This is a genomic window from Solibacillus silvestris, assembly GCF_051967575.1.
Classification (GTDB): domain Bacteria; phylum Bacillota; class Bacilli; order Bacillales_A; family Planococcaceae; genus Solibacillus; species Solibacillus silvestris_B.
In genome coordinates this window covers 1-42,748 of record NZ_JBQCJW010000032.1, presented here as the reverse complement: position 1 = coordinate 42,748, position 42,748 = coordinate 1, and the positions used below count along the sequence as shown (strand labels likewise).

At 37.9% G+C, this 42,748-nt stretch carries 38 protein-coding genes, 5 pseudogenes and 2 riboswitches; of the genes and pseudogenes, 10 read left to right on the top strand and 33 right to left on the bottom strand.

The window, feature by feature from the left end; genetic code table 11:
- Window positions 1-588 precede the first annotated feature (588 nt).
- On the bottom strand, window positions 589-2,139 hold the full coding sequence (locus ACTHOQ_RS15645) for a solute symporter family protein (protein ID WP_440497078.1): 1,551 nt from the start codon (window positions 2,137-2,139) through the stop codon (window positions 589-591).
- A 2-nt stretch (window positions 2,140-2,141) separates the two neighbouring features.
- On the bottom strand, window positions 2,142-2,480 hold the full coding sequence (locus tag ACTHOQ_RS15640) for a DUF485 domain-containing protein (RefSeq protein ID WP_440497077.1): 339 nt from the start codon (window positions 2,478-2,480) through the stop codon (window positions 2,142-2,144).
- A 528-nt stretch (window positions 2,481-3,008) separates the two neighbouring features.
- Here ACTHOQ_RS15640 and ACTHOQ_RS15635 point away from each other — a divergent pair.
- From ACTHOQ_RS15635 to ACTHOQ_RS15625, 3 genes are all read left to right on the top strand, one after another.
- Entirely contained in the window at window positions 3,009-3,539 is a 531-nt protein-coding gene (locus tag ACTHOQ_RS15635; protein ID WP_440497076.1) for a GNAT family N-acetyltransferase, read from the top strand.
- Between the two features lie 3 nt (window positions 3,540-3,542).
- Window positions 3,543-5,054, top strand: coding sequence for a transglutaminase domain-containing protein (locus tag ACTHOQ_RS15630; RefSeq protein ID WP_440497075.1), 1,512 nt, complete (start codon window positions 3,543-3,545; stop codon window positions 5,052-5,054).
- Window positions 5,055-5,126: 72 nt separating this feature from the next.
- Complete coding sequence (locus ACTHOQ_RS15625; protein ID WP_440497074.1) at window positions 5,127-5,504, top strand: nuclear transport factor 2-like protein; 378 nt, start codon at window positions 5,127-5,129, stop codon at window positions 5,502-5,504.
- 332 nt (window positions 5,505-5,836) lie between these two features.
- Here ACTHOQ_RS15625 and ACTHOQ_RS15620 read toward each other — a convergent pair.
- The 3 genes and pseudogenes from ACTHOQ_RS15620 to ACTHOQ_RS15610 form a co-directional block, all read right to left on the bottom strand.
- A pseudogene (locus ACTHOQ_RS15620) lies at window positions 5,837-6,254 on the bottom strand (universal stress protein).
- A 294-nt stretch (window positions 6,255-6,548) separates the two neighbouring features.
- Window positions 6,549-7,691, bottom strand: a complete 1,143-nt coding sequence (locus ACTHOQ_RS15615) for a cation:proton antiporter (protein ID WP_440497073.1) — start codon at window positions 7,689-7,691, stop codon at window positions 6,549-6,551.
- A gap of 169 nt (window positions 7,692-7,860) precedes the next feature.
- Window positions 7,861-7,965: pseudogene (locus ACTHOQ_RS15610) on the bottom strand (GNAT family N-acetyltransferase); the annotation flags it as partial.
- Here ACTHOQ_RS15610 and ACTHOQ_RS15605 point away from each other — a divergent pair.
- Window positions 7,965-8,192: pseudogene (locus ACTHOQ_RS15605) on the top strand (flavoprotein); the annotation flags it as partial. The pseudogenes ACTHOQ_RS15610 and ACTHOQ_RS15605 overlap by 1 nt on opposite strands.
- Before the next feature lie 51 nt (window positions 8,193-8,243).
- Here ACTHOQ_RS15605 and arsC read toward each other — a convergent pair.
- The 9 genes and pseudogenes from arsC to ACTHOQ_RS15560 form a co-directional block, all read right to left on the bottom strand.
- A complete protein-coding gene (gene arsC, locus ACTHOQ_RS15600) occupies window positions 8,244-8,669 on the bottom strand; it encodes an arsenate reductase (thioredoxin) (protein ID WP_440497072.1) in 426 nt (141 codons plus the stop codon).
- A 17-nt stretch (window positions 8,670-8,686) separates the two neighbouring features.
- Entirely contained in the window at window positions 8,687-9,976 is a 1,290-nt protein-coding gene (locus ACTHOQ_RS15595; protein WP_440497079.1) for an arsenic transporter, read from the bottom strand.
- 9 nt (window positions 9,977-9,985) lie between these two features.
- The gene (locus ACTHOQ_RS15590; protein WP_440497071.1) at window positions 9,986-10,300 is read right to left on the bottom strand and encodes an ArsR/SmtB family transcription factor; all 315 of its coding nucleotides are present in this window, start codon (window positions 10,298-10,300) and stop codon (window positions 9,986-9,988) included.
- Window positions 10,301-10,597: 297 nt separating this feature from the next.
- A complete protein-coding gene (locus ACTHOQ_RS15585) occupies window positions 10,598-10,795 on the bottom strand; it encodes a hypothetical protein (protein ID WP_440497070.1) in 198 nt (65 codons plus the stop codon).
- A 344-nt stretch (window positions 10,796-11,139) separates the two neighbouring features.
- On the bottom strand, window positions 11,140-11,604 hold the full coding sequence (gene ribH, locus ACTHOQ_RS15580) for a 6,7-dimethyl-8-ribityllumazine synthase (RefSeq protein ID WP_440497069.1): 465 nt from the start codon (window positions 11,602-11,604) through the stop codon (window positions 11,140-11,142).
- A gap of 39 nt (window positions 11,605-11,643) precedes the next feature.
- Window positions 11,644-12,228: pseudogene (gene ribB / locus ACTHOQ_RS15575) on the bottom strand (3,4-dihydroxy-2-butanone-4-phosphate synthase); the annotation flags it as partial.
- A gap of 15 nt (window positions 12,229-12,243) precedes the next feature.
- The gene (gene ribE / locus ACTHOQ_RS15570) at window positions 12,244-12,879 is read right to left on the bottom strand and encodes a riboflavin synthase (RefSeq protein WP_440497068.1); all 636 of its coding nucleotides are present in this window, start codon (window positions 12,877-12,879) and stop codon (window positions 12,244-12,246) included.
- Between the two features lie 121 nt (window positions 12,880-13,000).
- A riboswitch (FMN riboswitch) is annotated at window positions 13,001-13,137 on the bottom strand.
- 98 nt (window positions 13,138-13,235) lie between these two features.
- Window positions 13,236-13,372, bottom strand: a riboswitch (FMN riboswitch).
- A gap of 254 nt (window positions 13,373-13,626) precedes the next feature.
- Window positions 13,627-14,994 (bottom strand): uracil/xanthine transporter, encoded by a 1,368-nt coding sequence (locus ACTHOQ_RS15565; protein WP_440497067.1) that lies wholly within the window; start codon window positions 14,992-14,994, stop codon window positions 13,627-13,629.
- A 300-nt stretch (window positions 14,995-15,294) separates the two neighbouring features.
- Complete coding sequence (locus ACTHOQ_RS15560) at window positions 15,295-15,669, bottom strand: rRNA methyltransferase (protein ID WP_440497066.1); 375 nt, start codon at window positions 15,667-15,669, stop codon at window positions 15,295-15,297.
- A gap of 506 nt (window positions 15,670-16,175) precedes the next feature.
- Between ACTHOQ_RS15560 and ACTHOQ_RS15555 the strand changes: the two genes are divergently transcribed.
- A complete protein-coding gene (locus ACTHOQ_RS15555; protein WP_440497065.1) occupies window positions 16,176-17,549 on the top strand; it encodes a nucleoside-diphosphate sugar epimerase in 1,374 nt (457 codons plus the stop codon).
- Window positions 17,550-17,597: 48 nt separating this feature from the next.
- Here ACTHOQ_RS15555 and ACTHOQ_RS15550 read toward each other — a convergent pair whose 3' ends face one another.
- The 4 genes from ACTHOQ_RS15550 to ACTHOQ_RS15535 form a co-directional block, all read right to left on the bottom strand.
- On the bottom strand, window positions 17,598-19,301 hold the full coding sequence (locus ACTHOQ_RS15550; protein WP_440497064.1) for a sensor domain-containing protein: 1,704 nt from the start codon (window positions 19,299-19,301) through the stop codon (window positions 17,598-17,600).
- Between the two features lie 371 nt (window positions 19,302-19,672).
- On the bottom strand, window positions 19,673-19,843 hold the full coding sequence (locus ACTHOQ_RS15545) for a transcriptional regulator (protein WP_440497063.1): 171 nt from the start codon (window positions 19,841-19,843) through the stop codon (window positions 19,673-19,675).
- A gap of 2 nt (window positions 19,844-19,845) precedes the next feature.
- A complete protein-coding gene (locus ACTHOQ_RS15540) occupies window positions 19,846-19,998 on the bottom strand; it encodes a transcriptional regulator (protein ID WP_440497062.1) in 153 nt (50 codons plus the stop codon).
- A gap of 195 nt (window positions 19,999-20,193) precedes the next feature.
- Complete coding sequence (locus ACTHOQ_RS15535) at window positions 20,194-21,135, bottom strand: tyrosine recombinase XerC (RefSeq protein WP_440497061.1); 942 nt, start codon at window positions 21,133-21,135, stop codon at window positions 20,194-20,196.
- A 274-nt stretch (window positions 21,136-21,409) separates the two neighbouring features.
- Here ACTHOQ_RS15535 and ACTHOQ_RS15530 point away from each other — a divergent pair, with 274 nt between their 5' ends.
- Window positions 21,410-22,831: a magnesium transporter CorA family protein gene (locus ACTHOQ_RS15530; protein ID WP_440497060.1), complete on the top strand. Its 1,422-nt coding sequence runs from the start codon at window positions 21,410-21,412 to the stop codon at window positions 22,829-22,831.
- Between the two features lie 212 nt (window positions 22,832-23,043).
- Here the strand turns inward: ACTHOQ_RS15530 and ACTHOQ_RS15525 are convergent, their stop codons facing one another.
- Together ACTHOQ_RS15525 and ACTHOQ_RS15520 are read right to left on the bottom strand one after the other, a co-directional pair.
- Window positions 23,044-23,448, bottom strand: a complete 405-nt coding sequence (locus ACTHOQ_RS15525; RefSeq protein ID WP_440497059.1) for a hypothetical protein — start codon at window positions 23,446-23,448, stop codon at window positions 23,044-23,046.
- 84 nt (window positions 23,449-23,532) lie between these two features.
- Entirely contained in the window at window positions 23,533-24,402 is an 870-nt protein-coding gene (locus ACTHOQ_RS15520; protein WP_440497058.1) for a tyrosine-type recombinase/integrase, read from the bottom strand.
- A gap of 172 nt (window positions 24,403-24,574) precedes the next feature.
- Here ACTHOQ_RS15520 and ACTHOQ_RS15515 point away from each other — a divergent pair, with 172 nt between their 5' ends.
- Window positions 24,575-25,375, top strand: a complete 801-nt coding sequence (locus tag ACTHOQ_RS15515; RefSeq protein WP_440497057.1) for an enoyl-CoA hydratase/isomerase family protein — start codon at window positions 24,575-24,577, stop codon at window positions 25,373-25,375.
- A 141-nt stretch (window positions 25,376-25,516) separates the two neighbouring features.
- Here the strand turns inward: ACTHOQ_RS15515 and ACTHOQ_RS15510 are convergent, their stop codons facing one another.
- The 6 genes from ACTHOQ_RS15510 to ACTHOQ_RS15485 all read right to left on the bottom strand — a co-directional run bounded on the left by ACTHOQ_RS15510 (window position 25,517) and on the right by ACTHOQ_RS15485 (window position 31,364).
- Window positions 25,517-26,230 (bottom strand): FadR/GntR family transcriptional regulator, encoded by a 714-nt coding sequence (locus ACTHOQ_RS15510; protein ID WP_440497056.1) that lies wholly within the window; start codon window positions 26,228-26,230, stop codon window positions 25,517-25,519.
- A 7-nt stretch (window positions 26,231-26,237) separates the two neighbouring features.
- Complete coding sequence (locus tag ACTHOQ_RS15505) at window positions 26,238-27,506, bottom strand: TRAP transporter large permease (protein ID WP_440497055.1); 1,269 nt, start codon at window positions 27,504-27,506, stop codon at window positions 26,238-26,240.
- Entirely contained in the window at window positions 27,506-27,973 is a 468-nt protein-coding gene (locus ACTHOQ_RS15500) for a TRAP transporter small permease (RefSeq protein ID WP_440497054.1), read from the bottom strand. The genes ACTHOQ_RS15505 and ACTHOQ_RS15500 overlap by 1 nt, the downstream gene beginning before the upstream one ends.
- A gap of 15 nt (window positions 27,974-27,988) precedes the next feature.
- A complete protein-coding gene (locus ACTHOQ_RS15495; protein ID WP_440497053.1) occupies window positions 27,989-28,969 on the bottom strand; it encodes a TRAP transporter substrate-binding protein in 981 nt (326 codons plus the stop codon).
- Between the two features lie 12 nt (window positions 28,970-28,981).
- A complete protein-coding gene (locus ACTHOQ_RS15490) occupies window positions 28,982-30,346 on the bottom strand; it encodes an FAD-binding oxidoreductase (protein WP_440497052.1) in 1,365 nt (454 codons plus the stop codon).
- Window positions 30,347-30,563: 217 nt separating this feature from the next.
- Entirely contained in the window at window positions 30,564-31,364 is an 801-nt protein-coding gene (locus ACTHOQ_RS15485; RefSeq protein ID WP_440497051.1) for a hypothetical protein, read from the bottom strand.
- 158 nt (window positions 31,365-31,522) lie between these two features.
- Between ACTHOQ_RS15485 and ACTHOQ_RS15480 the strand changes: the two genes are divergently transcribed.
- Entirely contained in the window at window positions 31,523-32,686 is a 1,164-nt protein-coding gene (locus tag ACTHOQ_RS15480; protein ID WP_440497050.1) for an aminotransferase class I/II-fold pyridoxal phosphate-dependent enzyme, read from the top strand.
- A 47-nt stretch (window positions 32,687-32,733) separates the two neighbouring features.
- On the opposite strand, the gene ACTHOQ_RS15475 is transcribed toward ACTHOQ_RS15480, so the two are convergent.
- From ACTHOQ_RS15475 to ACTHOQ_RS15465, 3 genes are all read right to left on the bottom strand, one after another.
- On the bottom strand, window positions 32,734-33,123 hold the full coding sequence (locus ACTHOQ_RS15475; protein ID WP_440497049.1) for a ubiquitin family protein: 390 nt from the start codon (window positions 33,121-33,123) through the stop codon (window positions 32,734-32,736).
- Window positions 33,124-33,214: 91 nt separating this feature from the next.
- Window positions 33,215-34,441, bottom strand: coding sequence for an AI-2E family transporter (locus ACTHOQ_RS15470; RefSeq protein WP_440497048.1), 1,227 nt, complete (start codon window positions 34,439-34,441; stop codon window positions 33,215-33,217).
- A 75-nt stretch (window positions 34,442-34,516) separates the two neighbouring features.
- Window positions 34,517-35,455 (bottom strand): LCP family protein, encoded by a 939-nt coding sequence (locus tag ACTHOQ_RS15465; protein ID WP_440497047.1) that lies wholly within the window; start codon window positions 35,453-35,455, stop codon window positions 34,517-34,519.
- 186 nt (window positions 35,456-35,641) lie between these two features.
- On the opposite strand from ACTHOQ_RS15465, the gene msrA reads away from it, so the two are divergent.
- Window positions 35,642-36,172 carry a peptide-methionine (S)-S-oxide reductase MsrA gene (msrA, locus tag ACTHOQ_RS15460; RefSeq protein ID WP_440497046.1) on the top strand — a complete coding sequence of 177 codons (531 nt, stop codon included), beginning with the start codon at window positions 35,642-35,644 and terminating at the stop codon, window positions 36,170-36,172.
- Window positions 36,173-36,228: 56 nt separating this feature from the next.
- Here the strand turns inward: msrA and ACTHOQ_RS15455 are convergent, their stop codons facing one another.
- From ACTHOQ_RS15455 to ACTHOQ_RS15440, 4 genes are all read right to left on the bottom strand, one after another.
- Window positions 36,229-37,476, bottom strand: a complete 1,248-nt coding sequence (locus tag ACTHOQ_RS15455; protein WP_440497045.1) for a helix-turn-helix domain-containing protein — start codon at window positions 37,474-37,476, stop codon at window positions 36,229-36,231.
- 282 nt (window positions 37,477-37,758) lie between these two features.
- On the bottom strand, window positions 37,759-39,522 hold the full coding sequence (gene recQ / locus ACTHOQ_RS15450) for a DNA helicase RecQ (protein WP_440497044.1): 1,764 nt from the start codon (window positions 39,520-39,522) through the stop codon (window positions 37,759-37,761).
- Window positions 39,523-39,794: 272 nt separating this feature from the next.
- The gene (locus ACTHOQ_RS15445; protein WP_440497043.1) at window positions 39,795-40,922 is read right to left on the bottom strand and encodes a hypothetical protein; all 1,128 of its coding nucleotides are present in this window, start codon (window positions 40,920-40,922) and stop codon (window positions 39,795-39,797) included.
- Window positions 40,923-40,968: 46 nt separating this feature from the next.
- The gene (locus ACTHOQ_RS15440) at window positions 40,969-41,154 is read right to left on the bottom strand and encodes a hypothetical protein (protein WP_440497042.1); all 186 of its coding nucleotides are present in this window, start codon (window positions 41,152-41,154) and stop codon (window positions 40,969-40,971) included.
- Window positions 41,155-41,398: 244 nt separating this feature from the next.
- Between ACTHOQ_RS15440 and ACTHOQ_RS15435 the strand changes: the two are divergent.
- Window positions 41,399-42,673 (top strand): annotated as a pseudogene (locus ACTHOQ_RS15435) (ABC-F family ATP-binding cassette domain-containing protein); the annotation flags it as partial.
- Window positions 42,674-42,748: the final 75 nt, after the last annotated feature.

Genomic DNA, 42,748 nt, shown 5'->3' with positions numbered 1-42,748 from the left:
ATTCGTCTCGACCTCCGTGTATTTTACTTAATCATATCACGTTAGCTCGGTACGACATCTATCCTAACAGAGGGGGCCATAAACATTCCCCCGTTTGTGATTATTATTACTGCTTTATGTGTGCAAAATTCTCTTTCAAGGATTTTACATTTTCATTCTATTTTAGCTGTAACAAAATTGCAATAGTTTTTAGAAAAATTATGTGAAAAAATTTTTTGCAAAAATATGTTTATTAGAGAAAAAAAGATACATAACAAATTATAAACGGAAGATTTAAAATCTGATTAGGTGAAACAAAGGTAGATGGGGCAAGGCTTTCGGCAGTTTAATAAATTTGAAAATTTATATTTTTTAAAAAATAATTATAAGAATATATTATTCGTTTTTATGAGAAATAGTAATATTCAAAAAATGAATTACTTTACAGAAAAGTGATTTCTGTATATTCAGAAAGTTATATTCATAAAAGAAATGGTATAAAAAAAGGAAAAAACTGTCCTGAAAGCGTAAAGCCTTCGAACAGTTTTTCAATGATTTTATGGGAAATAATTGAATTCTTCATAATTTTTTTGAATAATTTTTAAAAACTTAGTGGGAGACGTCCTGTACAGAAATGCCTGTATGTGCTTTCACCCGAATTTCTTTGTATATACGTTCTGCTTCTGCTTGTTGCACTTTATGGGCAGTGAGAATAGAACCTAAATAGCCTGCAATGAAGCTTAAAGGAATTGTAATAATCGCTGGCACCGCCAAGTTCACTATTGGCTCCCCGACAAATATAGCATTTCCTGTAGGGCTCCAGATGTTCGGCCCGAGAGCACCTAAAATCAAGCATGACACCAATCCTGTAACCATTGCAGCGACAGCGCCGTTTGCATTGAATTTTTTCCAATAAATCGTGTAAAGAATTACTGGCAGATTGGCAGATGCACCGATACAAAACGCAAAGGATACTAAGAAGGAAACATTCAAGCTTTGCGCAAATAGAGCTAATACAATAGAAACTATCGCAATGGAAATCGAACCAATGCGTGCAGCCAAAACTTGCTGTTTTTCCGTTAATTGACCATCCTTCAAAATTTCGCCGTAAATATCATGGGAAATCGCGGATGCGCCCGTTAATACTAAACCTGATACGACCGCTAAAATCGTTGCAAAGGCAACAGCGCAAATAAATGACAATAAAATATTTCCGCCTAAAAATTCAGCTAATAGCGGGGCAGCAGTATTACCGGCAGCGTTTTCTGCCTTAATCGCATCGAAACCTACGAAATGCATCGCGCCAAAGCCTAGGAATATTGTTAAAGAGAAGAAAATAGCTGTGATCCATGTCGTCCAGGAAATAGATGCACGAGCTGTTTTTGCGTCCTTAACAGTAAAGAAGCGCATTAAAATATGAGGTAAACCGGAAGTGCCCAACACTAATGCAAGCATCATCGAAACAGAATCAATCGTAGACGTATATTTAACGCCAGGCACTAAATACTCGTCACCGTAATTCGTGCTTACCGTGTCGAACATTTTCACTAAATTAAAATCAAATTTCGAGAATACTAAAAATGCCAGTAATGTCGTACCGAACAATAAAAGTCCTGCTTTAATGATTTGCACCCATGAAGTTGCTGTCATTCCACCAAATAGTACGTATGTCGTCATCATGACACCAACGATTAAAACAGCCAGCCAATATTCAATACCGAATAAAAGTTTAATCAATGCACCCGCGCCAACTAACTGTGCAATCATATATAAAATTACAATAATGATCGTACCAGTCGCCGCAACCCCGCGAATGCGTTTTTCGTTGAAACGTGCTGTCAGCATATCTGCCAACGTATAGCGACCTAAGTTACGCATTGGCTCAGCAATAATATATAGTAGAACTAAGTTTGCTACAACATAGCCGACAGAGAAGAAGAAGCCATCAAAGCCTGTTAATGCAATCGCGCCGGAAACCCCTAAAAAAGCAGCAGCCGATAAGTAGTCTCCAGCAATTGCAAAACCATTTTGCCAGCCTTTCAGACCGCCGCCAGCCGTATAAAAGTCACTTGCCGAAGAGGTTCTTTTTGCCGCAACATATGTAACGATCAAAGTTAAACCTACAATTCCAAGAAAGAATCCTGCAGAAACGAAATTCATCGCTACACACCCGCCTTTTCATATTCATGTAAAACAGCAGCGGCAGCTTTATCAAATTTTCCTGCCATTTTTACATAGACCGTACATAAAACAATTGTCATAATGAAGAGAGCCAGCGAGTATACCCATACCCATGTAATACTTCCAACAGCCTTCTGTTGTAACACAGGGGTAAAGGCTAAAACCGGCAATAAAATGTAAAATGTCAAAAAAGCTATCGTCATACCAAACAAAAATGTGTTTTTTTTCTTAACAAATTGATTAAATGACTCCATGCGATCAATTAAGTCGTAGTTGACCGAGTCATGTTTCGCTGAGTATTTCTCCCCTAAACCGCTCAACGGAATTCCCCCCTTACGAATTATTATTCTGTTCTAAACGTAATATTACTTTATAAAACTGTTAACAGTACCCATTGTAAGAGGGAATTCTTTATAATGCAATAACATTTTTTCTGAAAAATCGGAATCGTCCAACACGTCATGAAGTAGAATTATTAAGTATTATTTAGAGAAAAACGACTTTCATATTTTTTGAACCTATGCTGAAATATTATTCAAGAATTCAAAACGATAAAATATAATATTAAAGCAGAAAATAAATAACATTAAGCAAGATATAATATTTCGTTACTCTAATATAATGGAATTCCTGTATTTATTTAAGTTACGTCAAATTGTACTATAACACATGCGGGATATTAAAAATTTGATATATTGCCAATTTGAAAAAATTTTAATGTAGAAACTTGAAGAAGTTTAATCGATAAAATAAAAGCAAAAACATTATAGTGTAAATTTGATTTGTTGTCAGAAAAAATACGGGTTATTATAAGTTTGGCATCAAAAAAGTGATAAAAGGAGCGTGCCATGTTAAATTTAACAACTGGTCGATGTATTTTTAAAAGGTATACAGCTGAAGATCTGCATTTTGTGTCACAGCTTGTAACAGATCCGCTCGTAATGAAATATATAGGGGACGGCAGAGTAAAAGATGAGGCATATGCAGCACAATTGATTGAACGGATGCAGGTCCAATACGAGGATTTTGATGAGTATGGTTTACATAAATTACTTCATCGGCACACAGGAGAGTATATCGGACATGCCGGTCTTGTGGCACAAATTATTGATAATGCATTTGAAATTGAACTCGGCTACTGGATTAAGCGTGAATATTGGGGGCAAGGCTATGGATTTGAAGCTGCACATGCGTTAGCGAATTACGCCAATGAGGAAATGTGGCTGCATCGCTATATTTCAGCAATCCAAGTAGGCAATGAAGCATCGAAGAGAATTGCCCTAAAAAATGGTATGCGCCTAGAAAAGCAAATTGAGATGGAAGGGAAACCGGTTGAAATTTATGTAATTGAAAATGATATCGAAATGGATGATGAATAAATCGTGAGAAGTTATTTTATAAGCTATGAAGCATTTAAACAAAAAGGGGGATCGATCAAAACAACGACGATTGTGTATGATGAGCTTCTTCCCATTCTAATCATGCATATGGAACGTTTAGATAAACAATTTTCCCTTATTATTAATGGGCATTTGCCAAAGCCTTTACATGAAATCCTCGATGATGCATTTGAACAAAGTCATATGTATAAGGCTTTTTATACACAGCATTGTGCAAATCGCAGTTATCGTTATCGTAGTTTGTCCAAAAATCGTGTGAAAGTGGAATTTACGCTTAGTTATCGCATGAATCGTACGGAAGAAAAACAGATGCTTGAAGAAATTGCATCTACACTTCAGAAAATTACAAAGCCTGAAATGTCCACGCTTCGAAAGGTTGCGGCGGTGCATGATTATATCGTAAGAACATATAGCTACGAATTGCATACGGATGGTTCTCCGTTTGCGGTGTCTACGTTTATGGCGGAAAAGCGTGGTGTGTGTATGGCGTATGCTTTGCTGTTTGAAAAAATGATGGATGAGCTGAATATTCCTTGTCATTATGTTATAGGGAGAGCGGATGGAGAAGGAGATGCCGGACATGCTTGGAATATGGTTGAAATTGATGACCATTGGTATCACATTGATGTGACTTGGGATGATATTGGCCATGTATATGAGCATCATGAAATCCGTTATCGTTATTTTTTGCTGACGGATGAACAAATTGCAAAAAATCATCAATGGGATTTAGATATTTATCCACCATGTACGAATGAACGTTTCAATGCCATGCATAATCTTTATGATGCATGTATTGCCGGTGAAAATCTTATTTATCCTCACCCGGCAACGGCTTATTTAACGATGATGGCTCTAGATACGTTACAAACGAAGAAGCTGGCTGATGTGCGTGTTCAGTATTGCACTTTTGCAGACGGCTTTGTGTATATGAGCAATTATACAGACGGTGCGGCACTATATACATATGAAATGCAAACTGAAGAATTGATAAAGCTTAGCATGGATAAGGTAACATCAATTAAAAAGGATGACTATCATGTTATTGTTCATTTTGAAAATGGCAATACAAAACAGTTTGAAGTTGAACAAAATACGCAAGAGTTTATTCCAAGCACGCTTGCAGCAAATAATGCGCGGTATGCAGAGGTTCTCATGATGTCACTTGGCGATGATAGCTGGCTTGCGACTTTTGAAAGTGCGACAGATGAATTCCCGGCGTTTAAAAGCGGTGATGGTATCGAACTATATATTAACGAGCCGTTGAAGCAGTTGACCGTATCTTTGGAGCTTCATAAAGGCATTCGTCTGCAAATGACAGCAAATCGAAAACAAGTTCAATTTGAAAAAGCTGCAAAATTAGTTTTGCCATTATCTCTTGCACATGCATATATCCCGGCAATTGAAAAGCAATTAGGAAAGCATTTCGTTGTTTTAGAAGCGAATATCAATGTAGAAGTATATAGCAGCATTGCATTACAAACCAAAAAATAAAATATTTTAAGAGAAATTTCTTGCAGGAATTATTTCGGTTATTATTGAAAATGTAGGAAAGGGGGAATAACGATGAATGATATAAAGGAAATATTAAATAACTATTTTAATGCTTGGAATGCGGGGTTTATAAGCAAAAATGGCGATGGAATCAGAAATTATATGTCGGAAAGTTTTGTAGGATATTGGGCACATTCTAATATAGACAAACCTGAAACGTATTATTATGACTATGATTTAGATGGCGTTTTGAAACAAGAGGGCAATGCGGAGAAAAGTTTTGAGGCATTTTCAATCACTGAACGCAAAACCGGTAAAGAATTTTTAGTTTCAGGAAAAGAGACTAGTTTAATAAATGGCAAACCTCATGCTGCCCAATGCATGTTTGTCTGGAGAAAAGAAAATAGTGAATGGAAATTGTTAAGAGAATATATAGAGCTGGAAAGATAGGTTTTTATCCGGGTCAAGTAAGCTTATTTGCAGAAAATGATTTTGCTGCATAAGAATCCATTTAGATTGATGCTTTGGATAAATGGATTCTTATTATGTTTAAACCCCAAATTTAAATGTATTACAAAATTAATGTCTTTTTCTATGTTTTGTCTCACTATTATAAGTATACTTAAGGAACGAGATACAACTTCCTATAATATATATTATGTCGATGTCCCTATTTTAGATTCGAATTACAATGGTGACGTTCTACTTCTGTACTGTAATTATTAAAGAACTTGAGATCCTTATATAGACAGTTCCCAAGTTCTCTTCTATAGTATATTATTCTATTTCACAATTAAAGCTGGGCAATGAACTCGCTTCATTACTTTATGGCTGACACTGCCCAACACTATCTCTTGTAATGAATTCAAGCCACGGCTACCAGTGATTACAAGATTAACTTTTTTCTCATTTGCATATTTAAAATTTCAGGGCCAGGTGTACCATGTAAAATTGAAAATTTAAATTGTTACCAGCGGATTGTAAAACTTCCTCTTTTGGCGTTACTTTACGTTTACGCTCCAACATTAAACTTTCGCTGGACTTTGCATGTAAAACACCTGTTTTAGCCTTCTTAAAATCTGCAACATATACCATTTCGATTAATGAAACATCTGAAGCTATTTTCACCGCTTCTTTGGCGGCACGCACAGCATTTTCAGAACCGTCAACGGCTAAAAAATATGTTGATGCATAAAGAATCTTCCTTTAATGTGACACACTTGAACATTCTATAATTGTTTATAGAGTTTTTCGCTCGCAGGATTCATGCCGATAATGGCCACTGTTTTCCCCTGCTTTTCTAGCTTGGTTAAGACATTCACCGCTGATTCATCCCATAGTATCAGTCCGGGAAATTTACACTTTTAGATATTTAAAATGAGACAGGTATTAGTAAATCAACGCTGTATCGTTATCTTGAGAATATAGAATAAAGGACCTATAAAAAAGCATCTGTGGTGTGCAGTTCACAACAGATACTTTTAAATATTTTCATTATTTAATAACTGTTCTTTTCCCGAAAATTGATTTTAAAAGAGGTGGAGTTACAATTGTCGTCACAATAATGACAATAATAATTGATGTATAATAACTTGCGGGTAGTAATCCCCCTTCAAGCCCCATAGCAGCTAGTATAAGTGCAACTTCACCTCGAGAAACCATTCCGGCACCGACACCCATCGATGATTTCGTATTGAAACCAGCTAATTTTGCACCTAATCCAGAACCAATAAATTTGGAAACGACTGCAATTATTGAAAATATAATAATAAACCCGATTTGATTTCCAATTCCATCAAATGAGACAGCCAATCCAATACTTACGAAGAAGAATGGCACAAAAATCCCATAAGCAATGGGTTCCACTTTATGTTCAATTTCTTTCTTAAATTCCGTTTGTGCAATCGCAATACCAGCAAAGAAGGCACCGATAATACCTGCTATACCCAGGAATTCCGCGAAGTATGATAAACCGAAACAAATAATCAAGCCCGCACTTAGAACGGATTCAGTTACTTTAAATTTCTTAAACACCTGAATGAATTTTGGAATAAACCATTTTGCAAGAACGATTAGAACGGCAAAGAATAACAATTTCTTCCCGATTAATAACCCAATATTTGTATCAGATCCCGCAAAGAAGCTCATTGCGACAGCTATTAAAATGACAACGACAATATCGTCTAATACGGCTGCACCTAGTAACGTCGATCCTTCCTTACTATTTATCCAACCTAATTCACGTAATGCTTGAACAGAAATACTGACAGATGTTGCAGAGAGTAATAATCCAATAAAAATTGATTCCCCTACTGACATCCCGTAATAATGAGCCCCTGCGTAGCCTAAAATTATCGGCAGGATGATACCACCTAAAGCAACATAAATTGCAGCTTTTTTATTTTTATTCATTTCTTGCAAATCAGTTTCGAGTCCTGCTAAAAACATTAACAGTAAAACCCCAATTTGACTAAATACGGTTAATAGTTCCGTATCATGAACCCAACCAAGTATGGCTGGACCAAGAATAATACCAACAATGATTTTTCCTAATACAGATGGTTGCCCAATTTTCGCAGCTACATGTCCAGCGAGTTTTGTAGCAAATAAAACGATCACAATTTGCAAAATAAACATAAATTTCCCCTTTCAATGCAAAAAAAGACAAGGCGCTGCCATAGTTGACTATGGCTCCACCTTGTCTTGCACTTGTTATTTAATTTAATGTTCTTGACTTTATTATAATATACTTTTTCTATTAATTACAAGCATGGAGTATGATAAATACGACATCAAAAAAGAATTCTTATAAAGAACCTCTTCTTTCTAGTAACATATTGTCTTTCCATTCCCCATCAGGTTGAGCAATCTTTTCCCGCACCCCTACTATTCGAAAACCATTTTTTTGATGGTGAATTAGAATTACGTCATCCTGAACCGGGGTTTTATATTGTCGAAATGAAAAGCTATGGTCGTGCGCCAACCTTTTTAATGGCAACTGGCTATGAGCAAGTTCGTTCCATTGTCGCATACTTGACAGGTGATCTCGAAGGTGCTCGTAAAGTAGAACTAGATCTACCTGAAACTGGTGTATGTAGTTTAGATTTAAATAGTACCAGCACTTCTAACTGCTGTTAAAAAAATACCCCCTTGAAGCCATTTCAAGGGAATCTCTTTATCCCCATAAAATTATTTTTTTAATTCTTCGTTTACGAACTGCTCGATACGTGCACCGATTGCATCACGCACTTGCTGGAACACTGCCCATTTTTCTTCCTCTGTGCCCGTAGCTTTTGCTGGGTCTTCGAATCCCCAATGCTCACGACGTACGCCTGGTGGAGTCATTGGACACTTATCTGCTGCATCCCCACAAAGTGTTACGACAAATGTTGCTTTGTTTAGAATATCTGGATTAATCAAATCTGAAGTGTGGTGAGAAATATCAATACCCACCTCATTCATTGCCTTAACCGCATTTGGATTGACACCATGTGTTTCAATACCTGCAGAATACACTTCCCAATCTTCCGGTAATAGCTTCTGTGCCCATCCATCTGCCATTTGCGAACGGCAAGAGTTTCCTGTACATAAGAAATATAGTGTTTTTTTTGTCATTGAATAAACTCCTTTAATTAAAAAATAAGTAATGTAATATAAAGTCCGATTAGCGTAAAGATTAAGATAGGTATTGTTAACACGATCCCCGTTTTAAAATACGTACCCCATGAGATTTTCACTCCTTTTTGTGACAGTACATATAACCAAACGAGAGTCGCGAGTGATCCAATTGGCGTTATTTTTGGTCCTAAGTCTGAACCAATAACGTTTGCATATATTAATGCTTCACGTAACGTACCATCTGTCGTCGTTTCTGCAATTGCTAATGCATTGACCATCACTGTTGGCATATTGTTCATGACAGATGATAGAAATGCCGCAATAAAGCCCATTCCAACTGTTGCTGCGAACAACCCTTGCTCTGCTGTCCATTTGATTACACTAGCTAAATCGGGCGTTAATCCTGCATTCCCTAGTCCGTAAACAACAACGTACATCCCAATTGAGAAGAATACGATATTCCAAGGTGCACCTTTCACAACAGCTTTTGTATCGACGACAGAACTTTGTCGTGCCATAACTAAGAAGAAAACTGCAATAACGCCTGCTACAAGAGAAACTGGTACGCCAATAAATTCACTTGAGAAATAGCCAACTACTAAAATAGTAAGTACAAACCAAGATAACTTGAACATTTTCATATCTTTGATCGCAAGGCGTGGTTCCTTTAACATCGATTCATTGTATTCACGTGGAATTGATTTGTTAAAATAAATCAGTAGCACAACAATCGTTGCTACAAGCGAGAACAAGTTTGGGATAACCATACGCGAAGCATATTCCACAAACCCAATATCAAAGAAGTCAGCTGACACGATATTGACTAGGTTACTCACTACAAACGGTAAGCTCGTTGTATCTGCAATAAAACCACTCGCCATAATAAACGGGAAAATCATTTTTTCGCTAAACTGTAAATTACGCACCATCGCTAACACAATTGGCGTTAAAATCAGTGCAGCTCCATCATTCGCAAATAATGCAGCAACAACTGCTCCGAGCAAACTAACATACACAAACATTTTGATACCGTTACCTTTTGCACCACGCGCCATATGAAGTGCAGCCCATTCAAACAAACCAATTTCGTCTAATACAAGTGAAATTAAAATAATCGCAATAAACGATAATGTGGCGTTCCACGTAATATCAATTACTGTCCCGACATCATTAAAATCAACAACACCAACAAGTAATGCGATGACAGCCCCACCCATTGCAGACCAACCTATATTAAGTCCCTTTGGCTGCCAGATGACAAAAATCAGTGTTACGATAAAAATGAGTGCCGCAATTAAAAACATATTCAATTTTTAGCCCTCCACACATTCAGAGTTAATTTTACATCCACAGGTCAGATCTTCATTAATTGAAGCAATTATATTTTGCATTAACGAAGTTTGATTTTCTTGGATGCGATAATGCTTCCATGTTCCTACCTTGCGTTCTGTAATAATGCCTGCCTCCTTTAGTTTACGTAGATGCTGACTCACAGCAGGTTGTGAAATTTTAAGAACGTCCGTAAAATCACAAACGCATACTTCCCCTTTTTTTAAACAGGCTAAAATACGTAAACGATTGGCATCTGCAACAGCCTTCAATTGTTTTTCCATTAAATCGAGCTCCATTTGAACCACTCCTTAACTATATAATAATATACTTATATTATAGCCAAAAAATAAATCACTATATAATGATATGATTATATTATGCTGTGAACATTACTTTTGCAACCATAATATTTTATTTTCAATAATAATTAGGAAAATGCCTAGGGAAATATTTGATGTAAAGGGGACTAGCAAATAAAATATGCTATTAGTTCCAGGCATCCCGAAAATATACTATTTTCCCGGACGGGTTTCCTTTTTATTTAGAAAATCCGGGCACTTATATTTGGGCTCTTCTGCTTCAATCTACTGGCTTTAAAAATGATTTTTAAACTCTTGCATCACCGTATTTACTTCAATTGGAATAATCATAGATGCCTTATCTCCAATAAAAATTATAGAGCCACCTAATAAATATTTTTGTGAGGCTTTTATTTTTTGTTTTTCAATAGACTGTCTCTCTATCTGCACTTTAATACTATATACTTTTTTATACCTTTCCACCACTTGCAATTTTCTTCGATCATGGTTAACTGAAATTGATTTAGTATTTAAAACCCTTGATATGCTGCAATTGGGTCCAAGTGATTTAGATAATTAAATTTTTCAATATTTCTATGTTTCATTATAAGCTTATGCATTATTATGCTATGAGGGCATTCTACTCCATTTGCCTGACGCTGTTAAGGTACATAATACGTACCATCCTCATTAAAAAGTTGGTTTCATAGTATTTAATACGCGGTTAAAAGTTAGCTTTCCTGTCTTTTTACATTATTTTAAAACGCGCCTCGTGTTTCGACCTGTCATATTCAAAACACGAGGCTTAAAACAATTTATTAAATTTTAATTAAAATTTAAAATAAGCGGTTTAAATTCGCCATTTCAATTGCGGAAACTGCACTGTCATAGCCTTTGTTGCCTGCCTTTGTACCAGCGCGCTCAATTGCCTGTTCGATGTTTTCCGTCGTGACAATCCCGAAAATAACAGGAACACCAGTATCTAATCCAGCTTTAGCAATACCTTTGGCAGCCTCGTTGCATACATAATCATAGTGCGTCGTTGAGCCGCGAATAACTGTGCCCAAACCGATCACCGCATCATAATTTTTCGTTTCCGCCATCTTCTTTGCGATAAACGGCACTTCAAATGCGCCTGGTACCCATGCAATATCAATATTTTCCACATCTACGCCATGGCGCTTTAATCCATCCATCGCACCGCTTAATAATCTGTCATTAATAAATTCATTGAATCGTCCAACTACGATCCCAATCTTTAATTCTGTACCTACTAATTGTGCTTCAAAAACTTGCCCCATAATAATTCCCCTTTATATTGTCAATGTATTTTCTTTTACGTATTTCACTAAATCTTCTATCGTAATAAACTTCAATTGAAATTTATGCGCTATCTTTTCAAGCTCTGGCATTCTTGCCATCGTTCCATCCTCATTCATAATTTCGCAAATAACCGCAACTTCGTTAAATCCGCATAGCCGGGCAAGTTCGACGCTTGCTTCTGTATGCCCGCGACGTTCTAAAATACCGCCGTTCTTCGCAATTAGCGGAAATACATGTCCTGGCCGATTAAAGTCTTCTGACATTGAATTCTCATCTAAAAGTGCCAATATCGTTTCGGAACGTTCAAACGCACTTATGCCAGTAGTCGTCGTTTTATAATCAATGCTTACTGTGAACGCTGTCTGATGGGCATCCGTATTGCGCCTTACCATTGGTTCAAATGCCAGCCGGTCAGCAATTTCAGCTGAAATCGGTGTACAAATTAAACCGCGGCCATGCACAGCCATAAAATTTATATTTTCGGGTGTCGCAAACTGCCCGAGCACAACAAAATCCCCTTCGTTTTCACGATTTTCGTCATCGACCACAATAATTATTTCACCATTTCTTAATGCAGCGATCGCTTCTTCTATTGCATTCATGTTTTTTCCACTCCTTTAAAACCCGGCTTTTTGCAAGAAATCCATCGTCAAATTCCCGCTTGTCCGATTAGCTATATGCTTTGCTACATATTTGCCGATCAAATCTGTTTCAATATTGACGATGTCGCCTACTTGCTTCATACCTAGCACGGTTTCTTTATACGTATGCGGAATGAGTGAAATCGTAATAACCGAATCCGTTAAATCGAAAATCGTCAAGCTTGTGCCATCGATCGTGATCGAGCCTTTTTCAATACAGTTAGCCAGCAAATCTTTCGCGATTGACAAATCCACATAGACGGCATTGGCAACTGGCCGCTTTCTTAAAATTGTTGCAATGCCATCGACATGCCCTGAAACGATATGACCGCCAAATCGGCCATTCGCGGCCATTGCTCTTTCTAAATTAACGATTGAACCGCTTTTTAACTGCTGCAAACTTGTCGACTTTACTGTTTCGGGCATGACATCTGCCACGAAATAATTATTTGCAAACTGTTTAACTGTAAGACATACTCCATTTACAGCAACACTATCACCAAGCTGCATGTCTTCCAAAACTTTGCCGGCGCGAATGGACAATTCCATCGATTGAGTAGACTGCTTTAAATTTTGTACAGTCCCCAGCTCCTCAATAATTCCTGTAAACATCCTGCTCACCTCTTTTTCAAAATAAAAAACCCCGAACAATAAGTCGGAGTTTCGATGAGAGGTAAAATTGGCATCGCTAAATAAGACTTTTAAAGTTAATTTTTAAAAAGTCTATATGCTCTGCTTCCTTCTCCCATCCAGACTATAACTGTCGGTCCTAGAATTGCACTAGCTCCTGCACGCATATTGCGGCTCGCAGACTTAAGAATTTTCTCTATCACTGCCGATTGGGATTTTCACCCGACCCCGAAGGAATATATAATTGGCGAATAAAAAAATCCCGTCAAGAGGATGACAGGATTCAAAAGCATAGCAAAAAAGACATTTTAAAAGAAAAATTTTTAAAATGCGGCGCACGCTTCCTTCTCCCATCCAGACTGTAACTGTCGGTTCTAGAATTGCACTAGATCCTGCACGCATATTGCGGCTCGCAGACTTAAGAGTTTCCTCTATCACTGCCGATTGGGATTTTCACCCGACCCCGAAGGAATTTATTCTATTCGAAAGCTATTGTATCATAGAAAATATATTAGAAAAAGAATTATTGCTATTTTTGCTCGTCAAATGAAAATAAGGTTTTCCTGAAAATTAGAAAAAATGCAGTTTGCCGCTATTTTGTTCAGGACAAAGGGAAACGACCTTCTTCCATATAGCAAGCGCTTCTTCAACCGTCTCTACTATAAAAAATAGTACAAACCATGGTTTCGGTTTGTACTACTAATGTTAGGAAGTTTTGAATCCTATGCATTATTTCTTCTGTAAATCAGCATTGCCGGTAACCGTGCCTAAAGTATCCTTATGATCGCTTTTTTCCTCATTTCCGTAAATGTCCCAATTGAATAGGTTCTCTAATAGAAGAGCGAGTATAATCCCCACTAATAATCCGCTGCTAAGAACTGGACGGATAACACTTGGAACGGTAACAAAATAAGATGCTGGCAAGGTCATAATCACAACCCCTACAAACAGCGGGACAGCCGAACGGTAAATGTTGACCGTATTGTATTTAACCTGTTTAAAGAAATTCAATGAAGAATTAAAAAGTAGCAAATAAGAGACAAATAACGCTGAACTACCAACGCTTAGTGGAAGTTGTGAGAAAATGTGGCCAATCGTTGGAATGAGACCCATCACAAGAAACATAAACCCGCCAAGCGCAAACGGAATTCTATTTATAATACCTGTTTGGCTTAAAAAACCAATTGAAGACACGTAAGGTGAATTCGGAACAAGACCAAAAAAACCTGCTATAAGAGTGAAAATACCTGTAATTGTAAAGGAAGCTTTATATTCGGATTTAGCAGTTTCCACTTTATACATGCTTTCCGTCCCTTTTAATGCGCCAAACGTGTTTGCAGAATTCAACAATCCAGCTATAACAGCCGTGATGATAATTCCTAAATCCCAAGCAGGCTTCCCTAGCGGAAATAGTTCAAAGCTAAACGATGTAGCTTCGCTGACATGGTTTTCCGGCTTGAAAATAAGTGCATAAATAATCCAACCACCAATAATTCCGATAAGTAAACCATATCGCCGAACACTTGCGGGTGCTTTCACGCTGATTACGATTACAATAATTGCTATTACTATTGATAATAAAGAAATGGCTCCATCAATATGTGCACCGCCTGCCTCGTTGCCAAACGGAATACCTAACATCCCTTTTAAAAAGATGCCTATTAATTGACATCCGAACAAAAACATAAACACGCCCATTACCGCAGGATTAAACAACTTGGCTATACGGGGCCCCATTCCTGATATTCCGATCAAAACGGTCAAAATTGACGATAGGATAATTCCGACTGTTAAACTTCCGCCGACGATAGTTAAAGGCATCCCTTGAGCTGCAGCTGTCGTACATAGCGTCAAAATTATACCCCACCACAGACCGGATTGTCCTTCCATAATCGCTCTCTTATGCCCCAAAAAAGCTTGAATTATACAAGCCAATCCTGTCACGGTAAAGGAAAGTTGAAGCATATTAACAATTGTACCTGACGAAAGTTCAAATGCAGCCCCTACTGTTATAGGTATGACAACAATATTCGTAAAAATAAAAAAGAGCCACTGTAAGCCCGAAATCCAGTTACTTGCTTTTAATAATTCATTCATAACATTCACCTTTTCTATTTTGAGTAAATCTGTTAGCATTACTATTTTAACTTGGATACAAATTCCTCGGAAACTCCTGGATTTTCTTTAGTATTCCATTATTTCAATCTTTATGCACTCTAGTTTACAGCTATTCTCTGAAGTTGTCATTGTTTATTATGGATAATTTAAGCACTGGTTTCTATAAGAATAGAATTAATACTATCAATGTAAGCTAAAAAGGAGGTCTTCTGTGCGATACAGAATCCCCCCTTGGTTGCGTAAACTTTTATCGTATTTGTTTTTGACAATGGTAACCCTTTAAATTTCCACGCGGTACCGCCAATTCGCCCGTTTAATATCCTCGTAGTTAATATAAGCAACACTCGCCTCAATGACATCGTTTAAATTGAGACTATGCATTTTCGCGAAGTCTTTTAGGCTTAGCAGCAATTCCTGGTCGCAAGTTGTGCGGAATTCAATCCTGTCTTTCGGCCGGTTCTTTTTGTTGTATGCAATGGACCCAGATTTGATTAAATTGCTGTAGCCGTTTTCCAGCAAATAGCCTATATGTGTATTGTGTTTGTCGGCCAATTGCTTTAAATTGGATAAAATAGCCGCGCTCATTCTCGTTTTATAACGGATTCGCGATACATCCGTAGTTTGAGTAAGCTTTCCATTATGTAGCTTCCACATGGTCATTCTCCTATCAAAGAAATATAATAATACAATTATAGCGAAATCAGTGCAAAATGAAACACTCCTTATGCGATAAGGAGTGTAATGTGTAAAGTTGCGATCTGAAATTCTTATTAAGTTGTATTGTTTTGTACGATAGTTTAACTTTAAATATCACGTTAGAGCTGAAATTTTCAATGGTATATCTTAATTCGTGTATGCATTTCGCTCGCCTAAATTTGGTTGGCATCTTTCGAAAATCTTCGTTAAAGCATTTTGTTCATTAATTGCCTAGAAAAAATTGTTTTCAATTTTCATATTACAGTAAAACGCATACAACGAAGCTAATAGAAATCACAATATAATCTATCTAAACTAGCGGTTAATCAATAACTCTTCAATTGATCGCAACTTTACTTATAAATAATATACCACGCCTAAAGAGCTTTAAACCTCTTTTTTTAAACTTTTTCTTTCAGAATTTCACCCGTTCAAGTATATAATAGTAGGGACGGAGGTGTCTTATGCTAAAAATTAAAAAAATAGAATTCATAAAAGTTCTTTATGATGATGCGTTGGCACAAAATATATTTTCAATTGCAAATATAACCTTTTCAAATAGAAGCCCTATTTATGGTGCCCTCCTTTATTGGCAGCAAAATCAATCGGCCGAACCATATACGAAAGAAGGCGATTATAAGTTTTTCTATGATTTAGCGAAAGCTCAATACTTTGCGGCAGTTAAATTCCCGAAAGACTGCACTTTAACCAAGGATGAACGCCAGGAGCTTGCCTATATTTTATTGGAAGAGCGCGGAGCAATCGGGACATACAGCTTTGTCACGACGAAACCGAAAACCCCTTTTCATTTGAAAAAAGCATTTCAGGCAATTATGTTCCCTGAGCATTTTTCGGTGGACCATTTCAATGCTATTTCAATTATGGAAAAGCTCGAGTCGCATGATCCGTCAGTTTATGATGGACTGCCATACGAGCGCGCATTTTTGGAGAATTATATTGAATGGTGCCGATTGGCCGTAAAGCAGCACCCTTCCAATTTGACGCCGTACCTTCAATATTTGCCGTTTTCGTATATTTGCTATGCGAACCCGTTTTTATCGGAGCAGTTTTTGGTCGATTATTTACCTCGAGTAAGCTTGGAGGCACTCCAGCAAAATAAAGCGGTGCTCGCAAGATTGACAATATCGTTCAAACGCTACTTAGTCACTTATTTGCTGAAAAACAAAAAGCGCATTCACCCGGATTTTGTCGATCAATTGGACGATTTTATCGAGAGCAACGCCTTTTACAGCTCATTTGATGTCGTTTACTTACCGGAGGCGGATGAAGTTCCGGATATGGACCTGCACTATTTCGAATACGAGCGCGGAAATTATAGATGGGCAGGAAGCGAGCATCTAGTAAAGGGAATTCCTTCGCTCATCTGCCAAAAATACAACCGCTATGGGGATAAACGTCCAACAAATACCGAAATGGATGAAAAGTTTCGCGGTTACAATGCCGAGCAAAAGCAATTATTCACGGCAATCGCAGAGCTCCATTGGCTAAATAGGTACCGTGATGAGCTTGATTGGTCCTATGTATGCCAATACAATGAGCATTTGACCGAACAATTTTTAACGGCGCATTTAAACTATGTCGATTTTAACGCACTTGGCCTAAATACAGATATCGCTGTAAACATTGATTTTTTAACGACGTATTTGCACCGCTTCAACCATCAAAAGGCGGTGCCGTTAATTATTTGCCATTTAACGGAGCAATTTTATTTAACGCATAAAGATGAAATTAAAGTCGATATCGATTTATTGTATAAATATATGGACAATATCGACGAAGACGAATTTTTGCGGATAGAAGGTTATTTAATGGAATAGCGAAAAGACTGCCTTGTAAAGTAATTTTACGAAGCAGTCTTCTTTTTGTTATTTTTTGTTTTTAACAGATTGAATGAAATCTTCGAGAGTTAATGGATCATTTAAATATAGCCCTTGCACATATTGGCAATTCAGCTCTTTTAAAACAGCCAAGTCTTCCCCGTTTTCAATATTATTAGCCACTACTTCTAAATCCAGCGCATTCGCTAAAGAAATAATCGCAGCAATCATTTTAGCGTTTGCCGGCACTAAATTCAGTTCTTGTGTGAAGGAGTTATCGATTTTTAACGAACTGATCGGAATTTCCCTTAAATAGTTTAACGATGAATAGCCTGTGCCGAAGTCATCAATCGAAATCGTTATACCCATTTCATGAATTTGCTTAATTTTATCGATCAGCTGAAGATCTGTATCAAGCATGCCAAGCTCTGAAATTACAATTTCCGTATATTGGGGTTCTAAATTGGCCTGCTGTAAAGTCATAGTCAAATCTACGATAAAGTTGGTCTCTTTAATATAGTCAATAGATAAATTGATGGCGATTCTAAAATTCTCGTCTACAAATGGCTTCAATTCGACCATTTGTTTAACGGCATTTTGCAATACCCACTGATCAATATGTGTAATCAGTCCGCATTGTGCAGCAAACGGCAAAAACTCTTCCCGTTTCATCTCGCCAAGCTCATCATCCACCCAGCGGATCACCGCTTCAGCCCCGACGATTAAGTTTGATTGCAAATGATGGATCGGCTGATAATGAAGAATGAAATTGTCTTCACGCAATGCTTTGTGCAGCTTTGTTTCAAGCACTAAAAATTGGTCATTGGCGCTGCGCATTTCCTTTTTATAAATGCTGAAGCTATTGCCCTTTTTGGCTTTGGCGGCATACATTGCCACATCGGCAGTTTTCAGTAATTTTGCCACTGTCTCGCCATGCTCTGGATAAATGCTTATTCCTAAACTTACACTTGCATAAAACTCATAATCCTCAAATACGAAGCTCTCTTTGAACACTTCCAATATTTTTTCGGCCATTTCATTAATCAGCGCAATATCATCTAATATATATACAAATTCATCGCCGTTCATTCGATAAAAGGAATTGGATTGGATGTCTATTTCGCGTAAACGTCTTGCCAATTCTTTTAAAAACATGTCGCCGATTTTATGCCCTAAACTATCATTAATATTTTTGAAACGATTTACATCAAAAAAGCACAGCGCAAATTCCTTATGATTGCGTACACTATTTGAAATTTCGTTTTCAATTCGCTTTGTTAGACTACGGCGATTCGGCAAGCCGGTTAAATCATCGTGATATGCAATATGCGCAATTTTTTTTATGTTTTTTTGAGCGGTTATGTCTGTTCGGATGGAAATATAGCTTTCAGGTTTTCCGTTTTCGCCTAAAAAAGGTACGATAGTCGTCTTCACCCAATATAAGGAGCCATCTTTCGCGCGGTTGCATACTTCTCCCTGCCAAGTGCCGCCATTTCCTATTGTGCGCCACATTTCCTTGAAAAAGGATTTTGGATGAAAACCCGAATTTAAAATACGATGGTCTTGTCCAATAAGCTCCTCCCTTGAGTATTTCGAAATTTCGCAAAATTGGTCATTCACCTTTTGTATGAGCCCTTTTTGGTCCGTCACCGCTACGATTGCAGTTTTATCTAATGCAGCTTTTAAATCCACAAGCTGGTTATATGTAAAGTCCATTGAAGCGAGTGCTTTAGAATCTGGTAAACCCTGCATGAAAACCTCTCCATTCCAATTCATAAATAATTTCATTATCCCGAATATTTTCTATTGATAAAATTATAAAACTAAATAACTTATTTAGCCAACTTTTTATGTAAAAGTATGTGATTTTATGAGGATAATTTGATTATAATTCACAAATTCATCATAAATTACTAGGTTAAAATAGCCTAATGCTAAAAGTTGAAATAATGCTAAAGATTTAATTTGTAAATATTTTCGCCTAGAAATATTTTGTTTTTCAATCCCCTGGATTGTTCTGCATTTGAATAAAGAGTTTTTAGTTTTCTCCTGTCAGTCGATTGAAGAGACCAAATAAAAAATAAATCAATCTACAAATTTAACGTAGATTGATTTATCGGAAATTATTGATTTGTAAGCTCATGCTGACCTCGATGCAGCATCGCATAATCTTTGAAGGCATTAAGCTGCTGTTCACTTAAATTTAAAAGGTAGTAGTGGAAATTCACGGGCTCTGAATGATGTTTTTCGCAAGCTTCTTTATAATGTTCATATCCTATTTGGTGATCATTCATCTTTATTTCATCTCCTGTTGAATCGCATAGCCATTATATGCGAGTAATTGTTCGTGCGAAAGCTGATTTACATAATACCGGTAATTCACGGGCTGTAATCCAAACTGCTCGCATTTTTCAACATATACACTATACCCTTGTTCAAAATTCATCATCTTTATTCCTCCTTTGTACTATAACAGTAAATATTTTGTGAATTAAATATATAACAGATATAATGCAGTGTCAATGAATTAACTGAATTTTTTACCGCAAAGTTTAATTTGGGCAAATCGGGTGAAATCCCCTCTACGAAAAAACTGCGAAATTTAAAAATATTCCGCAGTTTAGTTTACATAATATTATTATTGTTATAATTTATTGAATGGGTTGTTTTTTAATACTTCCTGAATTTGCTCATCTTCAATATGTGTGTAGATTTGTGTTGTTGCTACACTTGAATGCCCTAATATATGCTGCAGACTTCTTATATCGGCGCCAGCTTTATACATCATCGTTGCAGATGTATGGCGGAGCTTATGCGGTGTCAGCTTGTCTTTTGGAGAATCGCTGTTTGCATTAATCGTTTTAACAATGCGCGCAATCGATTGTCTTGCAAAACGCGTTCCCTTTTGCGAAACGAATAGTGGTTCTTGTCCTTCTCCTTTATAGTCGTTGCGCTCTGTCAAATAATTTTCCAGTGCATTCATGCATGCATCATTCAAATACACATGGCGCTCTTTATCCCCTTTTCCGATGATGGTTAACTTTCGATTATGTATGGAATCCATATTTAAGGAGCATAATTCTGATACCCGAATGCCGAGATTCAAAAAAAATACCATCATGCATACATCGCGGGAGCTGTAATGCTGTTCGCCTACTGCACTAATAAAGTCTTTCGCTTCGTTATAATCTAAATAGATGGGCTGCCGCTTTCCGATTTTCGGTGTTTCCAAATGTTCGGCGGGATTTTCTTCGATTAAACGGCGCTTTCCTTTTAAGTATTTGAAAAAAGCTTTTAATGTTGCGACTTTGCGGGCACGGGTAGCAGAAGAATTGCCGCGGTGTACTTCGCAATATTCCATGAATAAATATAAATCCTCCAATGTCACTTCTTTAATCATTTCAATTGTCACATCCGCAATATGTATCGTATGTATCATATGGAGCGGGAGATCTTGTTCGATGGCTTTTAAAAAGCGCATAAACAAAGTTAAGTCATATTCGTATTCTTTTCGGGTTCTTGGTGACTTCCCTGTGATTGTTGTTAAGTATATTAAAAAATCGCGTAAAAATTTAGGCTGCTGCATTTTACTGAATTCACCTCTCCTGACTGTAATTATAGCATAAAAAATGTTCCCAAATTTATATTTGGGAACATTTTTGCTGAAATAGAAGAAATTCAGTTCATATTCTACTTTTTAGAACATATGTTCCTGCGCTGTATTTTCGCATTCAGACGAAGTGAAAATTGTTTTTGTGCATCATTATCCACCTCGATTCGTCTGAGCGCCTTTTTGTATTTGAGGAGAATGGGATTATTTTTTCTTATTGTAGGGAATAAACGGGCTAGGAGGTGAAACGATGAATTCGCTCAAGTCGCATTATGTTTTTTATTATCCATTTAATTATCGGCAATATTGTTTCGAAAAATTTCAGCAAATATTAAAGCAGCATCAATTTTATCATGTGAAAATTGATGAGCATGATTTCCATCATACACTGTACGGACCGGATGTCGAAGTTTCGCACGAATTGTTGAAGCAATTTTTTTATCCATTCATTGAAGAGAAATTTTTAAACGACGAAATATCGAAACTTCATTTTAACCGCTATTCGAAAAGCATAAATGGACAAGGGAAAATGGTAACACAATTTGAGGTGATCCCTTTTACGCTGCTGAGCGCCGATATTAATTTATGCCCCTTTGGTATCGGAATTGTGGCACTGCGCATACAATTGGCAGATGAGCTGGATGTAGACAGCGCTCTATCTTTTGCTCATTTTTTCAGAGTGCTGGAGCCAAAAATCGATGAAGAACTCGGTGCGGAAATTTTGTACGAAGATTTTGTATTCGTAAATACCGAACAACTTTTATTCCAGAAAATTACGCCGTTTTTAGGAAAATTCTTCGTCGACTATTCATCGATTCATAAAAATATTAGTAAGATTCCGTTCTTTGAGGATGAGCGAATGTATGTCAGTGCTTTTTTGCATTTGGAGGAAGATGTGGAGCTGGATAACGAGCTCTTATATCGTGCAGGGCAATTGAATGGACGCGACCGCTATGGAAATCCCTATATTTCGAGCACAAATGAACATTATATTGCAGAAGCTGTGGAAGCATGCAGCTATAGGCGCTGGGCTCCCGATTACTATATGATGACAACACTTCAAGGCCATATCCATTTAACGACAGTTGATGGAGAAAGTATGAAAAGGTATTTGAACAGTTTTCATTCGATTTCCTATTATACGGTATTAATCCATTATTTTTATAAGCTAATGCTATTGAAGCTGGTGTTTGAACACAGTGAACTGAAATTTTCAAAAGACAAAGACGTGATCGAAGAGCTCATTGAGCAAATCACAAAATTTTCATCGAGGTATTATTTTTCCGAAGTATCTGTAAGAACAGAGGGGAAAGAAATATCCCAGTATTTCAGGAAAGTATTCCGCATAAAGGAGCTTTACAGCGAAACAAAGGAGACGCTTGAAGAACTTTATCGGATCCAAGAAGACCGCTCGACAGACAGGCTGAATCAACTTGCTTTTATTTTAACGATTTTCAGTATGATTTCCGGTATATATGGCATGAATTTAGTAATTGAAATGTTGGGAGAGCCAATTCGATTGTCCGATATTTTTAAATTTACATTATTTGAGTGGATCGCATTTATACTGACATTGGTCGGATTACTCATTATGGCCGTTCTCGTAACGAACCAAATGTATAGTTTTACGAGCAGTTTTTTCGAAAAAATGCGAAGGAAACGTCTGCGTTAACCTCTTTTTTTGAAGAAAAGCTGAATTTTAAGCGTGTTGAATGTCTAGTTGACTTTAACACGCTTCTCCGCTGTTTATTCATAACATAAATATCCGGTATATCACGATGACTATGATGACAATAACTATTAATTTAATCAATTTCCCGATGGTCTTTATAAGAAAAGGAACGAGCAAAAGTAAAATGATTAAATAAAAGAATTCCATTGTAATTATACGAAAAGCGTAATAGTTTCATCATTACGCTCGACCTTCCAATTCGATGACAGCATTTTGCGGATTTGCTGTTCTGTGCCTGGGGATACTCGCAATTTACGCAAACCATTTCCCGTTTCCAAAAGCTCATATTGCGCTTCTGTAATCCCAAAACGCATGCGCAATAAATTTTTCAGCCCATTGATCGTAACAAATTTAACTTCATAATCGCCTTCAAATGCTCTCTTGAACTGTTGCGGATTTTCTTTAATTAACGTTTTTAGTAGATCAAAATCCATATTATAATCTTTCTTGAAAAATTGCAGATTATCATTTTCAAGATGGTGTTTCACTTGCTCGAATGTATATGGATGTGCTTTTAATACTTCAATTGTATAGGCTTCCATCATAGAAATCGCCAAAGTCTTCTCCCCCGTTTCATTAATTGCCGGCCAAAACTGGTTGACATGGCAATGGCAGTTATTCTTCTTTATTGTAGCATAGTTTTACTGTTTTTTAGGAAAGCGTTGTTCTCTTTCTGTTAACACGCCTTTTCTTGCATATCCGAATTGTTCGTATAATGCTTCCGTGTCATTTTGGTCTTCTAGCTGTTTTTGGATCGCATAATATCTTATATTCGTGGCCGTCACTTTAAATTGCAGCTGCTCGGACATCGATTTAAAAATTCGTTCGATTGTTTTAACTGTTACAGGCTCCCCCATTTTATTGCCGACTCCAAGCCATACGAAACGCGAATTTTCGGATAGCGGCATAAAGCTTATCGTTTGTTGTTTATAATTATTCAGCAATTCCATAAGTGTTGGCGAAACATGTAATGACCGGAAGCTTTTCGATGCTTTGACGATGATTTCATTTGTTCGTTCATCAATATGCCTCCATTCCATGCGCACTAGCTCTGCAGGCTTCATTCCAAGCTCCGCCATTGTATAAACGATTGCTGTATTCCGTAATGCGAGCCATTCATGCTCCTCATTTTGCGCAATTTCATATTGCGTCGGCCAATAGGCGAGTGCCCTTTTAAACTGCCTATGTTCCAGAACAGCTAGCTCGGTAAGCTGTTTTGCGCGCGGTTGCAGCAATGCTTCATTATACGCACCAATCACTCCGCGCAACTGTAAAAAAGTTAAAAAATGGCGGACTGACGCGAATTTCCGGTTAATTGAGTTGACTGATTGGTATTTTTCTTGGATTGTTTTTGCATAGAGCTGCAGCGCTTCATTTATTTGATTTGTATTTTGAATGATCTCTGCAAATTGCTTTGCGTCCAATGTATATTGCTTCGTTGTGTGAAACGATTTATTCAATGACTTTAAATAAGATTCAAATGCCTTTACATAGTAGAGGATATCTAGCATGCCCATTACCCCTTTATCCGTATTGTATCATGCATTTTATAAAAAAATGATAACAGGTTTATACAGAAATGCTAAACAACCCGCAATTTTACTTGAAAATTCGTAAGTCGCATGTTAATACGGGAATAATCGTCTATAATTAGCGGTATAAGTTGATTAAGGGGGAATTAATATGCAAGTGCGCACAACAAGACTTGAAGCGGAAGAAGCAAAAATTATTTATCAGGAGACCGCAGGAATCGCGATTATTACGATACACCGTCCACAATTGAAAAACGCATTGACAGCAAATATGTGGGACCAATTAGCGAAAATCGCATTGCGCACATTGGAAAACCCCAAAAATAAAGTATTACTGTTGCGGGGCTCTGGCGAAAATTTCACGGCAGGCTCGGATATTAAAGAATTCAATTCCATCTCTTTGGAAAAAGCGGAAGAAGCATTCGTACATATGGAGAAAACGATTTCCACAATCGAAAACTTGCCGCTTCCTGTTATTGGGGTTATTAACGGTCCGGCGATGGGAGCAGGTTTGGAACTGGCGCTCGCATGTGATATACGCATCGGCTCGGACAACGCGAAGATGGGTATTCCAGTTGGTAAATTGGGAATTACATTGAATAATAAATTTGCAAAACGTTTAGTCGATTTAGTCGGTCCATCGGCTACGAAAGATTTCGTTTTTACAGGGCGTATGTACAAAGCTGAAGAAGCTTTTAAAGCTGGCATGTTAAACTATCTGGTCGCGGAAAAAGATTTAAACCGTTTTGCGATTCGCATGGGCAAGCTTGTTGCGGGAATGTCGCCGGATTCTTTATTGGCGGTAAAGCGTGCAGTGAAAGAATGCGTCGATTCTGCACCTGCATTATGGGAAGGCTCTACATCATTTGTTTCTAAAACAGACTTCCCGGAAGGTGTGCGGGCATTTGTCGAAAAGCGTCAGCCAACTTTTTCACGACATCTGCGTAAATAATAAAACCTGCATTACGAAATAAAAAGTACTCTACAAGATAGAGATATAATAAATCTATCGTGCAGAGTACTTTTGTTTATAGGAAGAAAAAGAAGCTAAAGGGTATTCGTTCCCCCATTTTTAAATGGAATAATTAATTATTTAAATGGACAATTCCGATAGTTCCTGGCGAATAGTACGAATATGTTCTTCCATTAGTAATTTTGCTTTTTCACTTTCGCCGCGACTAATGGCAATGTAAATCGCTTTATGCTCATCAAGGGTACGGGTAATATTTTCATTAGAAGACAAACGGTGTTTACGTGTTACTTCTATTGTATTACGCATATGCGGTTCAAATGAAGCGATTAATTGCACAAGTACGCTATTATTGGTTGATTGGGCAATGGCCATATGAAATGCTAAATCTGCCTGCAACCCTGCTTCCTCATCATCATGTGCAATATTCATCGCTTCAACGGTGTGCGCAATTTTTTCGAGATCATGCCCTGTTGCGCGCAAAGCAGCAAGCGCGGCGCATTCGGATTCCAAAATGAGGCGTAATTCAAGCATTTCATATAATATCGCTTTATCCGTTTTGATTAATACATCCGACAATTGATCTTGCAAATGAGGCACGGATATATTTTTTATGAACGTGCCATCCCCTTGCCGTATTTCTATAACACTGCTCAGTTCCAATAGACGAAGCGCCTCCCGTATTGATGTGCGGCTCACACTGTATTGCACGGCAAGCTCCCGTTCAGGAGGCAATTTATCGCCGATTTTTAAATGTCCCGAAGCAATTTCACGTTGAATTTTTTCAAATATAATTTCATATACCTTTTTTTTATTTGATGAAGCCAACTTATTCACACCTCTGTTATTTTACTAAAAATAAGCTCAGTGCCGGAACGAATGATATAACAACCACACAGACTATCATGACGAGTATAAACGGTACGATCGCCCGCATTACCCCTTCAAATTTTGTTCCGGCTATTTTATTTGCCACAAACAAGTTTAACCCAACTGGAGGTGTAATGTAACCGATTGCCAAGTTTACAATCATAATAATCCCAAAATGAACAAGATCAATGCCAAGCGCACTTGCAACTGGCGCTAAAATCGGTGTTAAAATTAAAATCGCGGCTGCCGTTTCCATAAATGTGCCGACAATAAGCAGAATGAAATTGATGATAAGCAAAGCAAAAATCCAATTATCCGTCACGCTTAATAAAGCTTCTGTAATTTGCATCGGTATGCGTTCGCGTGTCAGATAATAAGCGAATACAGAGGCACCAGCAATGATAAATAAAATGGATGCACTCATTACAGTAGCAGAAGAGAAAATATGATATAAATCTTTTATAGTAATTTCCCGATAAATAAAGACGCCGACGATCAATCCATAGACGACTGCCACAAGAGCTGCTTCAGTTGCAGTAAAGAGTCCGCTATATATACCGCCTAATATAATGACAGGCATCAGAAGTGCCAAAATCGAATCTTTGAATGCGATAAGGAATTCTTTGAAATTATATTTTTCACCTCCACCGTATCCTTGCATAATCGAAATGACATAAACAAGGATAAGAAGTGCTGCCGTGACAAAAATTCCAGGAATAATACCGGCTAAAAATAAATCACTAATGGAAACACTTGCCGTTACACCAAATAGTACGAGTGGCACACTTGGGGGGATAATAACGCCAATTGTCCCCCCTGCCGCTTGAATCGCCGTGGAGAAGTTTTTATCATACCCTTTCTTCACCATTGCAGGAATCATAATGGCTCCAACCGCGGCCGTTGTTGCAGCGGCAGAACCTGATAGTGCAGCAAAAAAGGTACATGAAATGATGGAAACAAGCGCTAAACCTCCGCGAACGCGACCAAGCATTACTTCTGCCAAATGGATTAGTCTGCGGGAAATTCCACCAGACTCCATTAATTTTCCTGCTAACAGGAAAAATGGTACAGCTAATAATGGAAACGAGTCTATCGAATTAAACATACGTTGGAAAATTGCCACAACCGGCATTTCGCTTTGACTAACGAAAAACAGTGTTGCGGCCATCGCAAGTGCAATAGCTATCGGTACATTAATAAAAATCAATACGAGCAATACAACGAAAAGAAGGATATCGATCATTAAGATAACTCCCCTTTCAGCTGTTTTGCCGTCACATAAAACAAGTTCATAACTAAAATAATGCCACTAATCGGGATGACAGAATACACAATCCCCATCGGAATTTGCAAAACTGCTGACGGTTGATTCATTACACGCATCGACAGCTCATAACCTTCTACAACCATCATGACAAAAAATACGAGACTTACTATAGCTGCAACGACGATTAAAATTTGCTTTATTATACCTTGAGTACGTTCGACTAAAAGTTCCATGCCAATATGTGCGCGTGTCGCAAGTGCATAAGCCGCTCCTAAAAATGTCATCCAAATCATGGAGTACCGGGATAATTCTTCGGTCCATGCGATGGAATAGTCGAAAAAACGGAATGTAATTTGGCAAAATACCGATACGACGAGCACAACCATTAGTACAATCAATACGCCATGGACAATTTTATTAATCCCTTCTACTATTTTCACCATTGTCTTTCCCCCATCTTATTGCTCATTTAATATACGCTGCAATAATTGCTGATTTTTAGAGCTTTCATACACCGACATAATTTTTTTCCGGAAAGCACTTGTTTCTACATCTTTTACAACTTGCATCCCCTGTTCTTCAAGCCCCTCAAGCGCTTTTTTTTCCAAGTCGATAACAAGCTGGCGTTCATATGCGCCGATTTTTTCTCCTTCTTCCACGACAATTTGGCGCAGATCTTCAGGTAAGCGATCATATGCATGCTCACTTAGCATAAATAATGCGGATGAGTACGCATGCCCAGTTAACGTCATATATTTTTGATTTGCATCATACAGTTTGTAGCTGTCAATTACTAAAATCGGATTTTCCTGGCCATCGACAACACCTGATTGCAGCGCAGTCAATGCTTCTGTCCAAGCCATTGGGGAAGGTTTGACACCGAGCTTGTCAAATGCGGATATAAATACTTTATTTTCTTGTACACGCAAAGAAAGCCCTTTTAAGTCAGCCGGTGTTTCGATAGGTCTCACGCTGTTTGTTACATGACGGAAGCCATTTTCTCCCCATGATAAACCGACAATCCCAATTTCACGCAATTGCTCAAACAGCTCATCCCCGATTTCCCCTTCCAAAATATTCACCGCTGCTTCTCTGTCATTAAATAGAAATGGTAAATCAAGCACAGCAAAATCTGACACGAAGTTCATAACCGGGCCAGAAGTGGAAACAACGACATCAACAGAACCAAGCATCAATCCTTCTATTAACTCACGCTCTGCACCAAGCTGACTAAGCGGAAATGTTTCGATAATTACACGACCGTCCGTACGTTCCTCCACACGCTGTTTCAACTGTTGCATCGCTAACTCAAACGGATGATCTGCGGCGAGGGAATGCCCTGCATATAGCACGTATTGCTCTTTTTCATTTGAATTGGAGCAAGCTGACATAAAAACAACGCTCATGACGAGGCTGATTAAGAAAACAGTTTTTTTCATCTATTTCTACTCCTAGTCAACAAATATTTTGCCTGGATTTAAAATGTTATTCGGATCAAGCGCCCGCTTTATTTCTTTCATCCAGTTATACGCTAAGCCATGCTCCCGTTGCTGATACTTTGCTTTGCCGATACCGACACCATGCTCACCTGTGCAAGTCCCCCCCAGCGCTAATGCATATTCGACAACATGCTCATTAAGTTCTTTTGCCCTGGCGATTTCCTGTGGATTTTTCATATCGATCATAAGTAAAATATGATAGTTTCCATCACCGACATGTCCTACAATGCCTGCATCAATATTCAGGCTTTCAATTTTTGCCCGCGAATTATCGATCGCTTCCGGCAATGAATTAATCGGGACAACAACATCCGTGCTCATTAACCGTTTTCGCGGTGCCGAATGGATGTATGTGTATGCTAAATTGTGGCGCAGCTCCCATAGCTGATTGCGTGCGCGTTCATCTTGCTCAAATGCTAGCTCAATACAGCCATTGTCGTTTAATAGCTCGGTAGCGAAAATGATATCTGACTGTAATCCAGTTTCATTGCCATGGAATTCCAAAAATAATGTCGGCATTTCGGCGAAGCTTGTTCCGGATGCATGATTTACTTGTTCAATGCTGCGTTTATCGACAAGTTCAATTCGTGCCATCGGGATGCCTGCTTGCTTTAAAGCAACTACTGAATCAACTGCTTGCTGTACGGTAGTAAATGTCGCACGTCCGGCAACAATTTTTTCGGGTATACCGTATACACGCAATGTCAACTCTGTAATGACACCTAATGTCCCTTCTGAACCGACCATAAGCCCGTTTAAATGATAGCCAGATGATGACTTTGCCGCCAAACCGCCTGTATGTATAATGTCACCATTTGCCAATACCACTTCTAAATCACGTACTTGATCGCGCATAATGCCGTAACGAACAGAAGTTGTGCCACTCGCATTAGTAGCAGCCATACCTCCCAATGTAGCATCTGCACCTGGATCGACTGAAAAAAATAAACCGTACTTTTTCAGCTCTTTATTTAACCGACTGCGTGTTACGCCTGGTTGGACCTTTACTAGAAAATCTTCCGGGCGAACTTCAATGATGCTATTCATTAATGATAAATCAAGGGAAATCCCTCCATTGTATGGAATGACATGTCCCTCAAGGCTCGTGCCAAGACCGAATGGCACAACCGGTATATGACGCTCGTTTGCAAAAGCTACCACTTTACTTGCTTCTTCTGATGACTTGGGAAATACGACAACATCCGGTAAATGTGGCTCATGATAAGATTCGTCTTTCCCGTGCTGCTCGAGCAAAACTTCATTTGTTGTCACTTGCCCATTTGGCAATAATTCCTGTAATTGATTAATATAGTTCATTATTTTTCCTCCTTACTGTTGAGGGTTAGACCTTTTAATTTTCTGGTCCAACCAATACTTAATATTTAGAATATATTTATTTTTCGGAAAATACAATTTATTTATTTTTAAAAAATAAAATAATTATTAAAAAATGCGGGTTAAAGCCTTTTTAACAGAGAACAGCGAATAAAAAAAGAGCCAACTTCCACACATAGTCAGCTCTTTTACTCATAGATTATTTAATTCCTTTTAACTGGATATCAATTTTTTCCGGTTCAATGCCGAAATGATGCAAAAAAACTTCAGAAATATTTTTTTGCAGCTTGTGTAAATTATGTGCTACATCATAGTGGACAGGAGATTTTAAATAAAGGTTAAGTCGCATTTGAGGAATTCCTTCTATTTGCAAGTTTGCCACTTCAAATTTTGCGAGCATTTCATGCTGCTGCAATACATGGTCTAACACACTTAAATAAACAGGGCGTGCGATGTACACACTATTTTGATGAAAATCAGGCTGCACAATCGTCGTTTCCCCTAACTTTACTTGATTTGTTGAAAAAATTTCTTTCCCGCGCTGAATAAGCCGTTTGAAGAAGTTTTGCTCTACTTGGCGATATGGCACAGGCATAACATGTTTGCCCTGCACTTCCCGCACATACTTGGCCATTCGAATTTCTTTTTCCGACCGAATGTTCTGGACATAATAAAAATGATGAATTTCCCCGAACTGCAAACGTGTTGCTATTCTTTTGGTCATTTTATCAGACGTGCCTATAATTAATATTGATTCCACTTCATGTGATTTTATAGCCTGCAAAACCTCCTCTTTATGTACTTCATCCTCAAAAATAGCACAACGCACAGCTTTCAATGTATTTTTCTCAAATTTTGCAGATGTCCCGGCCGCTTTTTCCCCATTGATGATGAGTAAACCATCATCAATGATCGCCTGGATTTCATAGTCATGCGCAAATTGCAATGCGCTTGTGCTTTTACCTGTTCCACTCGGTCCGCTTAGCGAATAGATTTTCATAGTCATTTCCCCTTTGCCGGAGTATAAATTCGCTACTCCATTTCACTTTAACGCTCTCGTGCAATGAATTATCTCTGTTTTCTGATTTCATCCCCATTATACGTGATGTGTGTGATAAAATGGGGCATACATTTGAAAGTTTTAAGGAGTGTTACATATTGAATATCCAACCGTCTGAAAAAATGTCATTATTTGCTCCTGCAATATTTGGCGATTTAAAAAAGCATGCGAAGCTTCAACAGCAAAAAGGAATGGAATTAATCGATTTAAGTTTAGGTAGCCCAGATATTCCGCCAGCAGAAAATTTGCGCAGAAAAATGTCGGAACTTACAGCACTTTCCTCTTCATATGGCTATACATTATCGGGTATTCAAACATTTAATGAGGCGGTTTGTCGCTATTATAAGCGCGTAAACAGTGTGACGCTAAATCCGGATACTGAAGTGGTGCAAACAATCGGCTCACAGGAGGGGTTAGTCCATTTACCTGTCGCTTTTTGTAATCCGGGAGATATCGTGTTAACGACAAACCCGGCCTATGTTGCCTATGATGCGGGAATACACCTTGCTGGCGCAACCCCATATTATATGCCATTGACGGCGGAAAACAATTACTTGCCGGATATAAAGGCTGTTCCTGAAGAAATATGCCAAAAAGCAAAATTGCTTATACTGAATTTACCGGGCAATCCAGTCCCGGCCATGCCATCTCTTGAATATTTTGAAGAAGTTGTCGCATTTGCCAAAAAGCATAATATTATTGTACTGCATGATGCTGCTTATTCAGAATTTTACTTCAAGGGCGATGCTCCAATCAGCTTTCTTGCAACACCCGGCGCAAAGGAAGTCGGCTTGGAGATCAATTCCTTGTCAAAAAGCTTCAGCCTAGCTGGGACACGAATTGCCTACATCGTTGGAAATGCCAAACTAGTAGAAGTGATGAAGCAATTAAAGTCTAATTTGGATTTTGGTATTTTTGAACCAATTCAACAAGTGGCGGCATTAGCATTGGACAATGCAGAAGAAGTTACGAATGAGCTGCGGAAAACCTTTTCAGAGCGTCATAAAACTTTAATGGAAGGCTTAATTTCAATAGGCTGGGAAGTCGCTCCAAGTGATGGCGGGATGTTCGTATGGGCAAAATATCCGTATGATGTAAAATGTATTGACTTTGCATATAAAGCAATCGAACAAACAGGTGTCGTTATGGTTCCTGGCACAGTGTTTGGAACTGCTGGAGAAGGCTATATGCGCTTAGCATTAGTACAACCCGTCGAACTGCTTCAAAAAGCTGTGGAAAGGCTTAATAAAATAGCACTATAGAAGAAATAAGGCTTTGCTGAATAAGATGTTTCAGCAAAGCCTTATTATTACTCCATACGATAAGAAATGATGCCGACTTCTTCAATTTCCGTGCCATCCAGAAAAACGACTGTTGTCTGGAAGATGAGCCGTTCATCTGCTTCGCACATCCAACGCTCGTCAGGTATAAGCTCGAACGGCACAATTTCAGCCTCTTTTGATCGAATGCTGCCGACAAGCTCAAATGAATGCTTGGCAACAATAGACAATTCCCGACCTGCCTGCTCACATAAAACTTTCAGAGAAATATAATCGATCTTATCTTCTTCATCATCTGAAAGTGTCGTAATGTAAACGGAACCATTTAGGGAATCGCCTTCCACAAGCTCTGTTTTTTCAATGACTGTTTCTACCCTTACTCCATTTTCCTCTACTGACGTCAACCATTTGCTTAACATAAAAACTCCCCCAATTAATATGGAATCAACCGAATGATTTTAAAAAAGGGTGCGTGCCCGAAATGTTTTCCGGACAGCCCCTTGTTCTTCACTATAATTCCTCATACAAATTTGAATCATCTGTTTGGAAGCGATTGTAACGCTCTTTAAAAATTCGATAAGTATGTGTGATAAGAACTTTAATTAATGCATAGCCGGGAATACCTAAAACAACGCCCGGAACTCCAAATAAAGCACCGGATGTCAGCAATACAAAAATAATCGTAATCGGATGGATACTTAATGATTTACCCATAATCTGAGGAGAAATAAACTTCCCTTCGATTAATTGCACAATTGTCCATACAAAAATCAGCTTTACGATGAGCCATGGCGGATTGACAATCGCGATAATCGCTGCAGGCGTCGCAGCAATTGCCGGTCCCAAATACGGGACAACACTTGTAATCATTGCAAGGAAGCCAAGCAATAATGCGTATGGCATACCGATAATTAAAAAGCCGATCGTCATCATGACACCGATGCAAAATGATACTAAAATCTGCCCTTGTATGTAGGAGCTGATCTGCTTGTCCATATCATGCAGTACGTCGCCAATACGTTCACGCATTCGCGGCGGGAAAAGACGCAAAATGAAGCGCGGCATTTTATCGCCTTCGTATAGTAAATAAAATGTAATGAACGGAACGATGACGATTGATAAAACAATGCCTGTCACAGTTGTCACAAATCCTGTAATACCAGATGCCACACTTGAAGCGACACTCGATAATGTATCTTTTACTGTATTAATAAAATCATCTGTGAAATCCGTCAAAATCTGATTGTAGTCAAAGTTTATCTTCTCAAAAAACTCGTTGAAATGAGAGTTGTTCAAAAAGGCCAATAAATCATTCGCGAGACCCATTAAAACAACGGGGAATTCCTGAGCCAGATTTGTAAATTGGTCACGCAAAAACGGGAATACAAGCACGATAAGTAATGTTAACAGCGCGAGAACGACAATGTATAAAATCAAAATGCCTAAAGCGCGGGGCACTTTCCATCTTACCAACAGCTTCAATGGCGGACGCAACAAATAATATAATATGACGCCAAGTACACCGGGCAAAATAATCACTTCAAATAATACATGCAGCGGTTCGAAAATAAATGAAATTTTATCGTACACATATACAACACAGCCAACTAATAAGATGATCCCTAACAAGAATAATAAATTTTTACCGCCTAAAAAGCGTATAAATTTAGATGAGAAAAAATTGGATTTTTCCTGCGGTAATGGGTTATTTCTATTCACTTCTTTTTCTTTCTCCAAAAGACCACCCCAACATATCGACAAAATTTACTATATGCTCTATTTTAGCATGAATTTGCGGTAGACATATAATGCTTACTCGTTTAAATTCAAAAAATCATGCAATAATTGTGAATTTTCCGCCGTATCGATTTCCAATACCTCACCAGCATGTTGATACTTGCCGATCGTGTATGTTCCTTCAGCAGGGATTGTCATTTTCTCAACATTCATACTCCCGCCTGCAACAGCTTTTAAAACAGTAGCTAATTGGTCTTTGCTTGATAAGTCCGTTGTAATATATCCCTGTGTTGCACCGATGAATTTTGGCATATTCGCCGCATTTTTCGGAGATAATAATTCGTTCTTCAAAGCTTCGATTACTTTTTGCTGGCGTGCAACCCGTCCAAAATCCCCTTCCGCGTCTGAACGGAAACGAGCATAACCGAGCAATTCCTTTCCATTTAGTTTATGGACACCTTTTTTCAGTTCAACATAGATCGCCCCGCCCATGTCCTTTTCAACATCCATTTCGATTCCATTTGGCGCCAAAATGTCGATTAATGTTTCAAAGCTTCTGAAATCAATCATCGCATAATGATGGATGGAAATATCGAACATATTATTCAATGTTTTTTGAAGCAATGGCACCCCGCCTAAATAATAGGCAGTATTTAATTTATATGATTGATAACCAGGGATTTCCGCATAAATATCTCGCATGAATGACACGAGCTTCATATCGTTCGTGTCACGATTCCACGACAGAAGCATCATCGTATCCGAACGCGACTTTTCTTCGCCTCTACTATCGACCCCTAAAATTAAATAGTTTTCAATCGTCGGGTGATCATCGTCTGGTTCAAAGTTTTCTACAGGAATTTTTGTTTCGCTTGCTAAATCGAGACCGCTTTTATATTGTACATAGCTGTAGCCGACTAAACTAACTATAATAACAAGCAACAACATAAAAATTAGCCGACCTTTTCGAATTCTCCTCTTTTTGTACCGGGTTTGACGTACGTGTTCTTCCATTCCTACAACTTCCTTTCTATTTACGTGAAGTTTAGACGTTTTTGAATAATTTTAGTTGCGAATTTTCCTTTAGTATACCATTTAAAATTCTCTATCAACATGTTCAAATCAATTGTAAACATTGAATGTCTTTCATATACATGATAGAATACTTCATATTTAAAGGCAGCTAAGGAGTGTAGCAAAATGGAAAAGGCAACATTTGCGGGTGGATGTTTTTGGTGTATGGTCAAACCGTTTGATCAGTGGGCAGGAATTGAGAAAGTAACAAGTGGCTATATGGGCGGGCATGTGGAATACCCTACATATGAAGATGTGAAGCGCGGAGATTCTGGTCATGTCGAAGTCGTTGAAATCGAATTCGATCCAGACATTTTCAGTTATGAGAAACTACTGGAAATTTATTGGATGCAAATTGATCCTACTGATGCAGGCGGACAGTTCCATGATCGTGGTGAATCGTACAGAACCGTTATTTTTGCACATGGTGATGTTCAGCATAAGGCAGCATTGGAATCAAAGCAAAAATTAGCAGAAAGCGGCCGTTTTAAAAAGCCGATCGTAACGGAAATTCAGCAAGCTACTACATTTTGGCCAGCTGAAGACTATCATCAAGATTATTACAAAAAAGAAGAAAACCACTATAAAGAAGACCGTGCCAAGTCAGGACGGGATGAATTTCTGCATGCGCATTGGGACGAAAAGGAACAGTCTTAAACTAAAAAAAAAAGAAGGTCGTACTATTCGCTAATTCGAATAATACGACTTTTTATTTACATAAATATTTCATTGAATGCTTTGTATATAAATTTTTTGTAGATCGTTTCCGGAAAATCCTCCACCCCGTTTTTCGCGAAAATAATATCGCGCTTTGCTGCGACTTGATCATTTTCATAATAATAAGCCAGCGCCCGCACTGCAAAAAAGCGATAATATTTTGCTAAGTCAATCGGATGGTGCAAATAGCTTGGGATTGTTAAAGAGGCACCAATTTGAATGACGTTCGTATAGTGCTTTAATTTAAATTCCGCGTACATTTCCTCACCGATAAATATCGGATTTTTAAATAAAAACAAATAACCGTGCAGTTTCATTTTGTAATACTGGATCTCGGGAATAATTTGCTCATATTGCTTTTCCACATTATTTAAATAGTGAAGCTTACTATATAAATATTGGATGGAAATCGTAGGGTCTTCGGCAAATTCCGATAAAAGCATCAATTTTTCTATGTATTCCTTACTTTTTTCATAATCTTCATTCGCAATCGATTGAATAAACAGTAAATGATAAAAGCGGTCCATCCGGTAAAATATTTGCTTCTTTTTTGCCATTTCAAGTGCTTTTTGTAAATAAAGTTCGGACATTTTCACATCATCGACCGCCGAATACGAAATCGTTAAATTATAAAATAAATCGAGCCTTACCATCGGATCGATCATTAGCTCATAAGGGGCGATCCTTTCTTCGCCTTGCTTTAAGATGGCTAATGTTTCATTATAATTGCGTTGTTCTATTGCTGCTTGGCAAAGATAAAAATAACAGCGCAGCATCCGGCTATATGCATGAATTTCTTCATATTGATCGATGAATTTCCAGTATTCGTCGAGTGACTTTGCTTTATTGATTGTGCGGTTCATCAAGAAATACACTTCTCTTAAGCGAATTTGTTCATAGTTCGTTCCTTGGATTTCAGATAAATACGGTTCAATTTTTTCAATCATTTTAATTGTCAGTGATTGGAGTTCGTCTGGGTCGCGTATGAGCCTTCTGCGTTCCACATCTTCTTCGATATCAGTATATAAATTTCGAAGCATTGTGAGTGTCCCATCATCGAGTAGATAGCTTACTTCCACATTGAGTTGCTTTGCGATAAAACGAAGACTTTCCATCGAAGGTTGTGCTTTGCCATTTTCTATTAAACTTAACATGCCTTTCGTTAAACGTGCTCCTACTACTTCGGTTTGCGTTAATTTCTTTTCTTTTCTCAGCTTTTTGATGCGCTCTCCTAAAATACTCAATTTTTCACCTACACTTCTTAACTGAATATTCTAATTAAACTATGAATACAACTTTTTTACAATATCTTAACTTAAAGTTTAATAATTTAAACTTCAGAAAACTAAAAAAAGCATGCCCTGCATAAAGCAAAGCATACATATAATTTTTTGAAATAGTAATATTTACTAGTAAAACAATTAAAATAAGTTAAATTTCCTTTACAAAAAAATAGGATTGTTTAATAGCCTTTAAAAAATGTTTAGCGAATGACATTTTTTATTTCAATCTTTGTTAAAGATATATTATGAATTTGCAATAATGGCATCAATGAAAGTTTTTCCGTACTTCTCAAGCTTATTTTCCCCGACACCGCTCACTTCCAAAAATTGTGTACTATTTCTAGGTTTTCTTACGCACATTTCCTTTAATGATTTATCGGAAAATACTACGAATGGCGGGACTTTCTCACGGTCCGCAATCTCTTTCCGAATTTTACGGAGGATTTCAAATAACGGATCATTTGGTTCTACCGTCGATTCAATAATGCGTGCTTCTTTCCGGTACACTTTTTTTTTGCCTAAAAGCACTTCTTTGCCCAAATCGGAAATCGAAATCGTCGGGAATTGCCCGTTATTGACGACAATTAGCTTTTCTGAAATTAAAAATTCGATGAAATTCGCAATTTCCTTTGCATTCATCATACGCAAAATTCCATATGTCGGGAGTTTGTGGAAATTGAATTCCAGCACTTTTTTGCTGCGTGATCCAGCCAGCACAGATGCAGTCAATTGCTTCCCGAATTTTTGCCCCATCCTGACGATACAGGATAATACTTTTTGCGCTTCTGTTGTGACATCTTGTTGAGGTCGATTGTCCGTGCAGTTTGCGCACTTGCCGCACCTTTCTTCTACCCGGTCCCCGAAATATTCTATAATATAGCTTTGCAAGCATCGCTCAGTATGGCAATAGTCGATCATAGCATGGAGCTTTGATAGTTCAAGAGGGATACGCGAACGATCCTGTGCCTGGTCTATTAAAAAGCGCTGTGTTTGTTCATCGGAAGAGCTGTAAAGTAAAATACATTTACTTTCTAACCCGTCGCGCCCTGCACGCCCTGCTTCTTGATAATAGCTTTCCATATTCCGCGGCATATTATAATGCAGCACATAGCGAACATTCGTTTTATTGATTCCCATTCCAAATGCGTTTGTTGCAACCATAATTTGAACTTCATCGTTTAAAAAGCGATTCTGCTCATATGTACGGTCTTCCTCAAACATGCCGCCATGGTATTTTGCAACTGCAAATCCTGCTTTATTTAGCATTTCGTATAAGGATTCAACTGACTTACGAGTGGCTGCATATATAATCCCCGCCTCGTTTGCATTTGCCTTTATATATTTTTTTATATACGCCTCTTTATTTTCCCCTAGCAGGACAGAAAACGTTAAATTTTCGCGCGCAAATCCTGTGACAAATATATTTTGCCCTTCAATCGATAAAAGCTGTTGAATATCCGAGCTCACTTCTTCGGTTGCTGTTGCTGTCAATGCGATTACAGTCGGTTTTACTTCCCATAGGTGAAGCAGTTGTTGAATGGAACGATAGCTCGGACGAAAATCATGCCCCCATTGTGAAATACAATGTGCTTCATCGATTGCGAGAAGCGGGACACGTATTTGCGCAAGTTCCATACAGAAACGCTCATTATCCAAACGTTCCGGTGCAATATACAATAGCTTTACCTTCCCGCTTCGCACACCATACATCACATTTTGCACTTCATCATAACTAAGTGAACTATTAATGAAAGCCGCTTGTATGCCGCTGGAAACAAGCATATCTACCTGATCTTTCATAAGTGATATTAGTGGTGATATGACAACAGTCGTTCCATCGAGGCAAAGTGCTGGAATCTGGTAACAAAGGGATTTCCCGCCGCCTGTTGGCATAATGACCAATGTATCTTTTTGCTGCAATACATTTTCGATAATTTGTGATTGCCCTTTTCTGAATGAATTATAGCCAAAATAAGTTTTTAAATGTGTAATTGCTTGTTGTATCATAGCGCCTCCATAAATAAATCTATAGTTCTATTATACATATTCTCATATTAAAAAACGACATGGTTTAGTTTACATAATCTTATTATGTTATATGAAATACGCTTCGTTATTTTAAGTAAATCGTATTTTACTGGAAAAACATAGCTTTTTGTTGAAAATTTCTTTTTGGTCTGCTAATTGCTTAGTAGCTTTATATTATTTAAAATTTTCTTTATATAGTGTCGGATAATATGTAATGAAATAAAAAAGAATTGCCTTTCAACAATTCTTTTTCATTTTTTGAATGTAGCAATAATATAATTTTCATTTTTCGTTTTCGTGCAACCGTTCAATACGAGGTGATTATCTGTAACAGCAATTGAAACACATGAAAATTGTGCAGATCCGTTTTTTACAGCTATTCCCCGTTCCTCTCGCTCAAGTTGCCATATAATTTCGCCTGCTGTTAGTTTAATTGCGGGGATATGTGCATTTAAAAACATCTGCAGAGCCGGCACTGATTTGAATGTTGTTTCTTCTGTCAAGTGTATATGCGGAATTTTTTGTTGCTGCACAAGTTCAGCCGACAAAAAATTCGCTCCGATCACTTTAAATTGGCCTTTCTCATTAATAAATGTCAGCCGGACGTCTTTCTTCTCTCCGTCAACCCCATTCACAAAATAATAGACTCCCTCTTTTCTTGCTTCCTTTATTTGAAATCCATCGATACTCTTCTTCATATATTGGAGTTCGTGCAGTACATCATCAGAGCTAATAATAGCTGTTACCGCCTTTTCATTTTGGTCGCGGATATATGCATTTAACCGCTCGACGAAGTTCATTGCGGCCGCCTTCAATTCATCGATATTATATGTAAAAGTATTTTTGCCGTAGTAAGTGGTAAAATTATCGATTCGCTGTACTTCTCTATTCTGCAAAAGCTGCTTGTTTTTTTGTAGACGTTTCTGCCAGTCTATCTTTTCTGTCATTGCTTCATTTAGAAGTGCCTCGATATTTTGCTGTGAAGCGATTATTTCCTTGCCATTATGCACCGTTTTAAATGTGGAAATTGTCTCTATCTCATAGTTCAAACTGTTTCGAATATGGACAACCGCTATATTATGGGCCACATCTATCGCATATGTTTCACCTAATGTGAGCAGTTCATCTTGAACGAGCGAATATGGATGATTTGCAATATGTTCGGCGTTTACTAAAATCCATTTCTCCCGGTCCCGTTGTTCAATCACATAACCAATTGTACTTGTTGCCGTCGAATGAATCGAAACTTTACCTTCCAGTATTGGCATCTCTTCTTTATTTTCGGAAGGTATTGCTTGTGCCACCCATTTACTGTCGTTCGGCTCATTCGAGCATGCCGCTAATAGTAATATTACAAATAGTAAGTAGTATTTCCGCATAGGAATCTCCTTTACAATAATAAGATTATGTAAACTGAATGCGATTTTATATGATAAGCATCGCATAAATAAAAAGAAGCGGCTGAATTTTTTCAGACACTTCTTCCATTATACTCATTTCTTTTGTTTTTGCATTACGAAAATAGTCAGAAGCATTAAGGCAAACAGTAAGCCATGCTAGTTGAACGATCGGCATTAATGTCAAAACAGACCTTGCCTGTAATAACGGCATCCCCTGCTCCAGCGCAATACGCAATAAATGTCAGCCAAGTTGACAAACCGAAACTACGGTAAAATATAATTTCGAAAGTCTGAAAGCTAAAAGAGTTTTGCGCTAGGCGGTTTCATGTATTTTCCGAATCACTGTTATTTAATTTAGCAAGAAGACATGCTATAATAGAAACATTGTGTGCAAAAGAGAATTCTCTTTTTTAAGCAATCGAAAATACAAAGAAACAATTCAAGGAGGTACTTGCATGATTCAAGTATCAGGTGTAGGTCTACGTTATGGTGACCGTAAATTATTTGACGATGTAAATATTAAATTCACTCCAGGTAACTGTTATGGTCTTATTGGAGCAAACGGTGCTGGTAAATCAACATTCTTAAAAATCTTATCTGGTGATATCGAGGCACAGGAAGGCCACGTATCAATGGGTAAAGATGAGCGTCTTTCAGTATTAAAGCAAAATCACTTCGAATACGATGAATTCAACGTATTAGACACGGTTGTAATGGGTAATAAACGTCTTTGGGAAGTAAAAGCAGAAAAAGACGCAATCTACATGAAACCGGAAATGACAGACGAAGATGGTATGCGCGCAGCTGAACTAGAAGGCGAATTTGCTGACATGAACGGTTGGGAAGCGGAATCTGATGCTGCCACTCTTTTAAACGGTCTAGGTATCGGCGATGACTTGCATTATATGATGATGGCTGACTTAGAAGGTTCTGACAAAGTAAAAGTTTTACTAGCGCAAGCTTTATTCGGTAAGCCGGACGTATTACTACTGGATGAGCCTACAAACCACTTGGACTTAAAAGCGATTAAATGGCTGGAAGAGTTTTTAATTAACTTTGAAAACACAGTAATCGTTGTATCCCATGACCGTCACTTCTTAAATAAAGTATGTACACATATCGCTGACTTAGACTTCGGTAAAATCCAGCTTTATGTTGGTAACTACGATTTCTGGTATGAGTCAAGTCAATTAGCGCAAAAAATGATGGCAGACCAAAACAAGAAAAAAGAAGAGAAAATTAAAGAATTAAAAGAATTCGTTGCACGTTTCTCTGCAAATGCATCGAAATCTTCTCAAGCAACGTCTCGTAAAAAAATGCTTGATAAGATTGAGCTGGATGACATCCGTCCTTCAAGCCGTAAGTACCCGTTCATCAACTTCCAAGCTGGTCGTGAAATCGGGAATGACGTATTAACAGTTGATGGCTTAACAGCTTCACAAGATGGCGAAACATTATTCAAAGACATCCGTTTCTCAATGAACAAAGAAGATAAAATTATCCTTTTAGGTTCACCAAATGCAAAATCTGCATTTATGGATATTTTAATGGGTCGTAAACAAGCAGATGCCGGTACGTATAAATGGGGTGTCACAACATCTCAAAGCTACTTCGAAATGGATCATGACCAATACTTTGGCGGTAACGAAAAGTCATTAGTTGAATGGTTACGCCCTTATTCTCCGGAAGATGAAACTGAATCGTTCCTACGTGGTTTCTTAGGCCGTATGCCCCCTCTGTTAGGATAGATGTCGTACCGAGCTAACGTGATATGATTAAGTAAAATACACGGAGGTCGAGACGAA

Coding starts and splice junctions, on each gene's coding strand:
- ACTHOQ_RS15465 (WP_440497047.1), bottom strand. CDS start 35,455: ATGGAAGAACACGTACGTCAAACCCGGTACAAAAAGAGGAGAATTCGA.
- ACTHOQ_RS15590 (WP_440497071.1), bottom strand. CDS start 10,300: ATGGAGCTCGATTTAATGGAAAAACAATTGAAGGCTGTTGCAGATGCC.
- ACTHOQ_RS15530 (WP_440497060.1), top strand. CDS start 21,410: ATGAATTCGCTCAAGTCGCATTATGTTTTTTATTATCCATTTAATTAT.
- ACTHOQ_RS15550 (WP_440497064.1), bottom strand. CDS start 19,301: ATGCAGGGTTTACCAGATTCTAAAGCACTCGCTTCAATGGACTTTACA.
- ACTHOQ_RS15635 (WP_440497076.1), top strand. CDS start 3,009: ATGTTAAATTTAACAACTGGTCGATGTATTTTTAAAAGGTATACAGCT.
- ACTHOQ_RS15555 (WP_440497065.1), top strand. CDS start 16,176: ATGCTAAAAATTAAAAAAATAGAATTCATAAAAGTTCTTTATGATGAT.
- recQ (WP_440497044.1), bottom strand. CDS start 39,522: ATGATACAACAAGCAATTACACATTTAAAAACTTATTTTGGCTATAAT.
- ACTHOQ_RS15560 (WP_440497066.1), bottom strand. CDS start 15,669: ATGTGGAAGCTACATAATGGAAAGCTTACTCAAACTACGGATGTATCG.
- ACTHOQ_RS15500 (WP_440497054.1), bottom strand. CDS start 27,973: ATGGTGAAAATAGTAGAAGGGATTAATAAAATTGTCCATGGCGTATTG.
- ACTHOQ_RS15645 (WP_440497078.1), bottom strand. CDS start 2,139: ATGAATTTCGTTTCTGCAGGATTCTTTCTTGGAATTGTAGGTTTAACT.
- ACTHOQ_RS15490 (WP_440497052.1), bottom strand. CDS start 30,346: ATGAACTATATTAATCAATTACAGGAATTATTGCCAAATGGGCAAGTG.
- ACTHOQ_RS15615 (WP_440497073.1), bottom strand. CDS start 7,691: ATGTTTATTTTGCAAATTGTGATCGTTTTATTTGCTACAAAACTCGCT.
- ACTHOQ_RS15625 (WP_440497074.1), top strand. CDS start 5,127: ATGAATGATATAAAGGAAATATTAAATAACTATTTTAATGCTTGGAAT.
- arsC (WP_440497072.1), bottom strand. CDS start 8,669: ATGACAAAAAAAACACTATATTTCTTATGTACAGGAAACTCTTGCCGT.
- ACTHOQ_RS15545 (WP_440497063.1), bottom strand. CDS start 19,843: ATGAATGATCACCAAATAGGATATGAACATTATAAAGAAGCTTGCGAA.
- ACTHOQ_RS15515 (WP_440497057.1), top strand. CDS start 24,575: ATGCAAGTGCGCACAACAAGACTTGAAGCGGAAGAAGCAAAAATTATT.
- ACTHOQ_RS15485 (WP_440497051.1), bottom strand. CDS start 31,364: ATGAAAATCTATTCGCTAAGCGGACCGAGTGGAACAGGTAAAAGCACA.
- ACTHOQ_RS15440 (WP_440497042.1), bottom strand. CDS start 41,154: ATGCCGTTATTACAGGCAAGGTCTGTTTTGACATTAATGCCGATCGTT.
- ACTHOQ_RS15495 (WP_440497053.1), bottom strand. CDS start 28,969: ATGAAAAAAACTGTTTTCTTAATCAGCCTCGTCATGAGCGTTGTTTTT.
- ribE (WP_440497068.1), bottom strand. CDS start 12,879: ATGTTTACAGGAATTATTGAGGAGCTGGGGACTGTACAAAATTTAAAG.
- ribH (WP_440497069.1), bottom strand. CDS start 11,604: ATGGGGCAAGTTTTTGAAGCACAATTAGTAGGTACAGAATTAAAGATT.
- ACTHOQ_RS15595 (WP_440497079.1), bottom strand. CDS start 9,976: ATGTTTTTAATTGCGGCACTCATTTTTATCGTAACACTGATTTTTGTC.
- ACTHOQ_RS15475 (WP_440497049.1), bottom strand. CDS start 33,123: ATGTTAAGCAAATGGTTGACGTCAGTAGAGGAAAATGGAGTAAGGGTA.
- ACTHOQ_RS15535 (WP_440497061.1), bottom strand. CDS start 21,135: ATGCAGCAGCCTAAATTTTTACGCGATTTTTTAATATACTTAACAACA.
- ACTHOQ_RS15505 (WP_440497055.1), bottom strand. CDS start 27,506: ATGATCGATATCCTTCTTTTCGTTGTATTGCTCGTATTGATTTTTATT.
- ACTHOQ_RS15445 (WP_440497043.1), bottom strand. CDS start 40,922: ATGCGGAAATACTACTTACTATTTGTAATATTACTATTAGCGGCATGC.
- msrA (WP_440497046.1), top strand. CDS start 35,642: ATGGAAAAGGCAACATTTGCGGGTGGATGTTTTTGGTGTATGGTCAAA.
- ACTHOQ_RS15540 (WP_440497062.1), bottom strand. CDS start 19,998: ATGATGAATTTTGAACAAGGGTATAGTGTATATGTTGAAAAATGCGAG.
- ACTHOQ_RS15565 (WP_440497067.1), bottom strand. CDS start 14,994: ATGAATGAATTATTAAAAGCAAGTAACTGGATTTCGGGCTTACAGTGG.
- ACTHOQ_RS15520 (WP_440497058.1), bottom strand. CDS start 24,402: ATGCTAGATATCCTCTACTATGTAAAGGCATTTGAATCTTATTTAAAG.